The organism is Vibrio sp. RM-69-4, assembly GCF_024743775.1.
Classification (GTDB): domain Bacteria; phylum Pseudomonadota; class Gammaproteobacteria; order Enterobacterales; family Vibrionaceae; genus Vibrio; species Vibrio anguillarum.
Genome location: NZ_JAMQXI010000076.1, coordinates 519,044 through 576,714 on the forward strand (window position 1 = coordinate 519,044; position 57,671 = coordinate 576,714).

Here is a 57,671-nt window from a genome sequence, read left to right on the forward strand (position 1 = left end):
GTTACCCCTAACCATCGCAGTTGATAAAGTGGCCGCCAGCGGTGGTTATATGATGGCGTGTATTGCTGATAAAATTGTGGCCGCTCCTTTTGCTATTGTCGGTTCCATTGGCGTTATCGCGCAACTACCTAACTTTAATAAACTGCTTAAAAAACATGATATTGAATTTGAACAGTTGACCGCAGGTGAATACAAACGCACGCTGACTATGTTTGGTGAAAACAGTGATAAAGCGCGCGATAAGTTCAAGCAAGAACTCGAAGAGACTCACGAACTGTTTAAAGATTTTATCCGCGAGCATCGTCCAGCGCTTGACCTTGAGAAAGTGGCCACTGGTGAACACTGGTTTGGGACTCAAGCTCAAGAGCTCGGTTTAGTCGATGAGATCAAAACTTCTGACGACTTAGTGGTTGCTGCGTGTAAAGATAAAACGGTACTGGCAATCCATTATGTGCAGAAGAAAAAACTGACTGATAAATTGGCTGGTGTTGCGGGCGAAGCGGCCGATAGCGTGTTGCTGAAATTGATCAGTCGCGGTCAACGGCCAATCGTTTAGGTTAGGTGCGTCTTTCTCGAAGCAGGCAGATTATTTTTCGGAGAGTATTAAGCGGAGAAGTACGTTACTTCTCCGTTTTTTTTGATCTCAGCCATTCACCGATGGCGAGTATCAATCCGGCCAACATGCCTGCTAAATGCGCTTCGATAGCCACGCGTGCATTAATAAGCTCACTGGTGTTACTTGAAGCGCCGAAAATTTGCTCCCAGACAACTTTGACAATAACACCAACCACCAACAGCCAACTGCTGCGACGCCCTTGCAGTGCTTCTTGCAGCGCCAAATAGGCAAACATTCCATGGAGCGCGCCTGAAAGGCCGACATAGACTTGCATACGGCTCAAAAAAAGGCTGACGCCTACCATCAGGCTGGTTGCCAGAAGGCTGATTAACCATTTTTTACTGCTCGGCTGAAACACAAAATGGATAATCCACAGCCCTGCGAGGTTCATACCAAGGTGTGTAAAGTTGGTGTGTGTGAAATTTCCTGTTAGGATCCGCCACCATTGGCCCGCTTCAATGGCAGGCCGATTCCACGCACTGAGGGCGGCCAGTGGCGGCCATTGCAACCCCAAGCAGACCAAGCTGATAGCAAGTAGTGCAAAATAACGATTTTTTTGATGGTTTATGTTTAGTAAGCAAAGGCGAAAGTAATTCACGTTATGTCTCGATACTGTTCTCAATGTGGTAAAGCGCGAAAAGCCTGCATCTGTTCTTTGATCGTACCGCTTTCCTCGTCGGTCGAGCTTATCATTCTTCAACATCCGACAGAAGAACATCGCCCAATGGGCACAGCCCGAATTCTCGATTTATCTTTAGCCAATTGCAGGCGCTTTGTTGCCGAAGATTTTAGCCGGCACACTCAGCTGAATGAGTGCTTAGCTGAGCCGGATGTGCTCAACTATGTACTTTACCCGCATGAGACTGCGCAGCCCGTGTCGGCTATGAATATCAATGCTGATACCAGAAAAGTACGAGTTATTTTACTCGATGGTACTTGGAAGAAAGCGTATAAAATGTGGCAACTCTCGAGCAATTTACATTCGCTACCGTGTTTGCACTTGCCGACCGATCTCAAAGGCAATTATCGCATTCGCAAGGCACCGAGTGAAAACAGCTTATCAACTGTTGAAGCTGGTTTTCATATCTTGTCATTGCTTGAGCCTCGGCAAAATTTTCAACCGCTCCTTGATGCTTTTGATGCGATGGTTGCCTTTCAAATTAGCCAAATGCCAGCTGGGGTTTTTAAGCAAAACTATATCAGCGAGTAACCGCTATATCAGTGAGTAATGATGGCAGAAGCTACCACTCAACCAGCCATTAATAGTGATTATGAGCTGAGAAGAGTTGTTGATGGAGCCTTTGCGCATAGCCATCGGTCATAGCCGAAATATAGTCACAGATAACGCGCATACCATCGTTTTCATTGGTTTGGGCTTGCCACTTACCGCGCGTTGTTTCTGGCAGTAAGCGTTCAGGATCGGCGCTTAGCGCTTCAAATAGATCCATGATGATTTGTTGGCCTTTGTATTCAAAACGCTGCACTTGCGGAATTTGAATCACATATTGGCTCACAAATGATTTCAGTACTTCCAGTGCGGCGGCCATATTGGGTTCTAAATAGGCGTTGAAGGCGAGTAGTTCATTCTCGAAATGCGCATCAACGGCTTGAATATGAATGCTAGTCAGTAGCGCATTAACAATCCCGCCAATCGCATCTTTACGACGGTAATGTTTGCCTGCAAACAGCATTTCACTGATGGAAGCGATGTGTTCTTCAAACCACGCATCGCCGCATTCGGCTAGCTTCGAGGCTGCGGCCTCTTGCCACTGTTGGCGAGTCACCATGCCCAGCACGATGGCATCTTCTAAATCGTGCACGCCGTAGGCAATGTCATCGGCCAGCTCCATGATTGAGCAATCGAGTGATTTAAAGCGAGTCTTGTGATGTTGATAAGGCGTTGAGGGCTGACCACGCATTTGACTGAGTAGGGCTTTATCGTGCGCAGAGAGCGGCTCCGTTACCCAACAAAAAATCGCGTGATCGCAATCGTATATTCCTTTGGCGGGCGACCACTCTTTAGCTTTCAACTGACGCTGGTGAGCGACTGCATTGGGTTGCTGTGCGGCACGAGTTTGGCTCAGCAGCGCAGGGTATTTTAATAATCCCAGCACAGTGCGGCGTGACAGGTTCATACCATGGTGTTCGGTGTAAGGCTCTAAGCTGGTCACAATTCGGAAGGTTTGCGCGTTGCCTTCAAAGCCGCCGTGATCGCGCATCATATAATTGAGCGCCACTTCGCCGCCATGACCATAAGGAGGGTGACCGATATCATGCGCTAGGCATAAGGAATCGATCAAACTATCCGAAGGCAGCAAATCACGAAACTCTGGTTGCTTGAGTTTAATTTGCGCCACTATACCAGTGCCGAGTTGCGCGGCTTCTAAGGAGTGAGTGAGGCGAGTGCGATGGAAATCATTCAAGCTAGTGCCATGTACTTGAGTTTTGGCTTGCAAGCGACGAAATGCTGCCGAGTGAAGAATACGTGCCCGATCGCGTTGGAAAGGGCTGCGGTGATCATCGCGGCGGATTTTATGCTCATCATCTTGGCGTTCAAGCCATTTGGGGTCAATGGATATATCCATGCCATCTCCTGCAGTACATTTATGTTTTTCAAACACTTAACAAGTAACTTAGCGTGAGTTAGCTGATCTCGTCCAGCGTTAATTCGAAACTAGGGGCAAAGGTATTGAGAAAATACTCCATCTCAGGTGTATGGCGATCTCGTAAGGTGACGTCTAAACGTTTTTTGGCCAGCGCATATTCATGGTTGCCCGCGCTGAGTTCTTCTAAGCATTTGAGATAGGCGCAGAGTGAATCTGCCTGTTTGACTATCGCCACATCTTCAGGGTGCGCGGCGTCTGAAACGAGATATGGAGCAAAATCCTCACGCAGCTCTTCAGGCAACATCGAGAGCAGTTTTTGTTCGGCGGCGGCTTCTATCTTTTTGTATTCTTTCGCAATATCGGGGTTGTAGTATTTAACTGGTGTCGGAAGATCACCCGTCAACACTTCACTGGTATCGTGGTACATACCTAAAATCGCAATCCGTTCAGGGTTGACCTTGCCGCCAAATTTTTTGTTTTTGATCACAGCCAAAGCGTGAGCGACAAATGCCACTTGTAGGCTGTGTTCAGAGATATTTTCACTGGAGATGGATCGCATTAAAGGCCAGCGTTGAATTAACTTCATTCGGGCTAAGTGAGCAAAAAAGTGACTCTCTTTCATTGCAATAAACATCCTTGCTGTGTTGGGGGCCAAGAGAAAAATTGGCGATTAAAAGAAAACGGGCGCACTTTCCAGTATCGAAAAGTGCGCCCGTTTAGCATATGGAAGTTTACGTCAGAATGCTACTGACTGTAGGTCGATAAGAAACGTTCGAAGCGGCCAATGGCAATTTCCAAATCTTCAATATGCGGTAAGGTGACAATGCGGAAGTGGTCCGGTTTTGGCCAGTTAAAGCCCGTTCCTTGAACCAATAGCACTTTCTCTTGTTTTAAGAAGTCGAGTACCATTTTTTGGTCATCTTTAATGCTGTACATTTTCGTGTCGATTTTCGGGAACAGGTACATGGCTCCTTTAGGTTTGACACATGAGACGCCGGGGATCTGGTTGATCAATTCCCACGCGCGGTCGCGCTGTTCGAGCAGTCGGCCGCCGGGTAAAATCAGCTCATTGATACTTTGATAGCCACCTAATGCGGTTTGAATCGCATGCTGCATGGGCACGTTGGCACATAAACGCATTGAGGCAAGCATTTCCAAACCAGCCACATAACCTTTGGCGATGTGTTTTGGCCCGGTAAGGAACATCCAACCACCACGGAACCCGCATACACGGTACGCTTTTGACAGGCCGTTAAAAGTGACCATTAAAACGTCATCAGCCAGTGTTGAAATGGGCGTATGGGTTGCACCATCGTATAAGATTTTGTCGTAGATTTCGTCGGCGAAAATGATCAATTTATGCTTGCGGGCAATCTCAACAATTTCCAGCAGGAAATCACGGCTATAGACAGCACCTGTTGGGTTGTTGGGGTTGATCAACACAATACCGCGTGTTTTGGGCGTGATTTTACTGTTGATGTCGTTGAGATCAGGATACCAATCGGCTTCTTCATCACACAAGTAATGCACAGCAGTGCCGCCCGAGAGGGCGACCGAAGCGGTCCATAATGGATAATCAGGAGCAGGGACAAGCATTTCATCGCCATTATTAAGCAGCGCTTGCATCGCCATCACGATAAGCTCTGAAGCACCATTACCGATGTAAACATCTTCTACATCTAGGCTACGCAGCCCTTTTTTCTGGTAGTGCTGCACCACGGCTTTGCGCGCGGAATAGATCCCCTTTGAGTCGCAATAGCCTTGTGAAGTAGGCAGATTACGGATCACATCAACTAGGATTTCATCTGGGGCGTCAAAGCCAAATGGGGCGGGGTTACCAATGTTTAACTTCAGTATTTTATGCCCCTCTTCCTCCATGCGTTTAGCATGTTTGAGTACAGGACCCCTAATGTCATAGCAGACATTGTCGAGTTTTGACGACATCCCGATATTTTGCATTGTATAATTCCTGAAAAATAAATAATTTCTTTATTAAACTACACTAAATTAATGTTTGATAGAATAAAAATCTGCCACTGTACGCTTTTAGGATACAGATGAGGATGCCCGTTATCACAGGAATCTGCAAAAGATAACTCGTAACCTTGATTTCGTTTCCCTCTCTAAATAGAGTAGCCGTCAGTAGAGCCCGTGTCTCAATGTTTTCGAGGTCGATTTGTCGCATTTTCATCAAGCTATTGCTCGGTTAATCGAGCAAATAAACGACGCGAAGGATGATGACGTTCGTTTTGTACAAATACTGCAAGAAGCTCCCCCTTTCGCGCCAATTGATTGGCTTGAAGCGCAACCCATTTTCCCTAAATTTTATTGGCAGTCACGCGATACGCGCGAAGAAGTCGTGGCATTAGGTCAGCTGTATACTTTTTCTGAGGCTGAACCTGCCTACGCTATTCTTGGTCAGGAGCAGCGAGTTTGGGGTGGACGTTCTTTTGATGGGCATACGGACAAAAATCGCCGTTGTCTATCCTCATTTTTCTTTTTACCGCAAATTGAGCTGATTTGCTGTGATGGTCAATGGTCATTGGCGGCGAATATTACCGCTGAACGCCAACGAACCTTGGTCGCACTGCATAAACTGCAACTTGAAGTTAGTCCGTTACGTGGTATGACGTCACATATAAAACAGGTCACCCATCAACCTAATGAGGTGAAGTGGCAGCAGTTGGTCAATCAAGTGCTTGAGGGAATTGGTCATCAAGCGTTTAAGAAAGTGGTACTCGCGCGGCAAACGACACTCAGGTTAGATAAGCCGTTAAGCGCGGCGCAGTTGCTTAAGGCAAGTGCGGCTCACAATCATCACAGTTTTCATTTTTTATTAGCATTTGATCAAAAACACAGCTTTATGGGGTCGACACCTGAGCGTTTGTACGCTCGTCAAGGGCAGACTTTGTATACCGAAGCGCTGGCGGGAACTATAGGTCGGGGAGAAAATGCGAGCCAAGACATGGAGTTATCTCATTGGCTTACTCAAGACAGTAAAAATCTTAATGAAAATCAATATGTAGTGGATGACATTATTGAACGGTTAACGCCTCATTCTGAAAGGGTTGATGTTGAACAGGACGTCCGTTTAGTGCGTTTGCGCAAAGTGCAGCATTTAAAACGGGGTATCCATGCGCAACTGAAAAAGGGTGTGAATGGTGTGCAACTGCTGAACGCTTTACAACCAACCGCGGCCGTGGCTGGCCTGCCGCGTAAAGCGGCGATGGATTTTATTCAGGCTAATGAGCCTTTTGCACGTGGTTGGTATGCCGGCTCAGTCGGTTATTTTAGCCATCAACAAGCGGAGTTTTGTGTGGCGATTCGCAGCGCTTTGCTGGTGGACAATCAGGTCCAACTGTTTGCCGGAGCGGGCATTGTTCCTGGTTCAGTTGCTGAGCATGAATGGCAAGAGTTAGACAAAAAAATGGCAACCTTACTGAGTTTGATCAGCGACCATTTTCCTCTAGGAGTGGCGTCATGAAGCATGACCAAGCAGTGCTGAACCGAATTTGGAGCCAAACGCTACTTGAGGAGCTTACTCGACTTGGGGTGCAAGAGATCTGTATTGCACCAGGTTCACGCTCGACACCCTTGACCTTAGAGGCGGCCGCCAATCACAAGCTTTCAATCCATACTCACTTTGATGAGCGTGGGCTGGGCTTTCTTGCTTTAGGTCTTGCTAAGGCGAGCCAAAAACCAGTTGCGGTGATTGTCACTTCTGGCACGGCGGCGGCTAATTTACTGCCAGCGATTGCTGAGTCACACCTCACGGGTGAAAAACTCGTTGTACTCACGGCTGACCGGCCCGTTGAGCTCGTGGGATGCGGTGCGAATCAAGCAATCAATCAAGTAGGTATTTACTCATCACATGTCACGCAGGCGGTGAATCTACCCAGTCCATCGACGACTATCCCATTGACTTGGTTGTTAACCACAGTGGATGATGCTATGGCCAACCAAGATTATATGGGTGGTGCAATACATATTAACTGTCCCTTTCCCGAACCACTTTATGCCGAACATGATGTAGATCTTTACGCAGACTATTTAGCTGTGATTGAAGCGTGGCGTCAGCGTGAGCAAGCATTCAGCTCTCGCCAGTACCAAACCGAAACCAAAACGTTAGATGATGGTGCATGGCTGAGTAAAAAAGGGCTGGTGATTCTTGGGTCGTTGACGTTAGCTGAAGCGAAGAAGGCCAAGCATTTTGCCAACAAACTTGGCTGGCCAGTCTTATGTGATCCACAATCAGGCGTGAGCAGCGAATGGGCGCATTTTGATTTATGGTTGCAAAATGCGCGAGCACGTGAGCTGCTTAGTGAAAGTGAGGTGGTGATCCAATTCGGTTCACGGCTGGTCTCAAAACGGCTTACTCAATGGCTAGCTAGCCATGCTCACATGGGTAACGTGCAGTATATTTACGTTTCACCCCAAATGGCACGTAATAATCAAAGCCATCTGATGCAACAGCAGTTTGTCACTGATATTGCGTACTGGGTCGATCGGCATATTGGTAAATTAACGGCTTTAGGTGCGGCGCAAGCGGGTTGGTCGGATCGGATAAAAAGTGTGGCGCAAGAGATTGCCCAACTGGCTAAATTGCATTTGAACGGTGACTCTTCTATTACAGAGATTGGTTTAGCGCTCGATATGGCCGAGCGTAGCGAAGGGGCCGACCTATTTATCGGCAACAGTTTGTTCGTCCGTTTAGCCGATATGTTTGCTCAAATTGAGGGACGTTCGGTTTACTCCAATCGAGGCGCTTCGGGCATTGATGGCTTAGTGGCAACCGCCGCAGGAGTACAGCGAGCCAATCATAATCCAATGTTGGTATTTATTGGTGACACGTCATTGCTGTATGATCTGAATTCTCTAGCTCTGCTTAGCCAAGTCAGCACGCCTCTGGTGCTGGTGGTGGTGAATAATGATGGTGGCGCTATTTTTGATCTATTACCCGTTCCCAAAACGCACAAAACCGCCTTGTACCAAATGCCCCATGGCTACCAATTTGAACACGCCGCACGGCAGTTTCGTTTAGGTTATGCTTGCCCGCAAACCTTATCTGCTTATCAAAGCTTGGTCCGTGAACATTTACAGCAGGGTACTGGCACCTTATTGGTTGAAGTGACCACGCCGTCTGGGCAAGCCGGTGAGCAAATCACACAATTTACCCAGCAAGTCTATGCTTTGTAGTCGTTTTTATTGCAGCACCACCACAGGTTCGACGTCGGTCGAGCCTGTGGTGGTTTTTCTACATGGTTTACTAGGCAGTGGGCGAGATTGGTCGAAAACGGCGCTTTTCCTTTCGCCATACTCGCAATTATGGATTGATCTTCCCGGTCATGGCGGTAGTCAGTCTCTCTTATGTGATGATTTTGATGAGTGCTGCGCTCACATTTCTGCAACCGTGCTTAAGCAGCTTGGCGAAAAAACACCTATCGTATTGGTGGGCTATTCACTTGGTGGAAGGCTGGCAATGTATGGCGTGGCGATGCAGCGTTTTTCGGCGTTGAATATTCAAGGTTTGATCGTTGAGGGTGGCCACTTCGGCTTGCAGAGTTCTTTTGAACGTGAACAACGATTGAAAAATGATCACCATTGGGCACATCGTTTCCAAACTGAGCAGATTGAGCGAGTTTTGGTCGATTGGTATCGTCAACCCGTTTTTTCTTCATTAAATCATGAGCAAAGACAAACTTTAGTCACTCAACGCAGTGCTAATCTTGGGGTGGCAGTGGCTCACATGCTACTTTCGACTTCATTGGCAAAGCAGCCTTATCTGCTCGCACAACTTGAGCAAGTCGCATTGCCAATGGTCTATGTTTGTGGGGAGAAGGACAGTAAGTTTGTTCAGCTGGCACAACAAAGCGGTTTCGAATATCGCCAAGTGCGGGCTGCGGGGCATAATGTCCATTATGAGCAGCCCGAAGTATTTGCTCATCTTATTCAAGAGTTTATCAGCCAATGCTAACGCGTTGGTTCAAAAACTATAATTAATAGAACAATGGAAAGCACCATGGCTAAAACAGTCGGTATTACTGAACAAGAATTGTATGCACCAGTCATCTGGAGTGACTGCAGCGCCGAATATGAAGATATTCACTATCACAAATCGCAAGATGGCATTGCCAAAATTACGATTGCCCGCCCTCAGGTGCGTAATGCCTTTCGCCCACAAACGGTTAAAGAGATGATCAGTGCGCTGGCCGATGCGCGTTATGATGAGCAAGTTGGCGTGATCATTCTAACTGGCCTTGGTGAAGCGGCATTTTGCTCTGGTGGCGATCAAAAAATTCGTGGCGACTACGGCGGCTATCGTGATGAGTCCGGTACGCATCATCTCAATGTGCTCGATTTCCAACGCCAAATTCGTACCTGTCCGAAACCTGTAATTGCGGCGGTTGCTGGTTGGGCTGTCGGTGGTGGCCATGTGCTGCATATGATGTGCGATTTAACTATAGCGGCAGAAAATGCCCAGTTTGGTCAAACAGGGCCCAAAGTGGGTTCATTCGATGGTGGATGGGGTGCGTCTTACATGGCCCGTATCGTTGGGCAGAAAAAAGCGCGTGAAATTTGGTTCCTTTGCCGTTTTTATGATGCTCAAGAAGCGTTGGACATGGGGCTGGTCAACACGGTTGTGCCAGTAGCTGATTTAGAAAAAGAGACGGTTCGCTGGTGTCGTGAAGTATTGCAGCATAGCCCTATGGCGCTGCGCTGTTTGAAAGCAGCGCTCAACGCAGATTGTGACGGCCAAGCAGGTTTGCAAGAACTGGCGGGTAACGCAACCATGATGTTCTATATGACAGAAGAGGGGCAAGAAGGGCGCAATGCCTTCAATGAAAAACGCCGCCCTGATTTCAATAAATTCCCTCGTAATCCTTAAGCGTAAAATCGGCTCAAATCATCCAGTTTTCCGTGATGATTTGGGCTAGTGGTCTCAATGAACAAAGTCGAATATCGAACAAAAGGTTGAAATTATGCGCAGCGCAACACTGTATCGCTACTGTTTACCGATGGATAGCGGCGTTATTCTCCGCAATCAGAAGCTAGTAGAACGTAAAGGTCTGATTATTGAATTACAAGATGATCACGGTTCAGCGTTGGGTGAAGTTGCCCCATTACCCGGTTTCAGTTTAGAGTCACTTGAGCAAGCACAGCAGCAGTTAATCGCGCAGCTTCAGCTTTGGGTGAGTGGTGAGCTTATTACCTATGATGATCTTTTTCCTTCTGTTGCCTTTGGTTTGTCGATGGCGGAGTTAGAGCTGGATGGTGGGTTGCCTCAAGCCGGACACTATCACGCAGCACCTTTGTGCTCGGGAGACCCTGATGAACTGATCCCGCTTCTGAACGCGCTACCGGGCGATCATAGAGTTGCGAAGATTAAAGTTGGGCTGTACGAAGCGATTCGCGATGGGATGATCGTAAATCTGTTTTTAGAATCCATGCCTGATTTGCAATTGCGTCTTGATGCTAACCAAGCTTGGACACCCGCTAAAGCTGAAAAATTTGCCCAATATGTCTCTCCTTCGCTGCGTCAACGCATTGCGTTTTTGGAAGAGCCGTGTCCATCTCCCAGTGACAGCTTGGCTTTTGCTATCAATACGGGCATTGCGATTGCGTGGGATGAAACCTTACAGCAAGCCGTTCGCCGTGCAGATTTTCAGCTAGAAGATCTGACGGGAGCGAAAGCCATTGTGATTAAACCGACCTTGATTGGGTCGGTACAGCGCTGTATCGCTTTGATTGAAAAAGCTAAAACATTAGGCATTCAAGCCGTTATTAGCTCTAGCATTGAATCGAGCTTAGGGCTTTGCCAATTAGCTCGTTTTGCGCAGTGGCAACTGCCTAATGAAATTCCGGGGCTAGATACGATTAGTTTGTTTAAAGCACAACTCGAAAGCGCATGGCCCAACAGCGCATTGCCGATACAAACGCTCGCGCAGCAAACGGTGGTTTGGCAATCTCAATGCGAGTAGGCGTTTCCTTTTGCCAAAAGCCGTGGCAACAACATGCTTTGTATACGCCGCACGCGATCGCATTGCGTACGGCGAATCAAACCTACACTTGGCAGCAGTTAACGAACCGTATTGACGCTTATGCTTTTGTAATGCAGCAACAAGGTTTGCAGAACCAAGATGTGCTGACGTTAGTGGGTAAGAACAGCCTTGAGTTAGTGTTAATCTACCTTGCGTCGCTAAAACTTGGCGTGATCTGCGCCATCACCATGCCACAACCTGTGATGCTGCTGAAACAGAAACTCAGTACCTTATACGGAGAGAATCAACCACATTGGTTATGGTTAGGTGAAGGAGCTAAGCTTGAGGAGAGTGAGCTAACTTCATTGCTCGCTGAGGCTAACATCCAGCTTTTTACTCATGAACATATTACTAACGAACATGTTTCGCCACCCACGAGCGCTATGGTAAACAAGGCTGAGACACAGTTTGCCTCAATCATCTTTACTTCTGGCTCTACTGGGGTTCCTAAAGCCGTTATTCATACTTTTCAGCAGCATTGGTCGTCAGCCAGTGGCTTACTTGAGGTATTTTCATTTAGTTGCCATGATACGTGGCTGCTGAGTTTACCGATGTATCATGTGTCTGGGTTAGCCATTATTTATCGCTGGCTAGCAGCTGGTGCTTGCTTAAAAGTCGGCAGCGGTGATCTCACCCAAGATATAATTCATGTTACGCATGCTTCATTGGTTGTTACTCAACTGAAGCGTTTATTAGACAGTAAAACACCGCTCGCATTAACGCACGTGCTGCTTGGCGGAGGCCATATCCCAAACCATCTCGCCCAGCAGGCGGCAAAGCATGGCATTGAAACTTGGGTGGGTTATGGCATGACGGAAGCGGCTTCCACTGTCACAGCAAAACGTGTTAACGCAAGCCAGAGTGTTGGCCACGTGCTACCTAAACGGCAAGTGAAGCTACAAGGTCAGCGCATTTTCATTGGCGGTGAAACCATATCCAGTGGCTATTACCAACAAGGCTTAATCACGCCTCTTATCGATGAACAAGGATGGTTCGACAGCCAAGATCTTGGCCATTGGCAGAATGATGAGCTGTGCATTATTGGCCGCGTTGATAACCAATTTATCTCTGGAGGCGAAAACATTCATTGTGAAGAGATTGAAGCGATATTATCTCACCACCCCGACATCGCTTTAGCGATGGTGATCCCTGTTCATGATGATGAGTTTGGCGCGCGCAGCGTTGCTTTGTTGCAATGCCAAACTATGCCTAAAAAAGAGGCGTTAGAGCAGTGGCTCAATGGCAGGCTTGAAAGATTTAAATATCCCATCGATTATTTTTTAATACCAAATCACTTGAGCGAAACGGGTATTAAAATATCGCGCAAGACCTTAAAAACATGGCTCACCGAACATCAGCTGCGTTATCGACCACTCAATGAGCGATCACCATTTGATGGTCTGGTGCTGCCAATCCACAAAACAGACGGGCTTATCTAACATTTCCTTTTGCTGTAGTTGATAAAGTTGCTTAGCCACAAACTCCGGTTCAAAGAGCTTATCGCTAGCCACATTATGCTGAAATGGTTTAGAAAGCGGGGTGTCGGTGGTTCCCGGATGAAACAGAATGGTTTGCGTGTTGGGATGAGTGCGAGCTAGCTCTATCGCAAAAGTTTTCGTTGCCATATTTAGCGCCGCTTTACTCATCCGATAGCTGTACCAGCCGCCACTGTGGTTATCCTCTAAGCTACCTATCCGCGCGCTAAAAACCGTAATTTTTGCAAAAGATTGACGATCAATAAGTGATGGTAAATATTGAAACCAACGCACTTGGCTCAAAACGTTACATTGTAAAAGCCATTGAAAGTAAGACTCGTCAAACCTTGAGATACGCTTTTCCGGTGTATAGGTGCCGTTGTGTAGTTGCCCATTAAAAAACACAATTTGATCAAACTTATGCCCGATGTCGGCCAATGTTTTGGCAATCAAGGCCGTTGATTCGATACTGTAGTCGGTTGGAAAATGTTCGCTTGAGGATTGGGCGAGATATTTTTGTCTTGAGACGGTAACGATTTCTGGCGCTAAAGTCTGCGCTTTGAGCTCCCTTATAAAAGCTTGGGCGATGATGCTTGAGGCGCCAATAATGAGGTATTTCATTGTTATCACTCTCTGTTTTTACAAACGCCATTACGGCATTGAGTATGACTAAACCAGCGAGATATCGACATGCGATGTTTTGCAAAAAGGAGATAAATTTGGTCGCTAATCCATTTTAGGATGGGCAAGCGCGTGATGAATAACCAGCGATGTTTGTTGACTAAACGCCAAGCTAGAACGGTCACATCCAGCCCATAAAGCAGATTGCCTTGTTGATCTAAGCCATGCAGTATCGATAACGCCTTGCTTTTGTCGATAGAAGGAAAGCTACGCATAGCATCGCCGTCATTGATGTCGATAAGCTGAACCCGACCATGGTGATCGAAGGTTTTTAATGAACGCATTTCATTGCAGCATAAAGGACACTGCGCATCGAAAAAAATCACTAAAGATGGGGTACTCATATGTATGTCATCAGCCTAACAGCCCGTTAATAACATATTTGTACGTTCACTCTTCAGTATAAGATCAAGCTAGTGTTTGGTTTGCACTCAATCCCAATCTAACGCCAATCCCCCCTGAGTTCTGCGACTTTTTGTTGCATCACTTGTGTTGTTGCCTCTTTGGGGGGGACGGGCTCGCCAGCTTCAATTTCTATATGTGACCAAAAACGAGTCGGTAGCCCACAGCAGGCGCGCCCTTTGGCACGGCTAAAATAGCTTCCCCACAACCCCTTCAATGCCATGGGGATGACAGGCACAGAGCTGCGTTTTAAAATAATATCCATCCCGCGCATGAAATCGCTGATTTCGCCATCCGCGGTTAACCGTCCCTCTGGGAAAATGCAGACGATATGCCCTTCTGCCAATGCTTGTTCTACATCGTTAAAGGCTTGGCGGATAGAACCGCGACGCGTTGCGGAAATAGGTATCACGCCTGCACGTTTCAAAAAGCGACGAAGTGGCGGCAAATTGGCGTAATCCTCTTCCATCACAAAACGAATTAAGCGAGGGCAAACCGCGCTCAGCAACAGTGCATCCATATAGCTAACATGATTGCACACCAGCAGAGCTCCGCCCTTTTCAGGTAAGTGATGAAGATTTTTGTGGCTGACTCGATACATGGTATGCGTCAGTATCCACATTAGAAATCGCACCAAAAAGACCGGGACTTGGTAGCATAAATAGAGTGCAACAAAGCCATTAAGCAAAGCTAATATAATGAAGAACTGAGGGATCGTAAGCTCAAGAAAGCTCAAACAGACAATCCCTAATAGTGCGCTCGCCACCATAAACAGTGAGTTGTAGATATTTAAAGCGGCAATGACTTGTGCGCGTTGAGTGACTTTGGCACGCTGCTGCATTAGCGCATATAAAGGCACAATGAAGATGCCACCGCAGACGCCAATCAACAATAGGAAAAGAAACATCGGCCATAGTGATTGGTAGCTGATAAATTGATAAAAATCAGTAAATTGAGGCAGTTTTTCTGGCACGGAGGTTGCCATTAAATAGCCAAATAATGTAATGCCAAAACTGCCGATAGGCACGATGCCGATCTCTATTCTATGATGCGATAATTTGTCACAGGTCAATGAGCCAGTGGCAATACCAACAGAAAACAGTGCTAGCAAAAAAGAAACGGCGCTCTCTGTGCCATATAAATAGTGATGCGTGAAATTTGGAAATTGAGTTAAGTAGGCAGCACCTAAAAACCAGAACCAACTGATCGCCATTACGCATTGGAAAATAGTACGGTCTTGTTTGGCAATCGCAATGGTCTGCTTGGTTTGCTTAATGGGCTGCCAGCGAAAAACGAGATCGGGTGCGCAAGCAGGGGCTTGAGGAATATGACGGCTGGCTAAATAGCCTAACAACGCAAATACTACCACCGCGCCAGCGGCCACGTATTTAGTGTAGGGCATCGAGGCAATGAGCCCAGCCCCCAATGTGCCTAATAAAATCGCTAAAAATGTGCCTGTTTCCACTAACGCATTACCCGGAACCAATTCATTTGGCTTGAGTTGTTGCGGCAATAAAGCGTATTTGACTGGGCCAAAAAAGGCCGATTGTGTCCCCATCAAAAACAGTAATAACAGTAAAATGGCGTAACTCTCGGTCATAAAACCGATCGCGCCAAGACACATGATGCCAATTTCAGCCAATTTCACTTTACGAATGAAAGCGGATTTTTCGTACTTGTCAGCAAGCACACCAGCAGAGGCAGAAAAAAGGAAAAAAGGAAGAATGAATAGCCCTGCGGCAAGGTTAATAAATAAATTACTGGAAACCGGTAACACGTTCGCTCCAGCAAACGCGACCAATAGCAGCAAGACATTTTTAAAGATGTTATCGTTAAATGCGCCAAAAAACTGGGTGATGAAATACGGAAGAAATCGTTGCTGAGTCAGCAATGAAGATTGAGATTGACTCATTGATGGTCCTTATCGCGCCCAGTGATTAAGATAGTTTGAGAGTAGGTTTTCAATCAGCTCTTTCCCATCGATGGGTTCGGCGGCGAAAAATTTATCATCTACGCTTAATAAGGTAATACCATGTACGCCAGACCACAGGACTCGGCTTGCTTGCAGCACTTCTTGTTGCGAGTGTTGTGGAGCAAGGATGGTCAATAAACCTTCAAGCATGGCGGTCATGTTATCGATGCGCTCTGCTTGCCACTGGGGAAGTCGTTCACCATTCATATTATGTTCAAAAATAAGTTGCCAGCGATTGGGGTGCAACTGAGCAAAATCGTGGTAGCAATAGGCCAATTTATACAACGCTTCTTTTGGATCGCTACACTTTCCCACCACTTTTTTCGCTTGTGAAGAGAGTTCATCCAAGGTTTGAGCTACCACATGCAACAATAAAAGATTGTAACTGCCGAAGACATTGACCAAAGTGCTAGGTACGTAGCCAATCATGGTTGCGATTTTACGCAGGCTGAGCTCGTGATAAGTGTGATTTTGAAGAAAATGCTTCGCGGTCTTGAGTGTCAATGCAATCAGTTCTTCTCGGGTGTGATCGTTTCGTCTGGCCATGGTTACGTATCAATTATGAACAACGTTCGATATTCTAGTGGGGTGGTGTATAAGCGTCAACTTATGGACGGTTAATTTGCAATATTCTGATACATGTCTGCGAGAAGCAACGGTTTTCTTGTCTATCCGAAGTGGTTATGATGAGTAAGCCTCAATAATTATAACCCTAAGGAAAAACATGAAACGTTTTTTTTCTCTTGTAGCACTGCTGATGGTTGCTGTTGCGATCACACCGATAGCAGAAGCAAAGAAATTTGGCGGTGGTAAATCGTTTGGTAAAAGCTATAAAACGGCTCCAGCGCCCAAACAGCAGACTCAAAAAAATGACACCATTAAGCAAGATCAAGCAGGTAAAGCTGGTTCGACCAAAAAAGGTCTGATGGGCGGATTACTGGGTGGTTTACTCGCTGGTGGTCTACTGGCGGCTTTCTTTGGCGGCGCGTTTGAGGGTATCCAATTTATGGATATTCTGATCTTCGGCCTGATTGCTTTTGTGCTCTTTAAACTGATGCGCGGTATGCTTGGTGCGAAGCAGGGTAGCATGAATCGGCAGCAGCCTGCGTTTGGTGGCGTGAATAACCGGACGGAGTTTGAACAGCCGAACGTGCACAACTTTGAACAACAGCCTCAAGCTACGGGTGGTTTTGGATCGAATGCACACAGCGATATCCCACATAACTATCCAGCCGGTTTTGACAAAGCAGCTTTCATTAATGGTGCGCGCGAACACTACCGTATTTTGCAAGGTGCTTGGAACCATAACCAACTTGAAACTGTTGAAGAATATGTATCGGCGAGCTTGTTTGAAGATTTAAAACAAGAGCGCGCAAAGCTAAACGGTGAACAGCACACAGATGTGATGTACGTAGACGCTGAAGTCGTTCGCGCCGATTACGATGCAAGTAAAGCGCAGTTGAGTTTGCAGTTTACTGGCCGCTACCGCGATTCCGTGGAAGGCATTGAAGAAGATATTAATGATGTGTGGCATTTAGAGCGTGATTTAACCGCACCTAATGCACCTTGGTTGATTGTCGGCATTCAAGGCTAAGACTTTTCACGATGGATCCAAAACGCCCAAGTTTGTCTTGGGCGTTTTGCTAGGTCACTAAGCTAATTTAGCCGTTGTTTCAAAGGCTTCTAATTTTGAAAGATAAGGTGTTAAATCACCAATATTGCTTTTCACCCAATCGGCACAGTAATAGGTATCTAAATAACGTTCGCCGCTGTCGCATAACAGCGTCACGATGGAGCCTGTTTCACCTCGTTGTTTCATCTCACTGGCAATTTGCAAAACCCCATAAAGATTGGTGCCGGTAGAAGGGCCTGCTTTGCGGCCGAGTAGTTTTTCCAACCAATAGATCGTAGCGACACTGGCGGCATCCGCAACGGTACGCATTTCATCGACTACGCCGGGAATAAAACTTGGTTCAACTCGTGGACGACCAATTCCTTCAATTTTGCTACCACACTGCAAGGTTAAGCTTGGGTCTCGGCTTTTGAAATAATCATGAAATACCGAGTTTTCAGGGTCGACGACGCACAGTTTGGTATTGTGTTTTTGGTAGCGAATAAAGCGGCCTATAGTTGCTGAGGTTCCGCCTGTGCCCGGGCTCATTACAATCCATGTCGGAACGGGGTGATCTTCCATTTGCATTTGGTTAAAAATACTGTCGGCAATATTGCTATTACCACGCCAGTCGGTCGCACGTTCAGCATAAGTGAACTGGTCCATATAATGGCCATTCAGTTCTTTGGCTAAGCGGTGTGATTCGGCATAAATTTGATCAGAGCGATCGACTAAATGCGCTTGGCCGCCATAAAGCTCAATCTGCTCAATTTTTTTACGTGCAGTACATTTGGGCATTACAGCAATAAAAGGCAAGCCTAGTAAACGGGCAAAATAAGCTTCTGATACCGCAGTACTGCCCGATGAAGATTCAATGATAGTAGTTTCAGGGCCAACCCAGCCGTTACAGATGGCATACAGAAAAAGAGAGCGGGCGAGGCGGTGTTTGAGCGAACCCGTAGGATGCGTACTTTCATCTTTGAGATAAATATCGACCCCAGCGACACAAGGCAAATCGAGCTTGATCAGATGAGTATCGGCCGAACGTTGGTAGTCCGCTTCTATTTTTCGAATTGCGTTGTTAATCCATTGATGATCGGTGCACATGGTTCTCTCTCCATCGTTATTATGAGGGTAATTTACCCTTAATTTGAGAGAAAAGCTTTGCTATGTTGCCTGTCATTTTGTAGTTTTAGAGAAAATTATTCTCTTATTTTGGGGGAGCTATGGAGCTTGATAGAATTGATCGCATGATCCTCTCATTACTGCAACAAGACAGCACTTTGTCGCTAAATGATTTGGCTGAAGCGGTGAACTTAACCACCACACCTTGCTGGAAGCGGTTGAAAAAGCTCGAAGAATCTGGCGTGATTGCGCGGCGAGTTGCCCTGCTTGACCCAGAAAAATTAGATTTGAGTTTTACCGCGTTTGTGTTGATTAAGACCAGCGATCACTCTCACGAATGGTACAGCCATTTTGTCGTGACTGTGTCTGAGTACCCTGAGGTGATGGAGTTCTATCGTATGGCGGGTGAGTACGATTACATGATGAAAGTGTTGGTCAAAGACATGAAGTGTTTTGACCAGTTTTATAAAAAACTGGTCAATGGCGTGAAAGGGATTAATAACGTGACTTCAACCTTTGCAATGGAGTCATTGAAGTACACTACCCAATTGCCTCTGGCATAGCCTGCTCGTCCGAGTCTTGTTATTTGGTGAAGCGCATCACACCTTCTTGCACTGCTGTTGCGACTAAATCTCCTTGGCGGTTGTAAATCTCGCCACGCACTAAACCACGGGTATTGCTGGCCGTAGGGCTTTCTATTGCGTAGAGCAACCACTCATCCATTTTGAATGGGCGGTGGAACCAAATCGAATGATCAATCGTCGCGACTTGAAAGTTAGGTGTCATCAAAGAGACTTTATGAGGATGCAACGCTGTGACTAAAAACCCCCAATCAGACGCGTAACCGAGCAAATATTGATGGATGAGTTGGTTATTTGGCAACTCACCATTAGCGCGTATCCACAGGTACTGTTTTGGCTCTGCTTTTTGTGGTTTTAGCGGGTTAATTACGGTCACTGGACGCATCTCAATCGCTTTTTCGCCACAAAAAACCTTTTTTATTTTTTCAGGTAATAAGTGTGCAATCTGGGCTGCCAGTTCAGATTCAGAGGCAAAATTTTCAGGACCAGGGATGTCAGGCATGGTGTTTTGATGTTCAAAACCGGGCGCTTCACCGTGATAAGAAGCGGTGAGATAGAAAATCGGCCGACCATTTTGAATGGCTTTGACTCGTCTGGTACTGAAACTGCGTCCGTCTCTTAAATTCTCAACATCATAAATAATTGGTTTTTCAGGATCTCCGGGGTAAAGAAAATAGCTATGAAATGAGTGAACAGTGCGGTCGGAATCAACCGTATAGCGAGCCGCCGAGAGTGCCTGGCCAATCACTTGCCCACCATACACTTGTGGTAGACCTAAGTTCTCGCTCTCACCTCGGTATAAACCTTCTTCTAGCTTTTCCAGTTGTAGCAAATCCAATAGTTCATTTAATGGTTTACTCATAGACCCTCACCGAGATTCTTAATGTAATTATTATCATTGTTGACTAAGTCAATATCTTGTTAATACCAAATGGACGACCATGACAGCAGATAAAACCGAACCTATAATCATCACCTATCTAACACCATAACTGAGGTTTTATCCTTATGAAAAAGGCACTGTTGCTGATTATGTCGTCTGTTTTGGGTCTAATGCTTGTGGGTTGCCAGTCAGCGCAAAAACCAACCTCTTCCGAGAGCAATATTCAATCTATCATGGGTACGGTTTCGTACCGTGAGCGTATCGCACTGCCGGATAAGGCGCTTGTCACGATCACTTTGCAAGATGTTTCATTGGCTGATGCACCCGCTAAAGTGATCGCAAAACACCGCTTTGAAACTAACGGAATGCAAGTGCCGCTTGAGTTTGACTTGGCATTCGACAACCGAAAAATTGATGCTCGCCACCGTTACAGCGTCAGTGCTCGCATCGAAGTAGATGGAAAACTGCGCTTCATTACGGATACCAATTACACCGTGATTACTGATGAGAATAACACTAAACGGGTTGATTTGCGTTTGGTTGGTGTTAAACAGTAAAAACAGAAGCAATAAAATAGACGCAATACTATAAAAACAGTAAAACAAGAAATAGTAAAACAGCCCTTTCCCGTGCTAGATAAGCGGGAAAGGCGCTTGACCGAAAGGGGCTTAGGGGCGCCACTGGTATAATCGAAGTTTTATTTTGCCATGCTCGTTCACTTCGACGCCTTCGGCGATCAATTTCTGTCGTTGACGTAATAAATCCTCTCCTTTTAGCGAAATCTCTCCTTTGCTGTTGATCACACGAAACCAAGGTAATCGGCTGTTTTGAGGTAGGTTACCTAATGCTTTTCCAACATGGCGTGCGTAGCCGGGGTATCCTGCTAAACGAGCAACTTCCCCATAGGTTGTCACTTTTCCTGCGGGAATTTGATGTATAACTGCAAAAATCTGCGCTAAAAATTGGTTCATGCTGACAATTCGTCCATACTAGCAGTGTCCTAGTTCGATAGTTACCAAGGAACGGTATAAGGAGAGGGCATGCTATTTTCTACCTTTCAATTTTTAATCACAACCTTGTTGGCTGTGGTTTGTGCAAGAGCCATAGGCTTAAGCGAAGGGGACATCCCCGTGCTGGCCATCGTGATCCCTGCGCTGTGGATTTTACCGCAAGGGGGCGTCGCGGGTGTGTTGTTATTGGCTGCAATGACCGCTTATGGTTTCACTTTATCTTATCAGCCAATCGCTCTTTCTGTCAGTGTTTGGGTGCTGCTGCCTTTGTTGACGGTGGCCTTTTCTAAACGCAGTAGCATGGGCGTTATCTTAGTGAGCACGTTGATCGTACTGACGTTGCAAGTCGGTATCATCGTTACTCAATCGGCTGGGAAATTAGGCGGTACAGGCTGGCTGACTGTTATTCAGACTCTTTCTGTTATCGTTGTTTGGTGGTCGGTTGCGCACTGGAAGCCATCTAATAAGCACCGTTGGTGGGCGCTAGGGTTACTGCTACCGCTATGGATGGCCGATTTCTCGTATGCGGTGTTAGTTGCGTTAAGCATTACTGGCATTATGGCGTCGATGGAAAGTTTAACCCAATCCAAACCAGTCGCAGTGAATTGGAATGGTTTGTTATGCTGGACACTTCCAACGGTAGGCTTTGCAAGCTTAGTCGTCTCGCCCACAAGTGATGTACCAAACCCCGTATTCGTGGTTTGGATCTGTTTGCTGGCTACCGCTTGGATGACTGATTATCTACTCAAGAGCACCGAAGAGAATACCGAATGACCAGAACACAACTGAATGTAGATTAGAGCATGTTGTGGGTGAAGTTGTGACTTCATTCTTATGCATATATAGAGCATTAGTATATGATGCTCACCTCTCAGTACAATAATATAAACGTCATGGTTCGTGCATTTCGGCTAATAGGTCTTTTATGGCTAGCAACGGCGGCACACAGCGTCATTAGTGCTCCCATAATCAACGCTAAAACATATCGAGTAGCGACAGAAGCGGACGATGTTGTCACGCGTATTTTGTTTGATGCCATTGCTTACCAATTTCGCCTTGAGATTGACTATGTTAATTACCCCAGCTTTGATGCGATCTTGACCGCTATCGAACAAGGGGAGAGCGATTTTGCAGCCAATGTGACTTACACCGAACAGCGTGCTCGACGCTTTGATTTCTCAAGTCCTACCAATATTGAATACACCTATGCATTTAGCCATAGCAACGTACAGTTAACCGATCTGGCGAGGGTCGGGGTTCCCAAAGGAACGATTTATGGTGAGCTGATTGCCGCTTATTTTCCTTATATCATACAGGTTGAGTATGATGGTGCTCGGCGTGCCAAAGAACTTTTAAGCACGGCTGAAGTCGATGTTGTCGTAGACGCGATTAATCAATTAAAGCCGATGTTGATGGCAGGGCTCGATGCGCAATTGCTTAATGACCAACTGCCTATTCAGCCGGTTGCCATTATTACGCCAAAAGGGCACAACACTTTATTACTCAACAAAATTCAAGAATATGTGCACTCAGCGTCGGTACAAAAACTGCTTAGAAAATCAGTACAAAAATACCAATTTGATATCCGCAAGCAGGCATTGCGCCAATCAGTCATCGATAGCGGCTTAAACGTGCAGCGACCGTTAAAAGTAAAATTGGAGAACATCAACCAATTTGCTCAGTATCAGCACGATGGCAAAGTGAAAGGAATAAACGCAGACATTGTTTTTAAAGCATGTGACATTCTGTTACTCAAATGCGAACTGGCCAGTCAGCCAGACGAAACGTGGGAGAGTATGTATGCCGATTTGGTCAATAAACGCATTGATATCCTAGTACCAGTTACCGTCTCTCAACAACGAAAATCCGACGTTTATTTCAGTGACACGTATTACCAGCCTGAAGCCGTCTTGATTAAGCGTGAAAATTACAAAGACAATGTTTACAGCAATGTGTCTGAATTAATTGTTGAGCGCATCGGCGTGATTAAAGAAGATTTCTTTGAAGAGCTGTTAGGAAAAATGCTGCCCAATAAAGTGCTACATGTTTATAAAACTCAAAATGAATTGGTCAAAGCCTTGCTCGGTAAGGAGGTCGATTACATCGTTCTAAACCGTGCCAACTTTAACCAAATATTGCGCGAAGCGGATAACTTATTGCCGTTGGAGGAAGATCTATTTATCGGCAGTTTTTACTCGTCTGAGATTGCAATGGGCTTTCCCAAAAATAGCATGGGCGCTTCGCTGGCTCCTTTATTTACTCGTGCTATTAAGATGATTGATACGCAGAAAATCATCAACACCTATGATTATCAACCGAATTGGCGAGCAACGTTAGCGGCCGAGAAAACTTTTTCACGCCACACTCAATGGCTGTTTACGTTGGTATTTGGCTTCTTGTTAGTGGTCGCTTTCTATCTACACTCACAATCTGTTACCGATAATTTAACCAAGCTGCGTAATCGCCGAGCTTTATATCGCCGTTATTCGAGAGGCTTAAACAGCGATCTAACCTTGATTTATTTAGATGTGAATAACTTTAAGCCGATAAACGATAACTATGGTCATGAAGTGGGGGATGAAGTGTTGAAAGCACTTGCCAGCCGTATCGATTCTATTTGGCGTGGTCGTAGTTACCGAATCGGGGGTGATGAGTTTATCCTGATTGGGCAATATAGTGATGAGGAGCTTGAGCCTGTGTTAATGCAGTTAGAGTCCTTAACCTACAGCGATTCTGCTCGAAATTTAAACATAAAAGTCAATGTGGCGATTGGTGTGTCGAATTACAGAGATCATTTCATGAGCCTGGAAGAAGTATTGCACCAAACTGATATTGCCATGTACCAAAGTAAGCACCACGGTAGCGGTCAACGAGATAATACAAAGCCTCTTCTCAAGATAATCAGAAGTTCAAACAAGAGCTAAAATAGTCCACCTATTTTATTGAGTAGAAGAGAAAATAGAAGATTTGCTCAAATGGTGTTCACTTAAAACAAAAAGCTTCCATCCATTGGGATTTCGGCTTGCAATCATTACTATGATGCTTGATAATCGCCGCACTCTTTGGCTAGCAAGCCAAGAAAACAAATCAATGGAGGCTCTGGTCCTCCCGCAACACTAACTTGTGAACTCGGTCAGGCCCGGAAGGGAGCAGCCGCAGCAGGCGACGTGTGTGCCGGGATGTGGCTGGGGCCTCCACCCTTTTTGAAGCCTGCAATATATGTTCGCATAAATTGCAGGCTTTCTTCATATTTGCACCATAAGATTTCATAGTCTATTTTTTTGTTGTAGGTTTACAACAAAAGTGACTTGGCTATGTATGACCAAACTAAGAAATCATCTCACGTACACAACATCTGTAAGTTCATGAGCTTGAAGAACGATGCTGTTGTTCGCACTCTCTCCATTCTCGAGTTCGATTTCTGTTTTCACCTCGAATACAACCCAAACATCAAGAGTTTTACCTCTCAACCTTTTGGCTTCCACTATCAGTTCAATAACCGCAAGTGCCGATATACTCCTGACTTTTTAGCAATAGGTCATAATGAGCAGTCAACATTCTTCGAGGTCAAACACTCTAGCCAGATTCTTAAACCTGATTTTAGGGAGCGCTTTGAAGAGAAGCAGAGAGTAGCGTTGAGTGAGTTCAACAGACGGTTGGTTCTCGTTACTGAGAAGCAAATTAGGATGGGACCAACGCTAGATAACTTTAAGTTGTTACACCGCTACTCTGGATTGCGCACAGTGACCGAATTTCAAAAGCGAGTTTTGGCATTTATTCAACGCAAGCAAATGGTGAAGTTGCAAGAGGTGTCTTTGTATTTTGGTCTATCAGAGCAAGACACGCTTATCTCTACTCTACCTTGGATCTCTTCGGGGCACGTTAAAACAGACCTCAACACGATTGGCTTTGGTCTAGAAACCTGCGTTTGGTGCTAACTATGCCACCTGACTCTAATAACATATTTGGGTTCTTTGATGAGTTTGAAGCGTCAGAAGAAGAATCACAGTTGCTCCCAAAAGAACTAATTCTAGAACCCGTTGAAATATCATCGACCATAGATAGTTTGCCAGCAAAAATTCAGGAAGAGGTTCTTCGCCGCATAAAAGTGATTACTTTTGTGGAGAAGCGCTTGAAAGGTGGGTGGACAGAGAAAAACTTGAACCCCATTTTAAGTCTCGTTGAATCAGAATTACAGCTTACACCCCCTAGTTGGCGGACTGTAGCAACTTGGAAAAAATCCTACTCTGAAGCAGGTAGAGAACCATGGGCACTTATTCCGAAGCATACGTTTAAGGGCAACCGCCAGAAAGAAATGGATTCGCAATCCTTGATTGACGAGGCAATTCAGAATGTATACCTGACACGTGAACGACTTAGCGTTGCAGAAGCATACCGATATTATAAGAGTCGAGTGATTCAAATGAATCGAGGGATTGTTGAAGGAAAAATCAAGGCAATTGCCGAACGTTCTTTTTACAATCGAATAAATGAGTTACCCCCTTATGAAGTGGCGATTGCAAGATTTGGTAAACGATATGCAGATCGGGAGTATCGCTCGGTTGGTCAGCAGGTAGTTGCAACTAAACCTATGGAGTTTGTTGAAATAGACCATACCCCAGTTCCAGTGATCTTGATTGACGATGAACTAGATATTCCTTTGGGCCGCCCTTATTTGACGATGCTTTATGACCGTTTCAGTAAGTGCATTGTTGGTTGCAGTATCAACTTTAGAGAGCCAAGCTTTGACTCTGTTAGAAAGGCTCTGTTGAATTCACTTTTGGATAAAAGCTGGCTTAAAGCAAAGTATCCATCGATTGAGAATGACTGGCCTTGCCACGGTAAGATTGATTGCTTGGTCGTCGATAACGGTACCGAGTTTTGGAGTCAAAGCTTGGAAGATTCGTTACGGCCTTTGGTGTCCGATATTCAATACAGTCAAAAGGCGAAGCCTTGGCGAAAGTCAGGGATCGAAAAGTTGTTCGATCAAATGAATAAAGGGTTAGTTAACGCGCTGCCTGGAAAAACCTTCACCAATCCTACTCAACTACAAGATTACAATCCAAAGAAGGATGCGGTGGTTAGGGTATCGGTATTTCTTGAATTACTTCATAAATGGATTGTCGACTATTACCACATGACGCCTGATTCTAGACAGCGCGAGATCCCATACCACAAGTGGCACCAATCGAAATGGACGCCGTCTTACTATGATGGTGCTGAGAAGGAGCAACTCAGAGTAGAGTTAGGATTGCTTAGACACAGGACGATTGGAGTGGCCGGGATCAGGCTGCATAACTTACGCTATCAGTCCGCCGAGCTTATTGAATACCGGAAATATTGCACACCTAATAATGGTAAAAAGCTCTTTGTTAAAACCAAAACAGATCCTTCTGATATCAGCTACATCCATGTTTATCTAGAATCAGAAAAGAAGTACATAAAAGTTCCAGCGGTAGACAACAGCGGATATACAAACGGCCTTTCACTTTTTGAACACCAGCGCATACAAAAAGTACGCAGACTGAACACCAAGGATCTTGCTGATGATGAGGCTCTTGCGGATACATTTCTATATATGAAAAAACGTATCCAGGAAGAAACCGATAGATTCCGCCGTGTTAAAAGTAGCAAGCCCAACCTTCCTAAAACAGGTAACACGTCGAAACTAGCAAAGTTTAATGATGTCGGTTCTGAGGGACCAAGCTCAATCAACGTGACTCCTGTTAGGCTCAAATCTGATGTTGTTTCCGATGCCTCAGAGTACTTAGATGACGATGATTTTGAAGATATTGAAGGGTATTAGTTTGAATTTAACGCCAAAGCAGCTTGAGCAGCTAAAGTCCTTTGAAACCTGCTTTATCGAGTATCCCGCGATAACTGAAATCTACTCCATTTTCGATCAACTTCGTTTCAATCACTCTTTAGGTGGTGAACCAGAATCTTTCTTGTTAACAGGTGAGGCTGGAAGTGGAAAGACGGCTTTGATCAACAACTACTTGTCACGCTTTCAATCGGGTTCAACTTGGGGAAGGCAGCCAGTATTAAGCACTAGAGTACCAAGTCGTATCAATGAACAGAATACGCTGACCCAATTTTTGGTTGATTTAGATTGTAAATCCGGAGGAAAAGGTATCCGGCGCCGTAATGAAATTGCGCTTGGCGAAGCGGTTGTAAAGCAACTTAAACGTAAATCTGTTGAGCTGATTATTGTTAATGAAATTCAAGAGCTGGTTGAGTTTTCAACCGCAGAACAGAGACAAGTTATTGCCAACACATTCAAATATATAAGTGAAGAAGCAAGAGTCTCGTTTGTGCTAGTGGGTATGCCTTATGCTGATGTGATAGCGACAGAACCACAATGGAACTCGCGGCTAAGCTGGAGGAGAAGGATAGATTATTTCAAATTGTTGAAAGCGAAGGGTCATTCGAGTAGAACGGCATCTTATGGGTTTGACTTAGAACAAAAAAAACATTTTGCCAGATTTGTCGCGGGTCTGAGTTCAAGGATGGGCTTTGATGAGCCACCAGTACTTACAAAGAATGAACTGCTATATCCTTTGTTTGCAATGTGCCGAGGAGAATGTCGAGCGTTAAAACACTTCTTGAAAGACGCGTTGCTTATGAGCTTCAACGACAATGCGGATACGATAGACAAAACAATATTGTCACGCACTTTTGCATTTAAGTTCCCATACCTAGATAACCCGTTTGCTCGTCCTTTAAAGCAGCTTAGTCTTCATCAAATTGACTCTGGTTCTGCTTACCACTTAAATGCAATCACCACTGAAGATAAAATAGTAGCCCCTCGTTTTACGGACGCCATTCCGTTGAGCATGTTGTTGAGCAAAAATGGGCTTAAAGCTTAGAGGCTACTTTTCACGGCTTAGGTTATCCAACAGCGCTGCTTTCTCTTCATCACTCATTTTGTCAATCACGCAAGCCAGTTCAGCACTTAACTCGTTTCTACAGAAAAAGTAGTTTAGTGGTACGTTTAACTCTTCAGCCATTCGTTCGAGCGTGCCAAGATCGGGCACATGTCTACCTTTCTCATAGTGGTTCATCCGCCCACTTGCTGAGCTGGGTTCCATGCCTATTTTCACCCCTAAATCTTTTTGGGTGATTTTGGCTTTTTTACGCGCAGCTTTGAGCCTTTCTGGGATTGGGTTGTTTTTTTGCACTTACACATTTCTTTTCAACCTCTAGGTAACTTAGATTGTCTAAGTTTTACTGATTTTTGTATACTTAGCAATCCTAAGTTTTAGCTGTTTGTACTAGTGATATGAATAAAGTGATAAGAATTAACCCTCACATGTTTAACCTATTGATTGAAAAAGGAATGGATGGCTTTTCAGTCATAGATGCTAGGGATACTCTACTAAACAGTGATGTGACCTTCCCGAGTAAGGATGACGCTCGAAAGTACATTTATAAGCAACTTCTATCATTCGAGGAGAAAGGTTGGCTTTCTGTTGTTGGGACCCACAGAGCGAAACGTTACCATCAAACTAGCGAGTTCAAAGCACTCACAGTCGAGCCCCGAGTGGCTAGAAAGAGTAAAGTTAACGTTGATCCAATAGCGATTCAAATTGCTGATACCTCTCTAACTGCATTGGAGCAGGAGAAAAAACAATATGAAGGAGAGCTTGCGATTACTCTTGGGGAGATAGATGAATATCAGTCTTTGTTGACGCGTTTCCCACACAGCAGACAAAAGATGCAACCTCTATTTAACGCAGCGAGAGAGCGATCAGCTAAGCTATTGGGCAAAATCAATGCACTAACCAACTGGATACAGGTGGTACAAGGTAGGGCTCTACAATGCTAAGAGCATGGCAAGCCGATTGTGCAGAGCGGGCTATCAATAAATTTGCATCCAATCGACGACCGCATTTCTTCTGCCAAGCGACCCCTGGTGCAGGTAAAACCGTTATGGCTGCCGAGGTGGCAAGGCGCTTATTTGAAGAAGGTATGATTGACTTAGTGCTCTGTTTTTCTCCATCTTTGTCTGTAGCTGAAGGGATGCAAAAAACGTTTGCATGGAAATTAGAGTGCTCATTTAACGGAGGGTTAGGTTCTCTCGGAGGATCTTATACTTACCAATCTATCCGTTTTTTTGACGATAACTTTTGGAACACTATCAGCAAACATCGAGTTTTAGTCGTATTTGATGAAATTCATCACTGTTCGTTTGAAGAAGATGGTCGATCAAACTCTTGGGGTGTAGAGATAGTCTCAAAGATACAAGGACTTGCACGATACACGCTGGCATTGTCAGGCACTCCTTGGCGTTCAGACAGACTGCCGATTGTGATGGCAGAATATTCTGACCCTGAAGGGATGCTTATCTGCGATTACCAGTATGGCTTAAAGCAAGCGGTTGTAGACGGAGTTTGTCGCCAACCGAAAATTGTCTTAATCGATAATGAGCATTTGAGTATTACGTCTGGAGGCAATAGGCAACATTTTGCGTCCATTTTGGATTGCCTTAAACAATCTGATATTTCATATCAAAGCGTCATTCACAATGAAGAAGCGATGCATTACATCTTGAACAGTGCCTGTAAAAAGCTAGCGCAGATCAGGGAACTTTCGCCAAACGCAGGCGGGTTAGTGGTCGCTGCTTCTATCAAGCACGCGAAAGATATTCAAAAACGTTTGGTCGAGCAGTTTAATCAATCAGCCAGCATTGTGACTTATCACCATGTAAACCCACTAAATGAAATTGAATCTTTTCGACACTCGAATGTTCAGTGGATAGTCAGTGTTGGGATGATAAGTGAAGGTACGGATATTCCTCGGTTGCAGGTTTGCTGTCATATGAGCTCAGTGAAAACAGAACTCTATTTCAGGCAGGTCCTTGGAAGAATATTGAGAGTTAACGACTCAATGAACCAAGAAGCATGGTTGTATACCTTTGCTGAAGAAAGTTTGATTGGGTTTGCTGAAAGAATTGAACAGGATATTCCAGACACCTGTATGTTCCTTAAACAAGAAGAGGGAGCGCAGAATGTAGCCGATGAACCCATTTCATTATCGAGCACGGTAAGTGATCGAATCCAATCAAGTTATTCCCAACCGAGCACACTGAGTTGGGAAAATATTGCTGCTGTTATTGAGTCAAATAATACAAACAACGCCCTCTTATATGACGAATTGCGATTGGGACAGTTTAAACAACGTGTCATCGCCGCGTTCACTTAAACGGATTCGGCTTCAATCTCTTTCAACGTTTTACCAGAAGTGTCTCTCCAGTAATCGGGGCCGCTGCAAGGATAGCCAAGTAAGACGGCGGCGGCTTGCGAGGCACTTGTAAAGAGAATGTCTTCAACCGCGACGAGATGATCGCCAGATGGCGTTAGAATCCCTTTTTCTTCGAGGTTACTGCGTAGCTTCGTATAGCCTTTAGACAAACTAGGCTGTGCGGTGGTTAGCGCTTGAGAACCTTTCAACACAACAATGCCTTCATCCGTAAGCATTGCTTTAGCATCCACTTTTTTGACCTTAAGCTGTAATACAGTGTTTTCTGGTTCGTTTGTTTGAGAAGGAGAGGTTAGAGACACCCTTGGCTCCAATAATTTATGGCCTAGAGAACAAATAACAGTACGAATGTCAGAGAACAATAAAGTTTTAACACAAACTAGCCATCACATGAGCTAGCTCGTTGCTGCACAGGAATCAGTTAGAGTCAGAGTTCTAATCCGTTCACTTCGGATAACTTTAGTTGAGGCAAAATAGAGTAAATGGCTTTGTCGTGTGAGAGTATTTGGCTGCTGACGCAGCCAAAATCGATGCTTAGGTGTGTGATTCATAGAGATGGTTTCAATTTTCTTAGCTGAAGATCGAGCTTGTAATTTTGCTCTTGAAACCGCTCTTTCTTGATCTGGTAGTTCTGAGATACCTCTTCAGACAAAGGAGTTTGATCAGATATCTCAGTAATCCTGTCTATCGGGGTTAGCCCATTTAACGAGCTGTGGGGCCGTTCCCAGTTGTAGTAGTGTTGCCATTCAGCTAGTAGCAGATCCAGTTCTTGCAGCCCCACAGAGACATCTATGGTCGGATAGAACTCACTTTTATCTGTTTTCTGCGAGCGTTCCACTTTGCCATTCAAGTGAGGTGAGCCAGGCTTATTTGGGCGAAACTTGATCCCATAAATCATGAGTTGTTTCTGGACTTTTTCAGCAAAGAATTCACGCCCTCTGTCCGTCTGAATACGCTGGATAGGAAATGGCATCTCTTCCACGACACAATCGATAAAGTCGACTGTATTTGCTGCTGTGCGCCGAGAGTAGCACCTTAGAACCCGATAGCGAGAGCAATCATCAATAGCTGTATACTGGTAAATTCCAGGCGCTATTTTACACGTGTCCATCTGGACTCTATCACCAGGAATTGGGCGCTCATATCTTTGGAAATCTTTTTTGCGTCGGTAAGTTACGATGGGTTTGACTGATGCTTCGGATAAAACTTTATGGAGTGTCGCTGTGCTTAGGTGTATTTTGTGAAGTCGGATTAATTCCGTTTGTAAACGTCGCGCCCCTAAATTGCGTTTGTCACGCATCGTAAGGATCAATGCTCTTAGCTCATCAGTGAGTTTGGTATCTGGAGATGAATGAGGGCGTCTGCTCTGGCTTTCCAGACCAGCGATTCCACATTGCTTATATCGCTTAGCCCACTTTCGTAATGTTGGTCTGGAAATACCACAGCGTCGACATACGAGGCCTGCATCACCACATTCCTCATACATTTTTACCCACTGTAGTCTTTGTTGGATTTCTCTGTCCATAGACACCCAGTATAGTTGAAAGGATGTCTATGAATCACACAGCTTAGGCCTATGGCCAGCCGAAGGCACTTATATGTTAGGGCAAAGAACCTGCCTCAGTCTTAATTTTTTCCACTAACATATTTAGCTTTCTCGAAAATATCCTTTTCTCTCACAATCAAAATCAACGAAAAAATCGAAGGTCACGCATAATGCGAAGCATTCGCTATACTGCCTTCGACCATTATTCTATTAACTATTGAAGATAGGCTCTACCGGCACAACAACGCCAAATTTTTTCAGTTGAAGGAACTTTGAACCAAAAATCTCCGTCGGAATTTTTCGTTGGAGCAAACCAAAGAAATTTTCATCATGTGTCGATATGATGAGCTGCTTGTCAAACTGCAAGCATATACTACGTAAAAGGTCTATCGTCGAAAGGACGTTAATCGAATCCATTGATTGGATTGGGTCATCGATCAGAATAACATCAATAGGATTGCCTTCATCATCTGTCGCATGGAGCGCATTCGCTAGGAATACACTCAAGCTCAGAATATTCGTTTGGGCTGCACTAAAATAAAGAATTGGGGATATCATTCCACCTACCCCATCGCTTACCAAAATATTTAAACATGGCTTTTCCGTATCGAAGCTAACTTTGAACTCTACTTTTTTAAATGTAGGATGAGGGTCTATTTTCTTGTAAATTGAGTTGATAAGATCTTCAAAGAAAAAGTTATTAATGAGCACTTCTAGCTTTTCTATTATGACAGCCCTTTCTGCAACCAACACCTCGTCAACTCGATTTCTCTGTTCTAGCTTACGCTCCAAGGCCTCCAGTTCTTTCTGAGTAGATATGTGTTTTATGTAAGGCTTTAATGAGGTCATAAGCTCCAAGAGCAACTTAACACCACTTAGCAACTTTTCTAGCTCGTGAGCACGAATCTGACATTCTTCAGCCTTAGCTGTTATTAGCACTTTTACTTGGGTTAATGTGTCATCAGAGCGAATGCTAATAATATTGGATAAACTGTTATAAAACGCATTAATTACCGATTGAGTACTAGCAAGTGCTAACTCTAAGGTTTCCTTCTCTTTCTTCAGTTGTGAAAAATCCACCCACGTTCCATTAGCTAGCATCTCCTGTTGTAATTCATGACACTGACTAGCTAGGGATTCACATGAAGTTCTATATCCTTGGACAACGGCTTCAAGCTCATTTTTTTTCATTTCACAGTGCTTGTTTATCTCTTGAGGAGCAATAGCATTTTCATTTAGATATGCCAACACTGAGACATAAACATGGGCTCTGCTTTTAGTCTCCAACTCAGATTCTAACATACTGTTCTCAACGCGCTTGGCTTTAAGCGACTCAATAGCTACTTGAATTTGCGCATTTAAGTTATCTTGTTGTTGAGTCAGATTAGGCCGCTTCACGGATAACTGGTAAATCTCTGCTTCTACTCTAGTTACAAGCTCTTGATGCGAAAGCCCCCAAACTGACCTCTCTAGTTCAGCATTTCTATGCTGTAAGTTCTTACACTCACCTTCAAAGGTATTCTTCTCTTGCTCAGCTTTAACAAGTTTAACTTCAATTTCATATAACTTATTGCGAAGTTCGGTGAGTTGCAGAGCCTGTGATTCAACTGCTTGCTGAGTAATTCCTTGAATTTCATTTCTAAGTTCTTTCTGTCTTGTTGAAGCCAGTGAAATACTTTTAGAGTTCTCTCGACTCAGTTCAGACAGTAGATTTTGGCCCTTAACTTTAGCTATTAGTTCTTCTGGAGATGAGTGAGGCTCTGTGCACAAGGGACAAATATGAGAAGGCTTAATACTCAGATAATCTAAGCCAATGGAAATAAGCCTTTCATGTGTTTCCATCTGATCTGTTATGGCTCTTTGCGTAGCTTGTAAAGTCTTGTTATGAACTTCAAGCAGATCAAGATCTGCTTGACACCTTGTGAGCCTCTCTATGTTTTGTCGCTCAAAAACCAAGCCTCCAACCTTTCCCGCTAGCAGTAAGCTAGATGTAATCCTTAAAGCTGATAGTTCGCTCAGTTCACGACTCAATTTATCTTGCTGGATCTTATCTACCTGGATCTCATTATTTTTATCGGTGATTTGCTGATTTAAAACGTCGATCCGCTTTCGATTATTCGATAGCTCAGCATAAACTGGACCAGAGTTATCCAACGAGTTTCTAAGAAGGGAAACTCTGTCGTTATCTATCTTAAGCTCGTTATTCAACTCTGTTAGGTTCTTCTGAAAGCCAGCTAATTCAGCATTTATTCTGGAGCAATCTTCAGTCAAAGCGCTTTTAGTTTTAGTTATCTCTTTAACACGCAATTCGGTTTGTAAAAAACACTCAGCACTTTCAGCTATTTCAATCAGACGATTTAGACGCACATTCGCCTGTTTCTGATCCTCTACACATTTCTCGTACGAGTCTAATAAACTTTTATACTTGTCAGCGTCAGTAACACCTTTCAAAAGCCGCGCAAGTTTAGTTTTTTGCTCTATTTCATAGCCAGCATGAAGCTCTATTTCGGGTATTTTATTTATCAGTTCTGATAACTCTTCAAGCATTTTACTATTGGCATGGACTGATGTATTCAGTTCAAACTGTCGTGACACAAGGTTAGAATCAAGTTTACGAACTTTCTCTGATGAAAGACTTTCATCAGGTAGAACAATATTTTCACCCAAGACATTAAGTTCAGTAGCAACTGAATTGAATTGTTCAAAAATAGAAAGATCTATCGGCTGCTTTAATTCTTCTAGCAAAGCATTTCGCTTATTTTTAAGAGAACTTAACTCAGATTGGTTATCGTTTATAAGTACAGACAACTCCATGCGAGCAGTTTCAATATCTCCACCGAAGCTTTTCATAAACTTGGAATAGCGATCTTGTGGCTTTTCCTCCCGAAGAAATCTATCAATTTCATCTTGACTAAGAATGACACGCCGAAAGAAATCATTTTCTCGTTTTTTGTTATCTCCTATACGCATATCGAATTGATTCATACGAGGCTTCGGAAGCTTACGTTCAAAAGTGTTCTTACCGTTGGTGGATACTACAACTTTGGTGTCCACTCCTTCATCTACATACTTGTTACGTAGAATCTTTAGCCCTTCATTCGGGTTCTTTGTCGATTTAGCTGCGCTTTGATTATTTGCTTTATTATATTCTCCACCAAGCCTTTCTAAATGATTGGTAACAGCCCACTCTACAGCATCATAAAAAGAGCTTTTCCCAAATCCATTTGGAGCATAGATCGCAACAAAGTTAGCAGGCTCTTCTCCATCATTTGTAAAATCAAAAGTTCCATCTGACTTTAACTGGTAGGCTCGAAACGCCTCAATCTCAACTTTTTTAATTTTCATTACTGTTCAAACTTTCAATTATTTTATCGATCATCAATGCTCGCTTATCTCTAGACTCGCTTTTAGAATCTAAAGGAGCGCCACGATAGTAGTTTTCTAGATACGGTAAATCTTCTTCTAGCTGGAATGATCGACTTTCAAGTGTTAGATCTGAACCCAATAACTGTTTCTCTAGCTCAATAATTAACTGTTCAATGTCTGGGATTTCTTGAAAATCATCCAGTACTATTTTACGCGCAGAAAACTTGTTATTTTCGATTTCATATTTTTCCCATACGGGAATGCTTTCAACAGAAACAAACGCCAAATACATGTTCCAGGCATCAAAACCACCTGAGTGTTGATGATAGACGGCCATCATATTTTGGATAGATCGCCAATTTTCTATAATGTCATATGCCGTTTCACATACGCATACTATGCAGGATATAAAAGAAAGGGGATCATCGGAGCGAAACATATAAAACTGAATATTTTCATATTGGCTAGATAAAAATCCCAGATCAATTTCATTAATTAATAATTTCACTTAGCTTTTCTCTCAACAAATCCGATTGCGACTTACCTGATTGTAAGTTTGGATATTCATCTTCAATATCTACTACGCATTTTTGGCGAAGACCTTCTAAATGGGTCAATTTAAAGCTTGTTAAGATCGCACTTTCTGATGAATCAATAACAGGGAATGGCCCCTGATTTGGCACAACAGAAATGTTACTTATAACGCTCTCTAGTCTAAATGATGGCGGCAATACCCTTGCTGCTGGTTCAGGAGAAGCAACTATCAAAGTCCCATCTTTATCTAAAAGCCTGCGAGCAGTTTTTAATAAGTCTTCCAAGCGACTGACCCAATTAGTGCCATTGCTTGTATATATCAACCGACGTTTCCGTTCTAAACCTTTCAGATAAGCATCATCAGCCCCAGCTGATTGGTCAATCAACACACTAATTACTAAGAACTCCAAATATGCCACCCACAATTCATAGGTTTTAAGTTCCCCAATATTGCTAGGTTCGACTAAAAGATCTGAATGATATCGTTCCATTACTTTATAAGGTGGAACCAAACCAGTATTGATTAAATAGTCTGCTGCTCTCCCAAGCTCTAGTTTAAGGTTAGATACGTTATTTTGATCAATAACATTAAACGTGAATATCCTGTCTCGCATATTTGAAAAGCACTCCAAATAGGCGGGGATCATTGGTGCGCTTGAATACGCAGCAATTAATTCTTCGAACCTTGCTAGACTGTGGCATTGAGCACGACCATACTGTTGCTCGCTACCAGTACCATCCATTTGAAACTCAACACCAACGAGCAATGGTTTCTCTTCTTTAATATGATAAACGCCACCACCAGACATACCTCTAATCGTTGTTGTTCCAGGTCCACCATCAAGAAACATAATAATGAGGTCATTAGCCACACTAATCTTATGACCTGTATATTCTTTAATAGGATCCGAGGAGTCTCTCTCTGTTATCGGGAAGCCTACAAGGGTAAGTGGGGCAAGTTCAGTTAAGTCTGAAGCAGGTGCGCATTTTTGTGCTAGTCGTTCCTGATAATCTACTTTTAAAATTGCATAATCATAACGGTCTGGCTCTGATTCATCCCACTCCGGAGGAATCAGCACAGATAAAACGGCAAGCCGATTATTTTGATAATCGTTAACAACAATTTCATCCTGATTCTCAGGAATTACATGCGCAGCAGTGAGTACATAAGAATACTCTCGTGTCATTGCGTTTACTAATACGCCACTACCACCATTCACTTTGACACAGTATGAGTTAATGATTTCAGAGACTGTCATGTTAAAGTTGGATCTCCTCATCCAGCGCTTCTAGTCGAGAGCCATAGTGTTGTATTTCATGGTCTAAGAGCAATGGTTTGATCACATCGCTGTAATTGAAACAAATCTGACCGTCTGTATCCTTGATAATCCTGGCGATGGTTCTTTTGTTTGGCAGGCCATGCTTAGAGCCATTGGTCGAAATTACGTAACGAGATGACTGGAGTAAGGAAAGAAACTCAGAACTAGTATTATATTGGCTACCGTGATGTGAAACCTTCACAAGGTCAAGGTGAAGCTTATTTGTCTCATCAAAGCCTAGTTCTTTGAGATGCTCCACTACGACTTGGTCATGAGCGTCTCCAAGAAAGAGCATTTTTGTATTATCTACTTCCAACAAAAAAGCGATTGAACTGCCATTGTAAACGGATGAATCTGACTCAAATTCGTCTGCTTCCCAAATTTCTTCTAGAGAAAGAGCATAATCATTGTCGTGAGCAGCTGTAGCACCTGACTCAACTTCAGAAGGCCATTTATGCAATAACCGCTCTAACTGACCTCGCCCGGGAGACAAGACTTTCAATGTGAACGGGCCAACAGCATGGACTTGTCCAGCTAATATGAGAGGAGAACGATTACATCCTACTTCACAAAGCAGTGTTTCAAGCTCCTTTCCCTGACTAACACTTGTTTTGGGAGAGTTGTCGGTCAAGCGAACATTATTCTCTGGTATTTCAGAAGCACCAAAATGTTGTGTAATCAAACGAGATGAGTTGAACCAGATAGACTTGACGAGGTCACATAAGTACCCAGGTGTTTCAAAAGCTTTTATCAGTCCATGAATATGGTCGTCATCAATATGAGTTAGTACCGCAAGATCAATATTCTGACCTTTGCTTTTAAGTTCATCTAGCGCTCGGCAAAGTGCACCGTCATAACGCAACCTCGGCCCGTATTTAAAAGTGGTTGAAGTGCCGCCATCAATGAGGATGTTGTAAACACCGGAGGAATCTTCATGACTAACTAAAATGCAGTCGCCATGATTTGCTTCAAGAACTTTGACTGTAACAGCCATAAATATTTCATCCATTTCCAGTAGTAACACTACCATCCATTAAGTTAATCAAAATATACCACAAATTTCATAAAATTAGGTTTGATATTGATCGACTAAACATCAAAGAGGTACTAACGTAAAATTCCACAAAACACAAATTTCTATGTTTAAAGTAACATCGAGATAATTTCACAAACTCACAAGATAAGAGATGTTACTTTTGTTATCTATTAATGTTTGTGAAACCGCTTTGCAGTTAGGGGCTGGTGAAATCAATGGAGTCAGGTCTTGCCTTTTGACGATCATTACTTTTCGTAGGGTAAATCTGTTACAACAGAGCGTTCATTAACGATATCGCCAACTTGAAAAGGGGCAGAACCTTCTTAGATCGTTCGCATCACAGCTTGTGATTACCAAGCGATTCTGTCGTATATTGGGTGAGTTCGTGGGCGTTTTTTGCAAAACACATTGGCTTCTATGGTTGCAATATATGAAATATCCTCGATACTAAAACTTAGAAATTCTAAGTTTGGCGGTGGCATGTGAAAACGGACATTCAACTTTACCCTGACGAATCGCTCGAAAGCTTCTTGTTGCGCTTATCGCAAGAACAAGGCTACGAGCGATTTTCTCATTTTGCTGAAGACATCTGGTTTGACACGTTGGATCAGCATGGAGCGATTCCCGGTGCTTTCCCTCTTGAGCTCAAGCGAATCAATATCTACCACGCGCAAACCACAAGCCAAATGCGGGTGCGAGTTCTTATCCATCTTGAGAACCAATTAAAACTCAATAACTTTGGTGCACTGCGCCTTGCGTTGTCACATTCAAAAGCTCAATTTTCTCCCGAATACAAAGCCGTGCATCGGTTGGGATCTGATTATCCTTTCGTTTTTCTTGGTAAACGCTTCACGCCTATTTGCCCTTTATGTATTAGTGAGGCTCCATACATTCGCCAGCAGTGGCAATTTCTTTCTCAGCAAGCTTGTGAGCGCCATGGCTGTAAATTGGTTCATCACTGCCCAGAGTGCCAATCGAGATTGGAATACCAAACCACTGAGAGTATTAGCCAATGCGAATGCGGTTTTGAACTCCGAAACTCACCGATAGAAGATGCGCCAGTAGCTGCGTTACTGGTTGCAAGATGGTTGTCAGGAAATGACTCAAAACCTTTGGGATTACTGAAGGCAGAAATGACGATATCTGAGCGCTATGGTTTTTTACTATGGTACGTTAATCGTTACGGCGATATTGAGAACATCAGCTTTGAGTCATTTGTTGAGTATTGCTCTTGTTGGCCAAGAGTGCTGAAGGAAGAGCTCGATGAGTTGGTAAACAAAGCCGATCTCATTCGAATCAAAGATTGGAAAAAGACGTTTTTCAATGAAGTTTTTGGCGCTTTGCTTAAAGATTGCCGGCAGTTACCAAGTAGGCTGTTAGAGCGTAATAGCGTGCTCACTCAAGTGTTAGCCCACTTTACAAAGTTAATGGCTACAATGCCTTCAAGCAGCAAAGGGAATGTAGGCGATGTGCTGTTGAGCCCCTTAGAAGCGTCTACATTACTTTCATGCACAACGGATGAGATGTATCGGTTGTATGAGTTTGGTGAGATTAAAGCAGCGATTAGGCCGCGGATGCATACCAAAATTGCCAGCCATGAATCGGCGTTCACCCTAAGAAGTGTCATCGAAACAAAGCTGACTCGCATGTGCTCTGAAAATGACGGTTTAAGCGTGTATCTACCTGAGTGGTAATTATGACGAAATTAAGTGATCTACTAGCAATTGAAGACGAAGCAATAAAACAAACTGCTCTAAAAAAGATGTTCATGCCCTATACAGAAGACGTTTGTGTTGATGGGTATGAACAAGAAACGTTGACGATTTTGCTTAATCTCAGTTCAAGCCATCAAGCGGATAGATGCTTGGATTGGTTGGATGTAGCTCGGGCTCAAAGGTATTTAAAAGACCGCGAAAACTTAGATGCCTCTCTTGCTGAAATCCAGTGGTTCCACACACATAACCTAAAGTTTCCAGACTGTCGTGTTAAGGACCAACGGATAATTGCGCGACCTCTTTCTACAGCCGAGGAGTTTATTTCAAGTGCAGTATTGGATCAGCGATTGGGCTGGGCTCATAACTCTGCTGTCTATCGTCACACATTATGGTTACTGAATCCTTTTAAATGGCAATCACAGCCAGTGTGTATTCTTTCGCTTATTCAGCAGAAAAATCCAGTTTGGCTTGATCTGCTTACAGAATTTGGCTTGGATGTGAAGTCACTTGCTCGCTTACAACGTGCAATTGAAGAACAATTTCCTGAGAATAGTTTTCCCGACAGTGTTAGTACTTACAGTAAGCAATTACGGTTTCCATGGGGGGATGATTATGTTTCGATCACCCCCGTTGTGAGTCATGCTCTTCAGTGCGAATTAGAAATAAGAGCGCGAAGTCCAGAAAACAAGTTCAGTTTTGTCTCTTCGTTACTGCCTAATTCTGCCAGTATTGGGAACCTGTGTGGCAGTTTGGGTGGGTATATGAGAGTCCTAAATTACCCGCTAGGTGTTAAGCAGGCCAAGGGTGGGACGTTAACGGAAAACCGTCAAAAGAGTGGTCATTACTTTGATGACTATCAGGTAACTAACGCCAAAATATGTCAGGTGCTAAATCGCCTAATTGGGTCTGAGCCATCCAAAACACAGCGGCAAAGAGAAAGAGCTCGTCAGGTTAGGAGTAAGATTTTACGAAAGCAAATAGCCTTATGGATGCTGCCACTCATTGAGTTAAGAGATATCGCCGAATCTGAACCCAATCAGCAACAACTAGAGCATGACGACACCTTAGCTCAAGCCTTTTTGTCGTTACCAGAATTGGAGCTTGGCTCTTTGGCTGGTGAGTTTAACCGACGCTTACATCTCGCATTTCAAAATAATACGTATTCTGCCAAGTTTGCTTATCACCCAAAACTGATGCAGTTAGCGAAAGCCCAAGTGACATGGGTGCTTGAGCAACTTAGTAAGCCAATTAACAATCAAGATACGGTGACGGGGGAGCAATATATCTACCTGTCGTCAATGAGAGTGCAAGATGCGGCAGCGATGAGTAATCCTTATTTGTGTGGCGTTCCTTCGTTAACGGCCATTTGGGGGTTCATGCACGATTATCAAAGGCAATTTAATCAATTAGTTAACAATGGTTCCCCAGTTGAGTTTTCGAGTTTCGCTTTTTATGTTCGAAACGAGAATATTCAATCAACAGCGAAGCTTACTGAACCTAATTCAGTCGCCAAAGCCAGAACGGTCTCGAATGCTAAACGATCAACCATTCGTAGTGAACGATTGGCGGACCTAGAAATAGACTTAGTTATCAGAGTCCATAGTGAAAGCCGAATTTCAGATTTTAGATCAGCGCTTAAAACGGCGCTTCCCGTTGCTTTCGCCGGAGGGGCATTATACCAACCACAGCTATCGACGCAGATTGAGTGGCTTAGAACATTTACAGGCAGGAGTGAACTTTTCCATGTTTTAAAAGGATTACCTGCATACGGGCGATGGTTATACCCAAGTGAAAAGCAACCTACTAATTTTGATGAGTTAGAGCGGTTGCTCACTCAAGACGATGATAACTTGCCCGTTTCTCTTGGTTACCATTTATTAGAGCATCCAACTAAGAGGGGTGACGCAATCACAGGTTGTCATGCTTATGCGGAGAATACGATAGGGCTAGCTAAGCGAATAAACCCGATAGAGGTCCGTTTTAGTGGACGAGATCACTTTTTAAACCACGCCTTTTGGTCGATAGAATGCAGTAGCGAAACTATTCTTATAAAAAACTATAGGGATTAATCGCTTATGGAACTTTGCACTCAGTTGAACTATGTCCGATCACTTTCTGCTGGCAAAGCTTATTTCTACTATCTATCCGACAGTGGTGAGATGTGTCCCCTTAATGTAGATAAAACCCGATTGCGCGCACCAAAAGGGAGTTATTCAGAAGCATACAAGGGGAACAAGTTCGTAGACAAGAATGTTGCCCCCCAAGACTTGGCCTATTCGAACCCTCAGTTCATCGAAGAGTGCTATGTAAAGCCCGGCGTTGATGAAATCTATTGCGCATTTTCACTTCGAATTCGAGCCAATTCGTTAACACCGAATATCTGTAGTGATGATGAAGTGCGCAGTAAACTGTCTATGTTTGCTAAGATTTATAAAGAGCTCAAAGGATACAAAGAGTTAGCTAATCGTTATGCGAAGAACATCTTGCTTGGTACTTGGTTATGGCGAAATCGTGAGTGCAGAAATATCACTATTGAAGTGACGACCAGTGAATTGGATACCTTTGTTGTCGAACATGCTCAAAAACTCTCTTGGTATGGTCATTGGGATGGTGATTCAACAGAATGCTTAGAAAGGCTTACAGCCTATCTGGAGCGAGCACTGTCTGACCCAAGCGAATACTTCTACATGGACGTCAAAGCAAGAATGCGGGTTGGTTGGGGAGATGAGGTTTACCCAAGCCAAGAGTTTTTGGATAGTCGAGAAGATGGAGTCCCTACTAAGCAGCTAGCCAAAATAGATCTTTTAAGCGGAAAAGAAACCGTCGCGTTTCACGGACAAAAAGTTGGTGCCGCGTTGCAATCGATTGATGATTGGTGGCATGAAAACGCAGATAAGCCATTAAGAGTGAATGAATATGGCGCTGACCGAGAATACGTAATAGCAAGGCGACACGTAACCCATGGAAATGACTTTTACCAATTAGTCAGAAATACAGAGAATTGGATTGAGACAATGACAGCTTCTCAGACCATCCCAAATGACGTGCACTTCATTATGTCGGTCTTGATCAAGGGTGGTCTCTTCAATTGTTCCAAAGCGAAGTAAGGATGACTATGACGAAGCGTTACTACTTCTGTATACGTTATACTCCTGTTCAAGCCGACTATGAGCTGTTAGCAGGGCGTTGTATATCTCAAATGCACTTGTTTATGGTCAATAATCGACAAGCGATGAATAGGATTGGAGTGATCTTCCCTGATTGGAATGAATCTACGGTTGGTCAAACCATAGCCTTTGTTGCTGAAGATAAAGAGATGATGATTGGACTCTCTTTTCAGCCCTATTTCTCTTTGATGGTGAAAGAAGGTTTATTCGAACTATCGAGTATCTGTGAGGTACCGGAGAACTTGGGGGAAGTAAGGTTTGTTCGCAACCAAATGATTAACAAGAGCTTTTTAGGCTCGAAGAAACGGCGAATTAAACGTAGCATGGTGAGAGCCGAGCTTTCTGGGGCTGAACAACGATTACCAGTAACGAACGAAGACCGTGTTATCGATAGTTTTCATCGAATACCAATCTCCAGCGGTTCATCTGGGGAAGATTATATGTTGTTTGTACAAAAGGAATTTGTCGGTGAGCGTGGTGGAGCAAACTTCAATAGCTATGGTTTAGCCACCAATCAAGAAAGAAGAGGAACGGTGCCTGACTTACGCTGTTAACCCTTTTTTGAAAACTCTTGTTCAGATAAATAGAAACAATGACTTACAATATTTAAATTTTATAGGGTATTTTCCCGATTTGTGACTTTAAGCACGCAGAATCAGAGACTTGATAACTATGCTTTATAGTCACCTGTCGCATAGACAGCCAAGAATCAAAAAGGGCAAGTTCTCATCTCTTAAAAAAGTGACCTGCCGCATAGGCAGCCAAGAATAGGTCAGGAAGAAAGCAACCTACCTGTTGAACAAGCAGTTAATAATCAAAACCATCAAGTTTTCTCTTGGTGGTTTTTTGTTTAAAAGGCTCCCCATGTATTTAAAAAGACTTGAAGCTATTGATGTTAATTTCAATCACTATGAGGTAGGACTTGAACGATATGTTAGGTGTACTTGGGGCCTGAACATGTATAGGCATCATGTGTTTCGTGCAAACCTGCCAGACACATTTGTGTTGGAGATCAACCGAATCAATGAATCTATGGGTATTGCGGTAGAATCCATTGATTTGAAAGAGTATAGAGACAATTTTAGGTCGTCAAAAAAGCTGAACAAGTCTATTAAAGAAAATGAATATCCTCGTTGGATTTGGTTTTACGGTGTTGAAGCGTTAAAGGACACGAACTTTGCAGGTTGGTTACGTAGTCGGCTAACAGTCCGATCAATAGATAACTTACGAGTTATCTTTGTTGTTGAGTCTAATGAAGATTATCGAGATGTTTTTTGTGATTACAGGGTGCCTTTCTATCAATCTACAACATTACTACAAACGAATATTGACGACTTAAATTAGGGGGAGGTAATTCAGGTATTTTGGATTAGAAAAATCCTGATGCTCAGCTCAGGGCTCGTGGGTAAAACTACTATCCGTGTGCACATGTACGCATGTTCAGAAAAAATTTTGTATAAAATGAATCCAACACTTCAGAATGGATGTGAGCGATTTTTTCAAATTTCAGCCACTATTGGCACCGCTTCATGATATGTCGTTTTGCGATCTGGAAGTAAGAAAGGTTGATGTCGCCCGAAGTTCTTAAAACGCTTTTGTGCAGAACTTTAAAAGTTGGCGCGTCGTAACTCAGAAGTGCCCCAAAGTGAGTTTCGTCTCAGATAGTGCATCAGAGATGGTTCTTGATTTTGCTATACTAAAAATAATCCCAAAAGTAGTGTAATCCGTGTATTAGAGAGTCGGTACTCGTTTATAGGTTTGCAGTGCGGTATTTTCTTGGTGTCTGATTGAACAGCTTTTTAAAAGCCTGTACATAGGATGAATCAGATGCGTATCCCAACTCCATAGCAATTTCCTGTATGCTCATTTTCGAGCTTAATAATGGCAGAGATAAAACCAGCCTTATATTTTGTCGCCACAGAGCAAATGATTGAGAGAACTCTTTCGCACATAATCTGGATAATGTGCGCTCAGATGCTCCGACTTTTTTTGCCCATTCTTTTAACGTAAACGGTAAGTCAGGTTGCTGTTTAAGCTGTAGAAAAATAGATAAAAGGCGTTTGTCCGTAGGGATGAGAAGTGGTATTTCATAACTTTTTGCTGCCTCGATTTGATCTCGTAAGACTGTTAACAAATGTGCCAAGTTGGATTCCGGCTGTGAGAGCGTATCACTTTTAAATAAAAGCAATATCAACTCTTTGAGGAAGGAGCTTACCTGACAGGATTTCGGCTCACTTCCATACTGCACATGTTTGTTAGGGTTGAGGTAAATCGCTAAAAATTCTGTGTCTGTAATTGCAACAGATTTATGAATGGTATTGGCGGGGATAAAGAGCATACCATTGTGAGGGACTATTCCACTTTTATCACTAATGTCTGATTGTAACAAACCTTGACGCGGGAAGATGATTTGGTGCCATGGATGTGAATGGAAATCATCAATATAACCAGAAGCCATGATAGTCGTTTTAGTTATAAATTGTTTATCTGGAAAATCTCTGATTAAATCATTAGCTTGCATAAATGGCGGCTTGTCTACATTAATTGTCAGTTATTATAAATTACGCCATATTTTTTTGATATATCATCATCAGTAAATTGTTATCAAAAAACAAAAGGACTAAATGATGCACATTCACTTTATCATCCATGAACATTTTGAAGCTCCGGGAGCTTATGAGTCTTGGGCTAAAAATCGCGGCTATACAACGAGTTACTCTCGGGTTTATGACGGTGACTCTCTTCCGGAAAAAGTAGATGATATCGATTTTCTGATTGTCATGGGCGGCCCACAAGATCCTGTGACCACTATCGAACAATGTGCTCATTTCGATGCCAAAGGTGAAAAGGCGGTAATTACAAAAGCGATTGATGCAGGAAAAGTCGTACTTGGTATTTGTTTGGGATCTCAACTCATTGGTGAAGCATTAGATGCTCACTATGAGCATAGTCCTGAACGCGAAATTGGTAAGTTCCCTATCACGCTAACCAAAGACGGCAGTACCCATCCACTGTTTGACCATTTTGGAACCGTTCTGGAAGTGGGGCATTGGCACAACGACATGCCGGGACTGACTCCAGACGCCAAAATCATTGCGTACAGTGAAGGCTGTCCTCGACAAATCGTTGCTTATAGCGATTTTGTGTTTGGTTTTCAGTGTCATATGGAATTGACTAAAGATGTTGTAGCGTTGCTGATCGAAAATGATGATCTCAGCGAGGCAGCAAACTATCGTTTCGTTGATGACTCTGAAGTACTAATGAATCATGACTATGATGAGATGAACCAAAAGCTACTCGAATTTTTGGATAAACTAGCGAAAGCCTATCAAGCATAAAGTTAAGTTTCTGGTAGCTTTTTATTTTATCACCGGCTCATTGAGCTGGTTTTTTATAGATATTTGGTGAGGAAACACATGGACCTTGATTTGCAAACATACATGCCAATATTGGCAATCACTGGAGCGCTTACTCTCGGCGCTATGAGTCCGGGTCCCAGCTTTATCTTTGTTGCCAGACGAGCAATTTCACTTTCAAGACGGCATGGGATTTTTACCGCGTTAGGTATGGGGATGGGAGCTTTAGTTCTATCGGTTGCCGCCTTACTCGGATTACAAACAATTTTTAGCCTGATTCCGGTAAGCTATTTAATATTTAAAATTGCAGGCGGATGCTATCTCTTGTTTTTGGCATTTGGAATTGTGAGATCAGCTCGAATTCCATTGTATGCCATAGATACTACTCGATGTCAAGATGTTACCTTATTTCGTTCGTACTTATTAGGTTTAGGAATCCAACTCAGCAATCCAAAAACAGCCATCGTATTTGCCAGCGTATTTACAACACTGCTTCCGCAAAACATACCTATGTATTTCTTTATTGCGGTTCCAATCTGTACATTTTTGAGTAATGCAGGATGGTATCTTATTGTTGCTTTAGTTTTATCTGCTTCACGCCCTCGTCAAGCATACTTAAAATTTAAAAAATTTATTGATTATTTGTCTGGGTCAGTGATGGGAGTATTAGGATTGAAATTAATCATCAGTCGCTAATAAATGTCACTAATGAGCACTTTGCTATACCTCAAGTAATGCATGAAATACTAATTTAGGAAAATCGATAACTCAGAGCTGCCCCAAACTTTGTTAGAACTAATAGACAGTTCAAAGTAGCGACATGCACTTTGAATTAAGTAATCTAATGCAAAATGAATGGCAGATTGGACTAACATGTTTAATCCAATCAGGAATGAGCAAGTAATAGAAATAGTGCTGACCTTTGCGGTTATGCTTCTCTAATGAAAGCCAGCACTTTCGCGGATTAATTCACTTCTGAAAGTTTAAGATCGGGACTTTTTTTCTGATTTAGTAAGATACTAATCAACGCTAATACCGTAAATGCTAAGCTTGATAGGAATAGATTTTCTACACCGAACTGAGCGATAAACCACCCCGCTATTACCGAGCCAATAGTAATTCCTAGGTTTGAAAAAGATACAAAAAGACTATTCGCAAACACTTTAGAATCTCCCGCATTTTCCATTATCCATGTCTGGCTAACGATCAAGCCTGCTGAGTGTACAGCGCCCCAAAATGCAACCATGGCAATCATAAAGTAGAAAGAAAATCCCATAAGGTAAATTGTGATAAAGGTAAGACTGAATAGTACAGGGTACAGCACTACAGTTTTTCGCATATTCTGACTGAGTAACTTACCAAAGATAAAGTTGCCAAAGATACCAAACACACCGAACACCATCAGCATGGCGCTAATCCACGTACCGTTCATATTCGTTACTGTGCTTAAGTATTGAGTAATAAAGCTGTACGAAGAAAACATCGCTGCAAAGATGAATATAACGGTGAATAGCGACAGCCACATGGACTTGCTACGTAAAATAGTCACTTGAGAGCCGAATGACATTTTTTCCTTTACAGGCACGCTTTCCATCAAGAACATTACACTCACTAACGCAATGGCGCACGCCCCTAAACCAAAGTAGAAGGCATAAGCAAGTGAATATTCTTCAGCCAGATAAGAGCTAATCGGAATACCAAAGACCAAACCTACCGCTACTCCACCAAAAACTTTAGCGGCGGCGTTGCTTTGTTCTTCAACTGGAACCATAGAAGTGACAACCACTAAAGCAACAGAAAAGAAAACAGCATGGACTAAAGCCGGTAGAACTCGAAATATCATCATGGTTGAATAATCTTGCGTCATGGCGTACACAAGGTTCGAGAGCACGAATAAGGAAAGAATGCCGACTAGAACATACTTCCTATTCCATCCAGACATCAATAATGTGATGAAGGGTCCGCTTATGGCGACAATGACAGCATAGATACTGACTAATAGCCCCGCTTCTTGTACGTCAATGTTTAAATCTTTCATGACTTGCGGAAGAAGACCGATGATACCCAGCTCTGTCGTGATAACGCCAAAAACGGCTAAAGATAGAGCAAAGATAAACAAGCTTTGTTTTTTCATTGTTTCAACTCAAATGATTATTAACGTATGGAATATATGTACCGTTAACATTGGTTTTTGTTAGAGCACTCAATCCATGCTTTGGATAGGTGACGCAAGAATATTGTTTTTTCGTCCAATAAAAATGCCGTTATCAATGCAATTGAATTCGGCAAATTATTGGAATTTGCATTTTCAAAAGTGGGAATGGCTTCTATTTATCCCGATGAGATGCGCTTAGAACCGTGTTGTACGAAATTTGCGAGTGACGACTGGTTGCTCGCTTTCCATGATTTTGTGCGGTCATTTCAATAATTCTGCTCCTAATGCCTGGTTTGCAGGCTTCGTAACAATAATTCACTTGAAACGTGCGACAGCAACTCAGGCAGCGATACCTTTGGTAGCCTTTAGGGCCATAGCCATGCTTTACCACGCTGTCACTCTTACAACAGAAGTGGCAATGGGGTTATTCGTCGTCACATCAAACCTCAAAGTCTCAGCGAAAGATACCGAGAATTTTTTGAATGTAATTATTAAGTTGGATTGCATAATAGGGGATAACCCACGCTGAATTAAGTCCCTTAAATTATTAATACATATTCCCATCGGGACTTAATTTGTTTTTTTTCAGCGTTAGACTGAACATCAAGCTCAGAAGAAAGCAAAGCAAATATCTGTTTTTAAATGATTTACTCTCTGGTTTCTTTCGGTAAATAGAAGGTGTGATAAATGCACACAATTTAGCCGTTACGTTGATTTGTTAAGAAACACCCTGTTGACGACTCGAATATGCCATGACAAATTTTGCGCCCTGCTTCGGTATACCATTTAGTGTGAGTGCATATCGGTTTAACACGTTATGAGATGATTTAACCTTATGAAAAAATGGAATAAAACACTTTTAGCCTCATCGGGTATTTTACTTTCCTCAATGGCTTTTGCGGGTAATGAGCAGAGTCAAACAAACAGTGAGTTTCCAATCCCTGCAGGCTTTGAAAGTAACTTCAAAGAAGTGAATGGTGTAAAGCTTCACTACGTAGTTGGAGGTGAAGGACCTTTACTATTAATGGTTCATGGTTTTGCTCAGTCATGGTACGAGTGGCACCAATTAATGCCTAAATTAGCTGAAGAGTATCAAGTTGTAGCCATGGACCTGCCAGGGCTGGGGTTGTCTGAGCCGCTCAACTACTCTTATACAGGACAAGACGTATCACCTTATATCCATTCTTTAGCTAAAACCTTTAGTCCGGAAGAGAAATTTAATGTTATCGCTCATGACATTGGCGGTTGGGTGACCTACCCAATGCTGGCTCAGCATCAGAATGATATTGATAAGGTCGCTTTATTAGAGACCATCGTACCAAGCGACCTCATCTATACGTTCCCAGCCTATACACCTCAGGGAGAGTCGACCGCGTGGCACTTTAGTTTTTTCTCTGCTAAGAATGAATTAGCTGAATCACTTATTTCCGGTAATGAAGATAAGTTTTTTAAACATTTCATTCTTGAGCATGCAGAAAACAAGAATGCATTTTCAGATGAACTCTTCGGTATGTATGCTGACTCTTATAAAAAGCCTCAAACGCTACATGCTGCTTTTGAATATTACAGAGCGCTCCCAGAATCTGTGATTCAAAATGACAATCTATCAGAGAATAACTTGTTGAAAATGCCGATTTTGGCAATATCAGGTAACGGTCAAGGCAGTTTAGGTAAAACTCAAATTAATCAAATGAAAGAGTATGCCAACGACGTTCAAGGTCATGTGTTGGAGTCATGTGGCCACTGGTTGATGGAGGAGTGCCCCGTCCAGGTTGAAAGTATTGTTACTGACTTTTTTGACAAAAAATAATTTACAAAACTGAGCTGAGTTTTGTTTCTATTGCGGTCTTCATTGCTGCCATAGACTGTCTATCATTGTTGTTAATACATACCCTAGAGTAAACGCTAGGGTATTTTTTCATTTGAGCGGTGATGAGTCTAAAGCGTTGGAGAGGCTCAGAGAACAATGGCTATTGAGTTGATTCGTACTCAGTCATATCGCGATACAACGAGCACGCATTATTCGTTGTCTAATTCAGAATGTACCCAGCGAGAAAACGCTTGAAATTTTGCTCTCGTTTCCATGCCTTTAGGACAAACCAAATCGTAGCCCTTTCCTGATTCAATATGTGGAAATGGCGCGACTAACTTCTCCGTTTGGATTAAAGGCAGCGCAAATTCATATCGAGCAAGAAACACACCGAGCGATAATTCCGCCGCTTCCATCGCCAGTCTGTTATCACTATAGAAATCACATCGCTTTTCGCAGTCGATGCCGACATTCATCTCATCTAACCAATACTGCCACGCACTCGTATCCCCTCTATGGATAAAATTAACGTCAGATAGAGCGCTCAACCCATTGTGAAGGTCATGCTCAGCGGCGTAATCAACACTGCACACAGGTGTTCTTTTCCCTGAAAACAGTCGCTCACTGTAGTGGTTTGGATACCGCCCTTGGCTATAAAAAATCGCCACATCGTAAGGCTCAAATTGAAAATCAGATTGATTTTGTTTGGTTTGCAGCTTGATGCTTAGATTGGGGTATTGCTGACGAAGTGAAGGGAGTTTCGGGATCAGCCAAGCAGAGGCGAAATAAGGTGATGTGGCTATATGTAAGCTACCAGTCAGCTCTCCGGTTTGAATGTCAGAAAGGGTGGAAAATATGGACTCAAATGATGAGTTCAAAACACTCAGAACTCTTTGTCCCTCCGGCGTGAGCTCTAACTTTCGGGTTTTTCTAATGAATAGATTGAATTGAAGCTGCATTTCCAGTTTTTTAATTCGCTGGCTCACCCCACCTTGGGTCAGAAAGAGCTCTTCTGCTGCCTTGGTAAAACTCAAGTAGCGCGCTGCAACGCTAAAAGTATGAAGCAGAGAAAGCTGCTGTTGTTGATTGGTTATTGAGCTCATGCATTACTCTGGTTAATTCATTTAGAGGTATTGTTCGTTTGTCCTAAGCTGTGAGTCATTATAGATTAATTTGTGTAATGTCACATTACAAGGACGTTAATGGTGGCTCAATCAAGAAGCGCAACGTTGCCGATGACGGAAAGTTCAACACGGGCATCGTACGAGAATCGATAAAATACAACTTGGATGAGATACGATGAAACTTATATTAAATGCTGATGATTTTGGGCTGACGGAGTCGGTGAACCTGGGGATTGCGGATTGTTTTCGTGCCGGAACCGTAAAATCGACCACCATCATGATGAACCAACCTGGCGTCGCTCATGCGTCACAGCTCTATCAATGTGGCCTTATTCCTGAAGTTGGACTGCATTTTACAGTGACATCTGGTCAACCCATTTCAGATCCTACATTGGTTCCAACACTGGTCGACGAGAATGGTCATTTTTTTGATAGAAAAACTCTATTTAATAAATCAGATGTATCCTCCAATGAAGTGGCGAGAGAGCTAAAAGCGCAATATCAAGCCGCTATAGACGCAGGCTTTAATATTAATCATATCGATAGCCACCATTTTGCAGGCGCCTATCGCCCTCTTAAAATAGGTTTTACACAAGCAGCCAATGAAATAGGCCTCCCCGTCAGGCGTATTGATAGCTTTATACGAGGTCAAAACTTGTTATCGGTCCCGACCCCAGATGCGTTTGATATGGGATTTCATGCCGAAGGCGCTAATATTGAATACCTCAAAGCCATATTGCTGGCTTATCAAGACAGCATGTCTAACAGCACGATTGAATTGATGTGTCACCCTGCCAGAACGCTTAACGAAGAGCTAGAGGACATCTCTAGCTATGCTCATGCTCGCGTTGAAGAGTGGAAGATTTTAACCAGCGATGAGTTTTCTCTCTGGCTAAGAAAAAATGACATTGAATGCGTCGGCTTTGATGCGCTTCATACTTAATTCAGCGAAGCAACCTACCTCCTCACAAGATAAACCATCGGCCTTGCTCGGTCGTTAAAATCGTTGCTTGCGGTTCAATCAATCAACACAATAATAAAGGGTGACATTGTGGTAAATCCTATCGTACTTTCCCAAATCACTATTTATCCAGTCAAATCCATTGGCGGGCTTTCACTCTCTTCTTCGTGGACTGAAAAGCAAGGCCTTGCTTTTGATCGTCGCTTTATGCTGGCGCTGACTGACGAGGCGGTTTCCGCCTTAGCTAAATACCCAACGATGGTGACGGCGCGTCAGTATCCAAATATGGTTCAAGTGAGTTCCAGTCTACTGCCAACTGGCATCATTTTTTCTTACCCTGGGATGGAACCGCTAAAATTACACTATTCTACTTTTAAAATGCAGGCTACAGATGCCAGTGTTTGGAGAGACCACTTTTCCGCCTATACAACAACCGATGAAGCAAATGACTGGTTTAGCCAAGTGATAGGGAAGCGAGTTGAGTTACTGTTTACTGGCGAGCAATCTAAGCGTGTGAGAGAAAACCTTGGTCATAATGTGAGCTTTGCCGACGGTTTTCCTATCTTGCTGATTAGCTCTGGCTCATTAGCGGAGCTGAATAGACGCAGCAGCGAAGTCCACACCATGGAACAGTTTCGTACTAACCTCGTGGTGCAATCAAACGAACCTTTTATCGAAGACTCATGGAAGCGTATCAAGATAGGTGACGTTGAATTTGAAATTGTAGAGCCGTGTGAGCGGTGCATTTTAACGACACTTGATCTGGAAAATGGAGAATTTAGGGCCAGTAAAGAGCCATTGACGACCTTTTCGCGCTTTAGAGCCAACGAGCAAGGCAAAATATTTTTCGGGCAAAACCTTGTAGCGAAAAACGAAGGTGTTATATCCATCAATGATGCTATCGAAGTGCTTGAGTATAAATCCAAGGAGTTTTATGAAGATCTCGACGCCAAAAAACAAGAGTTGATTTGTGTTGAAAGAGAACCTACAGCAAGAAACTTCGAGACATTTTGGTTTGAGCCTAAAAACGGCATGGTGCCTGAGTATAAAGCGGGACAACACCTCCCTATTGAGATCACGGTCAATGGCAAACTGACCAAACGAATGTATACGCTGTCATCTAGCCCCTCTCGGCCAGAACGTTTGTCGATTTCAGTGAAACGGGTCCATGGTGGTGAAGTTTCCAACTGGTTGTTCAACCACTTACAAGTTGGCCATACCATTATTGCGGATCAACCCAAAGGCACTTTTCATATTACTAAAGAATCGAATGAGCCGCTGTTGCTGCTTTCTGCCGGTAGCGGTGTGACGCCCATGATCGCTATGCTTCGGTATTTGACTGACCAACGAGACACTCGTGATATTGCGTTTTATCATCAATGTTTGACGAAAGCGGATATTCCATTCATGGAAGAGCTCGTTATGCTAGAAAAACAACACGCCAATGTCACTGTGACTCTAGCCCTTAGCGAGCCATCAACTGATTGGCTAGGCGAAAAGGGGCATTTTAGTCGTTCTCATTTAAATCAAATTTCAGAGTTTCACAAACGTCAAGTTTTTGTATGTGGTCCTAGTGGTTTCATGGAGAGTGTAAAGCGCTTGATGATAGAGAGTGGGCTGCCTGAAGAACAGTACCATCAAGAGACATTTGGCGTTGCAAGAGTGGCGGACGGGAGCGAGAAAAGGGTTCAAATCAACCTTGATGGTGTCGTGTTTGAAGGAAGCAACCAGCGCACCGTTCTGGAGCAAGCTGAAGCTGCAGGGCTTTCTATTTCGAATAACTGCAGAGCTGGTTTCTGCGGCGCCTGCAAAGTCACAGTGAAATCAGGAGAGGTTTACCAGCCCGATGCCCCAGGAATTGAAGACAGTGATAAGGCGAAAGGAATGGCCCTAGCTTGCTGCGCGATACCTAAGACAAATGTAAATATTGTTAGCTAGTATGTAGGTTTTATGATGATTGAGGCCACTATCAAACTTTGATAGTGACCTCAATATCGTTGGACTATCTAAAACACAATAACACCCAAATGACCTGCAATGTCGTGCTTCGATTAGTCAACATTACAAAGAAGCCTCAAAAATATCCGGATGACGGCTCGATAATGCAATGATTTCATCTATGATGACTCTTATTTTAGGCAGAATGTAAGGTGTTTTTAGCCAAACAATACTGATGGGTGCTCCTTCGCCATTGAATTTCTCTAATACAGGGCATAATTGCCCATCATCAAGGTATTGCTTCACTAACCACACTGGTAGTTGAGCTAAACCTGCACCAGATAAAGCCGATTGCAAAATACCTTCACAGTCGGCTATCTCATGACGTGCTGAAATATCGACAGATTCGGTTGCCCCTTTAACATTTTTCAGTAGCCAGCTGTGCCTTTGTCCTATAGGCCAGCCGACGATGCAATCATGTTGGGCTAGATCTTCTTTTTTGGTAATCGGTGCTCGAGTTGCTAAATAAGAGGGAGAGGCACATATCACCCTTTTTTGCTCCCCAATTTTACGTGCAACAATATCGCCCGAGTTTTCTAAGTGCCCAACGCGGATCGCAAGATCAATCCCGTCACTGACTAAATCCGTAGGACGGTCATTAAAGGTAATAGATAGATCTAATTGCTCGAACTTGGACGTTAATTCTAGCAACTTGGGTAGGATAGCTCTTCTACCGAGAACTGCGGGTAAATCAATACGCACACGCCCTGATGGCAATAACTGTTGATTGCTTAAGCGCTTCTCTGCTTCCTCTAAAATAGTCATCGCTTTAAGGCAGTCTGCTAAATAGGAATCCCCATCATTGGTCAACGCGATGCGTCGAGTTGTTCGATGAAGGAGTTTGGTGCCTAGCTGCTTTTCTAGTCGAGCAACGCTTTTACTTAAAGCTGAACCGGTCATCCCAAGCGCTTGGGCCGCAAGGGTAAAACTCCTCAACTGCGCAACGCTGACAAAGTGACGAACTTCCACAAATTGGCTTTTTAACATCAATTAATTCCTTCATGGACTTTATGTTTGTCATTATATGGACTTAATAAGCAGGTGTGAATCGATTATTCTGCGTACATCAACGAGATGATTACATCGACTTTTCAATTAAGGTAAACATGATGAATAACTTCAATAGATTCAAAGGTAAGGTCGCTTTTATCCAAGGTGGCAGTCGCGGTATTGGTGCCGCCATTGTTGAGAGATTGGCACTGGAGGGGGCGTCTGTTGCTTTTACATTTGTGTCATCCCACGGAAAAGCCAAAGCGCTTGCGGAGAGCTTAACTTCACAAGGTGGCAAAGTCATCGCAATAAAGGCGGATAGCACTAAACCTGAAGATATCAGAAATGCAATCAGCGAAACCATAGAACAACTTGGTCAAATTGATATTGTCGTAAACAATTCAGGTACGCTGATCTGGGACAGTATTGAAAATTTGACGATGGATGATTGGGACAAGACCATCAATACCAACGTACGAAGTGTGTTTGTGGCGATTCATGAAGCCGCGAAGCACATGAATAATAACGGCAGAATAATCAATATCAGTAGTACGAACGCTCAGCGCATTCCTTTTGCTGGCGGTTCTATATATGGAATGAGCAAGTCTGCACTAACCGGATTGGCCAAAGGTCTCTCTCGCGATTTAGGCCCTAGAGGCATTACAGTCAACAACATTTTACCAGGTCCGGTAGATACCGACTTAAACCCAGACAATGGCAATACTTCAGAGCCTGTAAAAGCTATCGGTGCACTTGGTCGTTATGGTCAAGTTGAGGAGATTGCTAGCTTAGTAGCATTCGTCGCTAGCTCAGAAGCGGGTTATATCACTGGTGCTGATTTGATGATCGACGGTGGCTTTTCCGCTTAATCAAAATACACGGTCGAGTCACTCACGATTGATCAACCTAACCTCAAGCAATCATCACTTCATGATGAGCAAAGAGAAATACGATGATTGGCCTATATCAAAGGTCAATCATTCAGAGCCTATCAGTTTTGAACAGTTTTGCACGCTTGCTAATGACATCCAGTTGTTACCACATAAACATCCGATGTTAAAGATCGACATCCCAAATAAAACAGATAGCGCATTAAAAAATTAGCGTTATTAAAACAAATGCTTAGTCTTAATCCCACATTTCTAAACAGAGAGGTAAATTACTTCTATGGACGACCCCTTTAGGTGCCGTTTTATCCCATTGTCTTCTTGTATTAAGGAGATAAGCACATGTTAGAGCTCTTTCTACAACCCGAAATCTGGGTAGTATTTGCAACTTTATTGATTCTTGAAATTGTTTTGGGTGTCGATAATGTCGTCTTCATTTCTGTTCTATGTGAGCGGCTTCCCGAACAGCAACGCAAAGTTGCACGTAATTTAGGTATTGCTCTGGCTGTGTTAACGCGAATAGGTCTCGTGTTTTCTATTTCGTGGGTGATGTCTCTGACTAATCCTTTGCTGAGCTTCGCCCATACAACGTTCACCGGGCGAGATATTATTATGATATTGGGTGGTGGTTTTTTGTTGGCTAAAAGTGCGAAAGAACTTTGGTCGTGGTTGAGGCATACACCATCGTCATATTCGACTCAAGCTAGGACTGGACTAGCCATCGTGCTTCTCCAGATTGTGGCGGTAGATGCCGTTTTTTCTATGGATTCAGTCATAACCGCCGTTGGTTTAACATCTGAAGTGCCAGTTATGATAGCCGCTATTTTGACATCCGCGATCTTTATGATTTTAACGGCGCAAAAAATCAACGACTTAGTTACTCGTTACCCTGGATTTAAAACATTGGCTTTACTGTTTTTGGTTTTATTGGGCGGACTACTAATGGCGGAAGGTTTAGCCATTCATATCAATAAAGGCTATGTGTACTTTGCTATGGTTTTCGGACTAACGCTTGAGTTATGTCATATACAAATAAAAAACAAACAGAAGCGAACCTTAACGATCCAGCTAATTAAAGCATTCGAGTCTAAAACCGGTCAGGAGGTACTCTAACCTGTTAAGGGTTCTATACAAGGAATGACTAAAAAAATCATAAGCGATCATTGACTCCGTTGAGAAATTATTTTGTTTCTACATTCTCTAAAGGTTGTTGATAGATCAAAGAAGTACATCTTCAATATTTAGTTTGATCTATTTTATTTTCATAGGGTAATAAATGAAAAACTCCAAACCAGCTTGTCGTCTAGCTTTCGTAGGGTTGTTTATAGCAATAGTGGCTACCTTGTTTGCCAGTGTGGTCAAGGCAGAACCACTGACTACAGGTTGGTTGAAAAACCCCAACCACCCACCAGTCGAGACACGATTTGTCATCAGCGGGCAGGTT

General features: G+C 43.4%; 54 protein-coding genes and 1 other RNA gene (2 of these 55 running past the window's edge). 32 read left to right on the forward strand and 23 right to left on the reverse strand.

The window, feature by feature from the left end:
- On the forward strand, positions 1-556 hold the 3' portion of the coding sequence (gene sohB, locus NB504_RS14605; RefSeq protein WP_029388085.1) for a protease SohB. It extends 506 nt beyond the left edge of the window; 556 of the gene's 1,062 nt are visible here — the last part of the coding sequence; its start codon lies off the left edge, out of view; the stop codon is at positions 554-556.
- A gap of 64 nt (positions 557-620) precedes the next feature.
- Here sohB and rrtA read toward each other — a convergent pair whose 3' ends face one another.
- The gene (gene rrtA / locus NB504_RS14610; RefSeq protein WP_017045270.1) at positions 621-1,214 is read right to left on the reverse strand and encodes a rhombosortase; all 594 of its coding nucleotides are present in this window, start codon (positions 1,212-1,214) and stop codon (positions 621-623) included.
- 3 nt (positions 1,215-1,217) lie between these two features.
- On the opposite strand from rrtA, the gene NB504_RS14615 reads away from it, so the two are divergent.
- The gene (locus tag NB504_RS14615) at positions 1,218-1,826 is read left to right on the forward strand and encodes a tRNA-uridine aminocarboxypropyltransferase (RefSeq protein WP_088732716.1); all 609 of its coding nucleotides are present in this window, start codon (positions 1,218-1,220) and stop codon (positions 1,824-1,826) included.
- Between the two features lie 49 nt (positions 1,827-1,875).
- Here NB504_RS14615 and NB504_RS14620 read toward each other — a convergent pair whose 3' ends face one another.
- The 3 genes from NB504_RS14620 to NB504_RS14630 form a co-directional block, all read right to left on the reverse strand.
- Positions 1,876-3,201: an anti-phage deoxyguanosine triphosphatase gene (locus NB504_RS14620; RefSeq protein ID WP_258429149.1), complete on the reverse strand. Its 1,326-nt coding sequence runs from the start codon at positions 3,199-3,201 to the stop codon at positions 1,876-1,878.
- Between the two features lie 58 nt (positions 3,202-3,259).
- Entirely contained in the window at positions 3,260-3,844 is a 585-nt protein-coding gene (gene yfbR / locus NB504_RS14625; RefSeq protein ID WP_026028390.1) for a 5'-deoxynucleotidase, read from the reverse strand.
- Positions 3,845-3,966: 122 nt separating this feature from the next.
- A complete protein-coding gene (locus NB504_RS14630) occupies positions 3,967-5,181 on the reverse strand; it encodes a pyridoxal phosphate-dependent aminotransferase (protein ID WP_013856428.1) in 1,215 nt (404 codons plus the stop codon).
- A 217-nt stretch (positions 5,182-5,398) separates the two neighbouring features.
- On the opposite strand from NB504_RS14630, the gene NB504_RS14635 reads away from it, so the two are divergent.
- The 6 genes from NB504_RS14635 to menE all read left to right on the forward strand — a co-directional run bounded on the left by NB504_RS14635 (position 5,399) and on the right by menE (position 12,700).
- The gene (locus NB504_RS14635; protein ID WP_258429152.1) at positions 5,399-6,706 is read left to right on the forward strand and encodes an isochorismate synthase MenF; all 1,308 of its coding nucleotides are present in this window, start codon (positions 5,399-5,401) and stop codon (positions 6,704-6,706) included.
- Positions 6,703-8,418 carry a 2-succinyl-5-enolpyruvyl-6-hydroxy-3-cyclohexene-1-carboxylic-acid synthase gene (gene menD / locus NB504_RS14640; RefSeq protein WP_258429154.1) on the forward strand — a complete coding sequence of 572 codons (1,716 nt, stop codon included), beginning with the start codon at positions 6,703-6,705 and terminating at the stop codon, positions 8,416-8,418. Before NB504_RS14635 ends, menD begins: the two co-directional genes overlap by 4 nt.
- Positions 8,408-9,196, forward strand: a complete 789-nt coding sequence (gene menH, locus NB504_RS14645) for a 2-succinyl-6-hydroxy-2,4-cyclohexadiene-1-carboxylate synthase (protein WP_094165980.1) — start codon at positions 8,408-8,410, stop codon at positions 9,194-9,196. The genes menD and menH overlap by 11 nt, the downstream gene beginning before the upstream one ends.
- A gap of 45 nt (positions 9,197-9,241) precedes the next feature.
- Positions 9,242-10,108 (forward strand): 1,4-dihydroxy-2-naphthoyl-CoA synthase, encoded by an 867-nt coding sequence (gene menB / locus NB504_RS14650; RefSeq protein WP_026027256.1) that lies wholly within the window; start codon positions 9,242-9,244, stop codon positions 10,106-10,108.
- A 94-nt stretch (positions 10,109-10,202) separates the two neighbouring features.
- Positions 10,203-11,201 (forward strand): o-succinylbenzoate synthase, encoded by a 999-nt coding sequence (gene menC / locus NB504_RS14655; RefSeq protein ID WP_258429158.1) that lies wholly within the window; start codon positions 10,203-10,205, stop codon positions 11,199-11,201.
- Positions 11,192-12,700 carry an o-succinylbenzoate--CoA ligase gene (gene menE / locus NB504_RS14660; RefSeq protein ID WP_258429400.1) on the forward strand — a complete coding sequence of 503 codons (1,509 nt, stop codon included), beginning with the start codon at positions 11,192-11,194 and terminating at the stop codon, positions 12,698-12,700. The genes menC and menE overlap by 10 nt, the downstream gene beginning before the upstream one ends.
- On the opposite strand, the gene NB504_RS14665 is transcribed toward menE, so the two are convergent.
- The 4 genes from NB504_RS14665 to NB504_RS14680 all read right to left on the reverse strand — a co-directional run bounded on the left by NB504_RS14665 (position 12,647) and on the right by NB504_RS14680 (position 16,337).
- Entirely contained in the window at positions 12,647-13,357 is a 711-nt protein-coding gene (locus tag NB504_RS14665) for an SDR family NAD(P)-dependent oxidoreductase (RefSeq protein WP_258429159.1), read from the reverse strand. The genes menE and NB504_RS14665 overlap by 54 nt on opposite strands.
- A gap of 5 nt (positions 13,358-13,362) precedes the next feature.
- Complete coding sequence (locus NB504_RS14670) at positions 13,363-13,761, reverse strand: thiol-disulfide oxidoreductase DCC family protein (RefSeq protein ID WP_258429160.1); 399 nt, start codon at positions 13,759-13,761, stop codon at positions 13,363-13,365.
- A gap of 98 nt (positions 13,762-13,859) precedes the next feature.
- The gene (locus NB504_RS14675; RefSeq protein WP_094151941.1) at positions 13,860-15,731 is read right to left on the reverse strand and encodes an MFS transporter; all 1,872 of its coding nucleotides are present in this window, start codon (positions 15,729-15,731) and stop codon (positions 13,860-13,862) included.
- A gap of 9 nt (positions 15,732-15,740) precedes the next feature.
- Positions 15,741-16,337 carry a TetR/AcrR family transcriptional regulator gene (locus tag NB504_RS14680; protein ID WP_017048569.1) on the reverse strand — a complete coding sequence of 199 codons (597 nt, stop codon included), beginning with the start codon at positions 16,335-16,337 and terminating at the stop codon, positions 15,741-15,743.
- 178 nt (positions 16,338-16,515) lie between these two features.
- Here NB504_RS14680 and NB504_RS14685 point away from each other — a divergent pair, with 178 nt between their 5' ends.
- A complete protein-coding gene (locus NB504_RS14685) occupies positions 16,516-17,385 on the forward strand; it encodes a Tim44 domain-containing protein (protein ID WP_258429162.1) in 870 nt (289 codons plus the stop codon).
- A 57-nt stretch (positions 17,386-17,442) separates the two neighbouring features.
- Here NB504_RS14685 and NB504_RS14690 read toward each other — a convergent pair whose 3' ends face one another.
- Entirely contained in the window at positions 17,443-18,510 is a 1,068-nt protein-coding gene (locus NB504_RS14690; protein ID WP_013856440.1) for a PLP-dependent cysteine synthase family protein, read from the reverse strand.
- Positions 18,511-18,629: 119 nt separating this feature from the next.
- Between NB504_RS14690 and NB504_RS14695 the strand changes: the two genes are divergently transcribed.
- Positions 18,630-19,091: an Lrp/AsnC family transcriptional regulator gene (locus NB504_RS14695; protein WP_013856441.1), complete on the forward strand. Its 462-nt coding sequence runs from the start codon at positions 18,630-18,632 to the stop codon at positions 19,089-19,091.
- Between the two features lie 19 nt (positions 19,092-19,110).
- Here the strand turns inward: NB504_RS14695 and tesB are convergent, their stop codons facing one another.
- On the reverse strand, positions 19,111-19,971 hold the full coding sequence (gene tesB, locus NB504_RS14700) for an acyl-CoA thioesterase II (RefSeq protein ID WP_013856442.1): 861 nt from the start codon (positions 19,969-19,971) through the stop codon (positions 19,111-19,113).
- A gap of 146 nt (positions 19,972-20,117) precedes the next feature.
- On the opposite strand from tesB, the gene NB504_RS14705 reads away from it, so the two are divergent.
- The gene (locus tag NB504_RS14705; RefSeq protein WP_258429164.1) at positions 20,118-20,549 is read left to right on the forward strand and encodes a YbaY family lipoprotein; all 432 of its coding nucleotides are present in this window, start codon (positions 20,118-20,120) and stop codon (positions 20,547-20,549) included.
- A gap of 111 nt (positions 20,550-20,660) precedes the next feature.
- Here the strand turns inward: NB504_RS14705 and NB504_RS14710 are convergent, their stop codons facing one another.
- Positions 20,661-20,963, reverse strand: a complete 303-nt coding sequence (locus NB504_RS14710; protein WP_094128935.1) for an MGMT family protein — start codon at positions 20,961-20,963, stop codon at positions 20,661-20,663.
- 69 nt (positions 20,964-21,032) lie between these two features.
- Between NB504_RS14710 and NB504_RS14715 the strand changes: the two genes are divergently transcribed.
- From NB504_RS14715 to NB504_RS14740, 6 genes are all read left to right on the forward strand, one after another.
- Positions 21,033-21,776 (forward strand): hypothetical protein, encoded by a 744-nt coding sequence (locus NB504_RS14715; RefSeq protein WP_017045285.1) that lies wholly within the window; start codon positions 21,033-21,035, stop codon positions 21,774-21,776.
- 83 nt (positions 21,777-21,859) lie between these two features.
- Positions 21,860-23,926, forward strand: coding sequence for a GGDEF domain-containing protein (locus NB504_RS14720; protein WP_258429165.1), 2,067 nt, complete (start codon positions 21,860-21,862; stop codon positions 23,924-23,926).
- 173 nt (positions 23,927-24,099) lie between these two features.
- Positions 24,100-24,196, forward strand: an RNA gene (ffs, locus tag NB504_RS14725) — signal recognition particle sRNA small type.
- A 120-nt stretch (positions 24,197-24,316) separates the two neighbouring features.
- A complete protein-coding gene (locus NB504_RS14730) occupies positions 24,317-24,940 on the forward strand; it encodes a TnsA endonuclease N-terminal domain-containing protein (protein ID WP_038939479.1) in 624 nt (207 codons plus the stop codon).
- A gap of 2 nt (positions 24,941-24,942) precedes the next feature.
- Complete coding sequence (locus tag NB504_RS14735; protein ID WP_258429167.1) at positions 24,943-26,808, forward strand: Mu transposase C-terminal domain-containing protein; 1,866 nt, start codon at positions 24,943-24,945, stop codon at positions 26,806-26,808.
- Positions 26,774-27,871, forward strand: a complete 1,098-nt coding sequence (locus NB504_RS14740) for a TniB family NTP-binding protein (RefSeq protein ID WP_258429168.1) — start codon at positions 26,774-26,776, stop codon at positions 27,869-27,871. The genes NB504_RS14735 and NB504_RS14740 overlap by 35 nt, the downstream gene beginning before the upstream one ends.
- A 3-nt stretch (positions 27,872-27,874) precedes the next feature.
- Here the strand turns inward: NB504_RS14740 and NB504_RS14745 are convergent, their stop codons facing one another.
- Positions 27,875-28,183, reverse strand: coding sequence for a helix-turn-helix domain-containing protein (locus NB504_RS14745; RefSeq protein WP_017420300.1), 309 nt, complete (start codon positions 28,181-28,183; stop codon positions 27,875-27,877).
- 101 nt (positions 28,184-28,284) lie between these two features.
- On the opposite strand from NB504_RS14745, the gene NB504_RS14750 reads away from it, so the two are divergent.
- Together NB504_RS14750 and NB504_RS14755 are read left to right on the forward strand one after the other, a co-directional pair.
- Positions 28,285-28,830 carry a hypothetical protein gene (locus tag NB504_RS14750; protein WP_258429169.1) on the forward strand — a complete coding sequence of 182 codons (546 nt, stop codon included), beginning with the start codon at positions 28,285-28,287 and terminating at the stop codon, positions 28,828-28,830.
- Positions 28,824-30,206, forward strand: a complete 1,383-nt coding sequence (locus NB504_RS14755; RefSeq protein WP_071180301.1) for a DEAD/DEAH box helicase — start codon at positions 28,824-28,826, stop codon at positions 30,204-30,206. Before NB504_RS14750 ends, NB504_RS14755 begins: the two co-directional genes overlap by 7 nt.
- On the opposite strand, the gene NB504_RS14760 is transcribed toward NB504_RS14755, so the two are convergent.
- The 6 genes from NB504_RS14760 to NB504_RS14785 all read right to left on the reverse strand — a co-directional run bounded on the left by NB504_RS14760 (position 30,203) and on the right by NB504_RS14785 (position 38,052).
- Positions 30,203-30,565, reverse strand: coding sequence for a DUF4357 domain-containing protein (locus NB504_RS14760; RefSeq protein ID WP_258429170.1), 363 nt, complete (start codon positions 30,563-30,565; stop codon positions 30,203-30,205). The two genes, NB504_RS14755 and NB504_RS14760, sit on opposite strands and share 4 nt — an antisense overlap.
- Before the next feature lie 245 nt (positions 30,566-30,810).
- Positions 30,811-31,788: an IS481-like element ISVch1 family transposase gene (locus tag NB504_RS14765; RefSeq protein ID WP_001889101.1), complete on the reverse strand. Its 978-nt coding sequence runs from the start codon at positions 31,786-31,788 to the stop codon at positions 30,811-30,813.
- 231 nt (positions 31,789-32,019) lie between these two features.
- Entirely contained in the window at positions 32,020-35,154 is a 3,135-nt protein-coding gene (locus NB504_RS14770) for an AAA family ATPase (RefSeq protein ID WP_258429178.1), read from the reverse strand.
- Complete coding sequence (locus NB504_RS14775; protein ID WP_258429179.1) at positions 35,144-35,683, reverse strand: ABC-three component system middle component 1; 540 nt, start codon at positions 35,681-35,683, stop codon at positions 35,144-35,146. The genes NB504_RS14770 and NB504_RS14775 overlap by 11 nt, the downstream gene beginning before the upstream one ends.
- Complete coding sequence (locus NB504_RS14780; RefSeq protein ID WP_254617943.1) at positions 35,667-36,968, reverse strand: ABC-three component system protein; 1,302 nt, start codon at positions 36,966-36,968, stop codon at positions 35,667-35,669. Before NB504_RS14780 ends, NB504_RS14775 begins: the two co-directional genes overlap by 17 nt.
- Position 36,969: 1 nt before the next feature.
- Positions 36,970-38,052 carry a ComEC/Rec2 family competence protein gene (locus NB504_RS14785; protein WP_258429180.1) on the reverse strand — a complete coding sequence of 361 codons (1,083 nt, stop codon included), beginning with the start codon at positions 38,050-38,052 and terminating at the stop codon, positions 36,970-36,972.
- Between the two features lie 494 nt (positions 38,053-38,546).
- Here NB504_RS14785 and NB504_RS14790 point away from each other — a divergent pair, with 494 nt between their 5' ends.
- From NB504_RS14790 to NB504_RS14810, 5 genes are all read left to right on the forward strand, one after another.
- Positions 38,547-39,758 (forward strand): TniQ family protein, encoded by a 1,212-nt coding sequence (locus tag NB504_RS14790; protein ID WP_258429182.1) that lies wholly within the window; start codon positions 38,547-38,549, stop codon positions 39,756-39,758.
- A gap of 2 nt (positions 39,759-39,760) precedes the next feature.
- Positions 39,761-41,848, forward strand: coding sequence for a type I-F CRISPR-associated protein Csy2 (locus NB504_RS14795; RefSeq protein ID WP_258429183.1), 2,088 nt, complete (start codon positions 39,761-39,763; stop codon positions 41,846-41,848).
- 6 nt (positions 41,849-41,854) lie between these two features.
- Entirely contained in the window at positions 41,855-42,886 is a 1,032-nt protein-coding gene (csy3, locus tag NB504_RS14800; protein ID WP_258429185.1) for a type I-F CRISPR-associated protein Csy3, read from the forward strand.
- Between the two features lie 8 nt (positions 42,887-42,894).
- Positions 42,895-43,500, forward strand: a complete 606-nt coding sequence (cas6f, locus tag NB504_RS14805) for a type I-F CRISPR-associated endoribonuclease Cas6/Csy4 (protein WP_258429186.1) — start codon at positions 42,895-42,897, stop codon at positions 43,498-43,500.
- A gap of 241 nt (positions 43,501-43,741) precedes the next feature.
- Positions 43,742-44,290, forward strand: coding sequence for a hypothetical protein (locus NB504_RS14810; protein ID WP_258429187.1), 549 nt, complete (start codon positions 43,742-43,744; stop codon positions 44,288-44,290).
- Positions 44,291-44,696: 406 nt separating this feature from the next.
- Here the strand turns inward: NB504_RS14810 and NB504_RS14815 are convergent, their stop codons facing one another.
- The gene (locus NB504_RS14815) at positions 44,697-45,467 is read right to left on the reverse strand and encodes an AraC family transcriptional regulator (RefSeq protein WP_258429189.1); all 771 of its coding nucleotides are present in this window, start codon (positions 45,465-45,467) and stop codon (positions 44,697-44,699) included.
- Between the two features lie 106 nt (positions 45,468-45,573).
- Between NB504_RS14815 and NB504_RS14820 the strand changes: the two genes are divergently transcribed.
- Complete coding sequence (locus NB504_RS14820; RefSeq protein ID WP_017048676.1) at positions 45,574-46,284, forward strand: type 1 glutamine amidotransferase; 711 nt, start codon at positions 45,574-45,576, stop codon at positions 46,282-46,284.
- Positions 46,285-46,362: 78 nt separating this feature from the next.
- Positions 46,363-46,998: a LysE family translocator gene (locus NB504_RS14825; RefSeq protein ID WP_258429190.1), complete on the forward strand. Its 636-nt coding sequence runs from the start codon at positions 46,363-46,365 to the stop codon at positions 46,996-46,998.
- A gap of 268 nt (positions 46,999-47,266) precedes the next feature.
- Here NB504_RS14825 and NB504_RS14830 read toward each other — a convergent pair whose 3' ends face one another.
- Positions 47,267-48,436 carry an MFS transporter gene (locus NB504_RS14830; RefSeq protein WP_258429191.1) on the reverse strand — a complete coding sequence of 390 codons (1,170 nt, stop codon included), beginning with the start codon at positions 48,434-48,436 and terminating at the stop codon, positions 47,267-47,269.
- A gap of 193 nt (positions 48,437-48,629) precedes the next feature.
- The gene (locus NB504_RS18525) at positions 48,630-48,722 is read right to left on the reverse strand and encodes a hypothetical protein (RefSeq protein ID WP_405054817.1); all 93 of its coding nucleotides are present in this window, start codon (positions 48,720-48,722) and stop codon (positions 48,630-48,632) included.
- A gap of 570 nt (positions 48,723-49,292) precedes the next feature.
- Between NB504_RS18525 and NB504_RS14835 the strand changes: the two genes are divergently transcribed.
- On the forward strand, positions 49,293-50,267 hold the full coding sequence (locus NB504_RS14835) for an alpha/beta fold hydrolase (protein ID WP_258429192.1): 975 nt from the start codon (positions 49,293-49,295) through the stop codon (positions 50,265-50,267).
- 209 nt (positions 50,268-50,476) lie between these two features.
- On the opposite strand, the gene NB504_RS14840 is transcribed toward NB504_RS14835, so the two are convergent.
- Complete coding sequence (locus tag NB504_RS14840) at positions 50,477-51,370, reverse strand: LysR substrate-binding domain-containing protein (protein WP_258429193.1); 894 nt, start codon at positions 51,368-51,370, stop codon at positions 50,477-50,479.
- Between the two features lie 196 nt (positions 51,371-51,566).
- Between NB504_RS14840 and NB504_RS14845 the strand changes: the two genes are divergently transcribed.
- Entirely contained in the window at positions 51,567-52,334 is a 768-nt protein-coding gene (locus NB504_RS14845; RefSeq protein WP_258429194.1) for a carbohydrate deacetylase, read from the forward strand.
- Positions 52,335-52,442: 108 nt separating this feature from the next.
- Positions 52,443-54,290: a hybrid-cluster NAD(P)-dependent oxidoreductase gene (locus NB504_RS14850; protein WP_258429195.1), complete on the forward strand. Its 1,848-nt coding sequence runs from the start codon at positions 52,443-52,445 to the stop codon at positions 54,288-54,290.
- A 123-nt stretch (positions 54,291-54,413) separates the two neighbouring features.
- On the opposite strand, the gene NB504_RS14855 is transcribed toward NB504_RS14850, so the two are convergent.
- Complete coding sequence (locus NB504_RS14855; protein WP_258429196.1) at positions 54,414-55,337, reverse strand: LysR family transcriptional regulator; 924 nt, start codon at positions 55,335-55,337, stop codon at positions 54,414-54,416.
- Positions 55,338-55,456: 119 nt separating this feature from the next.
- Here NB504_RS14855 and NB504_RS14860 point away from each other — a divergent pair, with 119 nt between their 5' ends.
- From NB504_RS14860 to NB504_RS14870, 3 genes are all read left to right on the forward strand, one after another.
- Positions 55,457-56,209 (forward strand): 3-oxoacyl-ACP reductase family protein, encoded by a 753-nt coding sequence (locus NB504_RS14860; protein ID WP_258429197.1) that lies wholly within the window; start codon positions 55,457-55,459, stop codon positions 56,207-56,209.
- A 360-nt stretch (positions 56,210-56,569) separates the two neighbouring features.
- The gene (locus NB504_RS14865) at positions 56,570-57,340 is read left to right on the forward strand and encodes a TerC family protein (protein ID WP_258429199.1); all 771 of its coding nucleotides are present in this window, start codon (positions 56,570-56,572) and stop codon (positions 57,338-57,340) included.
- Between the two features lie 163 nt (positions 57,341-57,503).
- Positions 57,504-57,671: the 5' end (the start) of a protein-disulfide reductase DsbD gene (locus NB504_RS14870; protein WP_258429201.1), read on the forward strand. It continues 1,947 nt past the right edge of the window; the window shows 168 of its 2,115 coding nt (coding positions 1-168); its start codon is at positions 57,504-57,506; the stop codon falls past the right edge of the window.

Excerpts from the sequence above, each read along its gene's own strand:
- NB504_RS14615 (WP_088732716.1), top strand. The coding sequence starts at position 1,218 with ATGTCTCGATACTGTTCTCAATGTGGTAAAGCGCGAAAAGCCTGCATC.
- NB504_RS14620 (WP_258429149.1), bottom strand. The coding sequence starts at position 3,201 with ATGGATATATCCATTGACCCCAAATGGCTTGAACGCCAAGATGATGAG.
- yfbR (WP_026028390.1), bottom strand. The coding sequence starts at position 3,844 with ATGAAAGAGAGTCACTTTTTTGCTCACTTAGCCCGAATGAAGTTAATT.
- NB504_RS14630 (WP_013856428.1), bottom strand. The coding sequence starts at position 5,181 with ATGCAAAATATCGGGATGTCGTCAAAACTCGACAATGTCTGCTATGAC.
- menD (WP_258429154.1), top strand. The coding sequence starts at position 6,703 with ATGAAGCATGACCAAGCAGTGCTGAACCGAATTTGGAGCCAAACGCTA.
- menH (WP_094165980.1), top strand. The coding sequence starts at position 8,408 with ATGCTTTGTAGTCGTTTTTATTGCAGCACCACCACAGGTTCGACGTCG.
- menB (WP_026027256.1), top strand. The coding sequence starts at position 9,242 with ATGGCTAAAACAGTCGGTATTACTGAACAAGAATTGTATGCACCAGTC.
- menC (WP_258429158.1), top strand. The coding sequence starts at position 10,203 with ATGCGCAGCGCAACACTGTATCGCTACTGTTTACCGATGGATAGCGGC.
- menE (WP_258429400.1), top strand. The coding sequence starts at position 11,192 with ATGCGAGTAGGCGTTTCCTTTTGCCAAAAGCCGTGGCAACAACATGCT.
- NB504_RS14665 (WP_258429159.1), bottom strand. The coding sequence starts at position 13,357 with ATGAAATACCTCATTATTGGCGCCTCAAGCATCATCGCCCAAGCTTTT.
- NB504_RS14670 (WP_258429160.1), bottom strand. The coding sequence starts at position 13,761 with ATGAGTACCCCATCTTTAGTGATTTTTTTCGATGCGCAGTGTCCTTTA.
- NB504_RS14675 (WP_094151941.1), bottom strand. The coding sequence starts at position 15,731 with ATGAGTCAATCTCAATCTTCATTGCTGACTCAGCAACGATTTCTTCCG.
- NB504_RS14680 (WP_017048569.1), bottom strand. The coding sequence starts at position 16,337 with ATGGCCAGACGAAACGATCACACCCGAGAAGAACTGATTGCATTGACA.
- NB504_RS14685 (WP_258429162.1), top strand. The coding sequence starts at position 16,516 with ATGAAACGTTTTTTTTCTCTTGTAGCACTGCTGATGGTTGCTGTTGCG.
- NB504_RS14690 (WP_013856440.1), bottom strand. The coding sequence starts at position 18,510 with ATGTGCACCGATCATCAATGGATTAACAACGCAATTCGAAAAATAGAA.
- NB504_RS14695 (WP_013856441.1), top strand. The coding sequence starts at position 18,630 with ATGGAGCTTGATAGAATTGATCGCATGATCCTCTCATTACTGCAACAA.
- tesB (WP_013856442.1), bottom strand. The coding sequence starts at position 19,971 with ATGAGTAAACCATTAAATGAACTATTGGATTTGCTACAACTGGAAAAG.
- NB504_RS14705 (WP_258429164.1), top strand. The coding sequence starts at position 20,118 with ATGAAAAAGGCACTGTTGCTGATTATGTCGTCTGTTTTGGGTCTAATG.
- NB504_RS14710 (WP_094128935.1), bottom strand. The coding sequence starts at position 20,963 with ATGAACCAATTTTTAGCGCAGATTTTTGCAGTTATACATCAAATTCCC.
- NB504_RS14715 (WP_017045285.1), top strand. The coding sequence starts at position 21,033 with ATGCTATTTTCTACCTTTCAATTTTTAATCACAACCTTGTTGGCTGTG.
- NB504_RS14720 (WP_258429165.1), top strand. The coding sequence starts at position 21,860 with ATGATGCTCACCTCTCAGTACAATAATATAAACGTCATGGTTCGTGCA.
- NB504_RS14730 (WP_038939479.1), top strand. The coding sequence starts at position 24,317 with ATGTATGACCAAACTAAGAAATCATCTCACGTACACAACATCTGTAAG.
- NB504_RS14735 (WP_258429167.1), top strand. The coding sequence starts at position 24,943 with ATGCCACCTGACTCTAATAACATATTTGGGTTCTTTGATGAGTTTGAA.
- NB504_RS14740 (WP_258429168.1), top strand. The coding sequence starts at position 26,774 with ATGACGATGATTTTGAAGATATTGAAGGGTATTAGTTTGAATTTAACG.
- NB504_RS14750 (WP_258429169.1), top strand. The coding sequence starts at position 28,285 with ATGAATAAAGTGATAAGAATTAACCCTCACATGTTTAACCTATTGATT.
- NB504_RS14755 (WP_071180301.1), top strand. The coding sequence starts at position 28,824 with ATGCTAAGAGCATGGCAAGCCGATTGTGCAGAGCGGGCTATCAATAAA.
- NB504_RS14765 (WP_001889101.1), bottom strand. The coding sequence starts at position 31,788 with ATGGACAGAGAAATCCAACAAAGACTACAGTGGGTAAAAATGTATGAG.
- NB504_RS14770 (WP_258429178.1), bottom strand. The coding sequence starts at position 35,154 with ATGAAAATTAAAAAAGTTGAGATTGAGGCGTTTCGAGCCTACCAGTTA.
- NB504_RS14780 (WP_254617943.1), bottom strand. The coding sequence starts at position 36,968 with ATGACAGTCTCTGAAATCATTAACTCATACTGTGTCAAAGTGAATGGT.
- NB504_RS14795 (WP_258429183.1), top strand. The coding sequence starts at position 39,761 with ATGACGAAATTAAGTGATCTACTAGCAATTGAAGACGAAGCAATAAAA.
- csy3 (WP_258429185.1), top strand. The coding sequence starts at position 41,855 with ATGGAACTTTGCACTCAGTTGAACTATGTCCGATCACTTTCTGCTGGC.
- cas6f (WP_258429186.1), top strand. The coding sequence starts at position 42,895 with ATGACGAAGCGTTACTACTTCTGTATACGTTATACTCCTGTTCAAGCC.
- NB504_RS14815 (WP_258429189.1), bottom strand. The coding sequence starts at position 45,467 with ATGCAAGCTAATGATTTAATCAGAGATTTTCCAGATAAACAATTTATA.
- NB504_RS14820 (WP_017048676.1), top strand. The coding sequence starts at position 45,574 with ATGCACATTCACTTTATCATCCATGAACATTTTGAAGCTCCGGGAGCT.
- NB504_RS14825 (WP_258429190.1), top strand. The coding sequence starts at position 46,363 with ATGGACCTTGATTTGCAAACATACATGCCAATATTGGCAATCACTGGA.
- NB504_RS14830 (WP_258429191.1), bottom strand. The coding sequence starts at position 48,436 with ATGAAAAAACAAAGCTTGTTTATCTTTGCTCTATCTTTAGCCGTTTTT.
- NB504_RS18525 (WP_405054817.1), bottom strand. The coding sequence starts at position 48,722 with ATGACCGCACAAAATCATGGAAAGCGAGCAACCAGTCGTCACTCGCAA.
- NB504_RS14835 (WP_258429192.1), top strand. The coding sequence starts at position 49,293 with ATGAAAAAATGGAATAAAACACTTTTAGCCTCATCGGGTATTTTACTT.
- NB504_RS14840 (WP_258429193.1), bottom strand. The coding sequence starts at position 51,370 with ATGAGCTCAATAACCAATCAACAACAGCAGCTTTCTCTGCTTCATACT.
- NB504_RS14845 (WP_258429194.1), top strand. The coding sequence starts at position 51,567 with ATGAAACTTATATTAAATGCTGATGATTTTGGGCTGACGGAGTCGGTG.
- NB504_RS14855 (WP_258429196.1), bottom strand. The coding sequence starts at position 55,337 with ATGTTAAAAAGCCAATTTGTGGAAGTTCGTCACTTTGTCAGCGTTGCG.
- NB504_RS14860 (WP_258429197.1), top strand. The coding sequence starts at position 55,457 with ATGATGAATAACTTCAATAGATTCAAAGGTAAGGTCGCTTTTATCCAA.
- NB504_RS14865 (WP_258429199.1), top strand. The coding sequence starts at position 56,570 with ATGTTAGAGCTCTTTCTACAACCCGAAATCTGGGTAGTATTTGCAACT.